This is a genomic window from Dokdonia sp. LLG6352-1 (assembly GCF_045055815.1).
GTDB classification, from domain to species: domain Bacteria; phylum Bacteroidota; class Bacteroidia; order Flavobacteriales; family Flavobacteriaceae; genus Dokdonia; species Dokdonia donghaensis.
Genome location: NZ_CP159329.1, coordinates 3,116,786 through 3,174,456, shown reverse-complemented (window position 1 = coordinate 3,174,456; position 57,671 = coordinate 3,116,786). Strand labels below are relative to the sequence as shown.

Annotated in this window: 56 protein-coding genes and 2 tRNA genes (2 of these 58 running past the window's edge); 29 read left to right on the top strand and 29 right to left on the bottom strand. The window is 38.6% G+C overall.

Annotated features, from left to right (window positions below; genetic code table 11):
• The 7 genes from ABVM49_RS14110 to proS all read right to left on the bottom strand — a co-directional run.
• Positions 1–103, bottom strand: the 5' end (the start) of a protein-coding gene (locus ABVM49_RS14110; RefSeq protein WP_405202472.1) for an NADP-dependent isocitrate dehydrogenase. 2,120 nt of this gene lie to the left of the window's left edge; the window shows 103 of its 2,223 coding nt (coding positions 1–103); it begins with the start codon at positions 101–103; its stop codon lies beyond the left edge, outside the window.
• 210 nt (positions 104–313) lie between these two features.
• Positions 314–1,294, bottom strand: a complete 981-nt coding sequence (locus tag ABVM49_RS14105) for a hypothetical protein (protein ID WP_405202471.1) — start codon at positions 1,292–1,294, stop codon at positions 314–316.
• Positions 1,295–1,875: 581 nt separating this feature from the next.
• Positions 1,876–2,226 carry a 50S ribosomal protein L19 gene (gene rplS / locus ABVM49_RS14100; RefSeq protein ID WP_405202469.1) on the bottom strand — a complete coding sequence of 117 codons (351 nt, stop codon included), beginning with the start codon at positions 2,224–2,226 and terminating at the stop codon, positions 1,876–1,878.
• A 223-nt stretch (positions 2,227–2,449) separates the two neighbouring features.
• A complete protein-coding gene (gene rpsT, locus ABVM49_RS14095) occupies positions 2,450–2,701 on the bottom strand; it encodes a 30S ribosomal protein S20 (RefSeq protein ID WP_035328248.1) in 252 nt (83 codons plus the stop codon).
• A gap of 31 nt (positions 2,702–2,732) precedes the next feature.
• Positions 2,733–2,804, bottom strand: a tRNA-Glu gene (locus ABVM49_RS14090).
• A 57-nt stretch (positions 2,805–2,861) separates the two neighbouring features.
• Positions 2,862–2,933 (bottom strand) — tRNA-Glu (locus ABVM49_RS14085).
• An 85-nt stretch (positions 2,934–3,018) separates the two neighbouring features.
• Positions 3,019–4,497: a proline--tRNA ligase gene (gene proS / locus ABVM49_RS14080; RefSeq protein WP_405202468.1), complete on the bottom strand. Its 1,479-nt coding sequence runs from the start codon at positions 4,495–4,497 to the stop codon at positions 3,019–3,021.
• A gap of 101 nt (positions 4,498–4,598) precedes the next feature.
• On the opposite strand from proS, the gene ABVM49_RS14075 reads away from it, so the two are divergent.
• The 3 genes from ABVM49_RS14075 to ABVM49_RS14065 all read left to right on the top strand — a co-directional run bounded on the left by ABVM49_RS14075 (position 4,599) and on the right by ABVM49_RS14065 (position 7,883).
• Entirely contained in the window at positions 4,599–5,723 is a 1,125-nt protein-coding gene (locus tag ABVM49_RS14075; RefSeq protein WP_405202467.1) for a hypothetical protein, read from the top strand.
• A gap of 34 nt (positions 5,724–5,757) precedes the next feature.
• Positions 5,758–7,281 carry an OmpP1/FadL family transporter gene (locus ABVM49_RS14070; RefSeq protein ID WP_405202466.1) on the top strand — a complete coding sequence of 508 codons (1,524 nt, stop codon included), beginning with the start codon at positions 5,758–5,760 and terminating at the stop codon, positions 7,279–7,281.
• Positions 7,282–7,343: 62 nt separating this feature from the next.
• Positions 7,344–7,883 carry an NADPH-dependent FMN reductase gene (locus tag ABVM49_RS14065; RefSeq protein WP_405202464.1) on the top strand — a complete coding sequence of 180 codons (540 nt, stop codon included), beginning with the start codon at positions 7,344–7,346 and terminating at the stop codon, positions 7,881–7,883.
• Here the strand turns inward: ABVM49_RS14065 and ABVM49_RS14060 are convergent.
• The gene (locus ABVM49_RS14060) at positions 7,880–9,553 is read right to left on the bottom strand and encodes an alpha-amylase family glycosyl hydrolase (protein WP_405202463.1); all 1,674 of its coding nucleotides are present in this window, start codon (positions 9,551–9,553) and stop codon (positions 7,880–7,882) included. The two genes, ABVM49_RS14065 and ABVM49_RS14060, sit on opposite strands and share 4 nt — an antisense overlap.
• A gap of 103 nt (positions 9,554–9,656) precedes the next feature.
• On the opposite strand from ABVM49_RS14060, the gene menA reads away from it, so the two are divergent.
• Positions 9,657–10,559, top strand: coding sequence for a 1,4-dihydroxy-2-naphthoate octaprenyltransferase (gene menA / locus ABVM49_RS14055; RefSeq protein ID WP_375252558.1), 903 nt, complete (start codon positions 9,657–9,659; stop codon positions 10,557–10,559).
• A gap of 121 nt (positions 10,560–10,680) precedes the next feature.
• Here the strand turns inward: menA and ABVM49_RS14050 are convergent, their stop codons facing one another.
• From ABVM49_RS14050 to ABVM49_RS14035, 4 genes are all read right to left on the bottom strand, one after another.
• A complete protein-coding gene (locus ABVM49_RS14050) occupies positions 10,681–10,953 on the bottom strand; it encodes an HU family DNA-binding protein (protein WP_038600373.1) in 273 nt (90 codons plus the stop codon).
• A gap of 186 nt (positions 10,954–11,139) precedes the next feature.
• Positions 11,140–12,090 (bottom strand): methionyl-tRNA formyltransferase, encoded by a 951-nt coding sequence (fmt, locus tag ABVM49_RS14045; protein WP_405202462.1) that lies wholly within the window; start codon positions 12,088–12,090, stop codon positions 11,140–11,142.
• Positions 12,087–13,976 carry an ATP-dependent DNA helicase RecQ gene (locus ABVM49_RS14040; protein WP_405202461.1) on the bottom strand — a complete coding sequence of 630 codons (1,890 nt, stop codon included), beginning with the start codon at positions 13,974–13,976 and terminating at the stop codon, positions 12,087–12,089. Before ABVM49_RS14040 ends, fmt begins: the two co-directional genes overlap by 4 nt.
• Positions 13,973–14,509: an AAA family ATPase gene (locus ABVM49_RS14035; RefSeq protein WP_405202460.1), complete on the bottom strand. Its 537-nt coding sequence runs from the start codon at positions 14,507–14,509 to the stop codon at positions 13,973–13,975. The genes ABVM49_RS14040 and ABVM49_RS14035 overlap by 4 nt, the downstream gene beginning before the upstream one ends.
• 80 nt (positions 14,510–14,589) lie before the next feature.
• On the opposite strand from ABVM49_RS14035, the gene ABVM49_RS14030 reads away from it, so the two are divergent.
• The 4 genes from ABVM49_RS14030 (at position 14,590) to ABVM49_RS14015 (ending at position 18,147) form a co-directional block, all read left to right on the top strand.
• A complete protein-coding gene (locus tag ABVM49_RS14030; RefSeq protein ID WP_038600378.1) occupies positions 14,590–14,880 on the top strand; it encodes a DUF493 family protein in 291 nt (96 codons plus the stop codon).
• 138 nt (positions 14,881–15,018) lie between these two features.
• Positions 15,019–15,669, top strand: a complete 651-nt coding sequence (locus ABVM49_RS14025; protein WP_035328269.1) for a DUF4290 domain-containing protein — start codon at positions 15,019–15,021, stop codon at positions 15,667–15,669.
• Between the two features lie 21 nt (positions 15,670–15,690).
• Positions 15,691–17,004: a UDP-N-acetylglucosamine 1-carboxyvinyltransferase gene (murA, locus tag ABVM49_RS14020; protein WP_405202459.1), complete on the top strand. Its 1,314-nt coding sequence runs from the start codon at positions 15,691–15,693 to the stop codon at positions 17,002–17,004.
• A 105-nt stretch (positions 17,005–17,109) separates the two neighbouring features.
• The gene (locus ABVM49_RS14015) at positions 17,110–18,147 is read left to right on the top strand and encodes a glycerophosphodiester phosphodiesterase (RefSeq protein ID WP_405202458.1); all 1,038 of its coding nucleotides are present in this window, start codon (positions 17,110–17,112) and stop codon (positions 18,145–18,147) included.
• A 1-nt stretch (position 18,148) separates the two neighbouring features.
• Here ABVM49_RS14015 and gndA read toward each other — a convergent pair whose 3' ends face one another.
• Positions 18,149–19,558: an NADP-dependent phosphogluconate dehydrogenase gene (gene gndA, locus ABVM49_RS14010; RefSeq protein ID WP_405202457.1), complete on the bottom strand. Its 1,410-nt coding sequence runs from the start codon at positions 19,556–19,558 to the stop codon at positions 18,149–18,151.
• Between the two features lie 188 nt (positions 19,559–19,746).
• Between gndA and zwf the strand changes: the two genes are divergently transcribed.
• The 3 genes from zwf (at position 19,747) to ABVM49_RS13995 (ending at position 23,751) form a co-directional block, all read left to right on the top strand.
• Positions 19,747–21,261, top strand: coding sequence for a glucose-6-phosphate dehydrogenase (zwf, locus tag ABVM49_RS14005; RefSeq protein ID WP_038600387.1), 1,515 nt, complete (start codon positions 19,747–19,749; stop codon positions 21,259–21,261).
• A gap of 13 nt (positions 21,262–21,274) precedes the next feature.
• On the top strand, positions 21,275–21,982 hold the full coding sequence (gene pgl / locus ABVM49_RS14000; RefSeq protein ID WP_405202456.1) for a 6-phosphogluconolactonase: 708 nt from the start codon (positions 21,275–21,277) through the stop codon (positions 21,980–21,982).
• 128 nt (positions 21,983–22,110) lie between these two features.
• Positions 22,111–23,751 carry an ABC-F family ATP-binding cassette domain-containing protein gene (locus tag ABVM49_RS13995; RefSeq protein ID WP_405202455.1) on the top strand — a complete coding sequence of 547 codons (1,641 nt, stop codon included), beginning with the start codon at positions 22,111–22,113 and terminating at the stop codon, positions 23,749–23,751.
• Here ABVM49_RS13995 and ABVM49_RS13990 read toward each other — a convergent pair.
• From ABVM49_RS13990 to ABVM49_RS13960, 7 genes are all read right to left on the bottom strand, one after another.
• A complete protein-coding gene (locus tag ABVM49_RS13990) occupies positions 23,748–24,128 on the bottom strand; it encodes an ester cyclase (protein WP_405202454.1) in 381 nt (126 codons plus the stop codon). The two genes, ABVM49_RS13995 and ABVM49_RS13990, sit on opposite strands and share 4 nt — an antisense overlap.
• A 14-nt stretch (positions 24,129–24,142) precedes the next feature.
• Positions 24,143–24,637, bottom strand: coding sequence for a VOC family protein (locus tag ABVM49_RS13985; RefSeq protein WP_405202453.1), 495 nt, complete (start codon positions 24,635–24,637; stop codon positions 24,143–24,145).
• Between the two features lies 1 nt (position 24,638).
• The gene (locus ABVM49_RS13980; protein ID WP_038600398.1) at positions 24,639–26,072 is read right to left on the bottom strand and encodes an amidohydrolase; all 1,434 of its coding nucleotides are present in this window, start codon (positions 26,070–26,072) and stop codon (positions 24,639–24,641) included.
• 96 nt (positions 26,073–26,168) lie between these two features.
• The gene (locus tag ABVM49_RS13975; protein ID WP_405202452.1) at positions 26,169–26,525 is read right to left on the bottom strand and encodes a hypothetical protein; all 357 of its coding nucleotides are present in this window, start codon (positions 26,523–26,525) and stop codon (positions 26,169–26,171) included.
• A 60-nt stretch (positions 26,526–26,585) separates the two neighbouring features.
• Positions 26,586–27,896: a cryptochrome/photolyase family protein gene (locus ABVM49_RS13970; RefSeq protein ID WP_405202451.1), complete on the bottom strand. Its 1,311-nt coding sequence runs from the start codon at positions 27,894–27,896 to the stop codon at positions 26,586–26,588.
• A 101-nt stretch (positions 27,897–27,997) separates the two neighbouring features.
• Positions 27,998–28,696 carry an SDR family NAD(P)-dependent oxidoreductase gene (locus ABVM49_RS13965; protein ID WP_035328292.1) on the bottom strand — a complete coding sequence of 233 codons (699 nt, stop codon included), beginning with the start codon at positions 28,694–28,696 and terminating at the stop codon, positions 27,998–28,000.
• 19 nt (positions 28,697–28,715) lie between these two features.
• Entirely contained in the window at positions 28,716–29,225 is a 510-nt protein-coding gene (locus ABVM49_RS13960; RefSeq protein WP_405202450.1) for a cell division inhibitor, read from the bottom strand.
• Positions 29,226–29,398: 173 nt separating this feature from the next.
• On the opposite strand from ABVM49_RS13960, the gene ABVM49_RS13955 reads away from it, so the two are divergent.
• Positions 29,399–29,839 carry a DUF1801 domain-containing protein gene (locus ABVM49_RS13955; protein ID WP_405202449.1) on the top strand — a complete coding sequence of 147 codons (441 nt, stop codon included), beginning with the start codon at positions 29,399–29,401 and terminating at the stop codon, positions 29,837–29,839.
• On the opposite strand, the gene ABVM49_RS13950 is transcribed toward ABVM49_RS13955, so the two are convergent.
• Positions 29,836–30,519 carry an MIP family channel protein gene (locus ABVM49_RS13950; protein WP_366880740.1) on the bottom strand — a complete coding sequence of 228 codons (684 nt, stop codon included), beginning with the start codon at positions 30,517–30,519 and terminating at the stop codon, positions 29,836–29,838. The two genes, ABVM49_RS13955 and ABVM49_RS13950, sit on opposite strands and share 4 nt — an antisense overlap.
• A gap of 111 nt (positions 30,520–30,630) precedes the next feature.
• Here ABVM49_RS13950 and ABVM49_RS13945 point away from each other — a divergent pair, with 111 nt between their 5' ends.
• Together ABVM49_RS13945 and lpdA are read left to right on the top strand one after the other, a co-directional pair.
• The gene (locus ABVM49_RS13945) at positions 30,631–31,476 is read left to right on the top strand and encodes a DUF2911 domain-containing protein (protein ID WP_405202448.1); all 846 of its coding nucleotides are present in this window, start codon (positions 30,631–30,633) and stop codon (positions 31,474–31,476) included.
• Positions 31,477–31,642: 166 nt separating this feature from the next.
• The gene (gene lpdA / locus ABVM49_RS13940; protein WP_380035997.1) at positions 31,643–33,043 is read left to right on the top strand and encodes a dihydrolipoyl dehydrogenase; all 1,401 of its coding nucleotides are present in this window, start codon (positions 31,643–31,645) and stop codon (positions 33,041–33,043) included.
• Positions 33,044–33,144: 101 nt separating this feature from the next.
• On the opposite strand, the gene ABVM49_RS13935 is transcribed toward lpdA, so the two are convergent.
• Complete coding sequence (locus ABVM49_RS13935) at positions 33,145–33,717, bottom strand: hypothetical protein (RefSeq protein WP_035328308.1); 573 nt, start codon at positions 33,715–33,717, stop codon at positions 33,145–33,147.
• Positions 33,718–33,756: 39 nt separating this feature from the next.
• A complete protein-coding gene (locus ABVM49_RS13930; RefSeq protein ID WP_405202447.1) occupies positions 33,757–34,344 on the bottom strand; it encodes a TPM domain-containing protein in 588 nt (195 codons plus the stop codon).
• Between the two features lie 244 nt (positions 34,345–34,588).
• Between ABVM49_RS13930 and ABVM49_RS13925 the strand changes: the two genes are divergently transcribed.
• The 3 genes from ABVM49_RS13925 (at position 34,589) to ABVM49_RS13915 (ending at position 37,318) form a co-directional block, all read left to right on the top strand.
• Positions 34,589–35,641 carry a COX15/CtaA family protein gene (locus tag ABVM49_RS13925; RefSeq protein WP_405202446.1) on the top strand — a complete coding sequence of 351 codons (1,053 nt, stop codon included), beginning with the start codon at positions 34,589–34,591 and terminating at the stop codon, positions 35,639–35,641.
• 39 nt (positions 35,642–35,680) lie between these two features.
• On the top strand, positions 35,681–36,196 hold the full coding sequence (locus ABVM49_RS13920; RefSeq protein WP_405202445.1) for an IS1096 element passenger TnpR family protein: 516 nt from the start codon (positions 35,681–35,683) through the stop codon (positions 36,194–36,196).
• A gap of 66 nt (positions 36,197–36,262) precedes the next feature.
• A complete protein-coding gene (locus ABVM49_RS13915; RefSeq protein ID WP_405202444.1) occupies positions 36,263–37,318 on the top strand; it encodes a nucleoid-associated protein in 1,056 nt (351 codons plus the stop codon).
• Positions 37,319–37,375: 57 nt separating this feature from the next.
• On the opposite strand, the gene ABVM49_RS13910 is transcribed toward ABVM49_RS13915, so the two are convergent.
• Complete coding sequence (locus tag ABVM49_RS13910; RefSeq protein WP_038600429.1) at positions 37,376–38,446, bottom strand: hypothetical protein; 1,071 nt, start codon at positions 38,444–38,446, stop codon at positions 37,376–37,378.
• Positions 38,447–38,541: 95 nt separating this feature from the next.
• Here ABVM49_RS13910 and ABVM49_RS13905 point away from each other — a divergent pair, with 95 nt between their 5' ends.
• The 5 genes from ABVM49_RS13905 to ABVM49_RS13885 all read left to right on the top strand — a co-directional run bounded on the left by ABVM49_RS13905 (position 38,542) and on the right by ABVM49_RS13885 (position 42,942).
• The gene (locus ABVM49_RS13905; RefSeq protein WP_405202443.1) at positions 38,542–39,435 is read left to right on the top strand and encodes an ABC transporter ATP-binding protein; all 894 of its coding nucleotides are present in this window, start codon (positions 38,542–38,544) and stop codon (positions 39,433–39,435) included.
• A gap of 8 nt (positions 39,436–39,443) precedes the next feature.
• On the top strand, positions 39,444–40,286 hold the full coding sequence (locus tag ABVM49_RS13900) for an ABC transporter permease (protein ID WP_380035983.1): 843 nt from the start codon (positions 39,444–39,446) through the stop codon (positions 40,284–40,286).
• 231 nt (positions 40,287–40,517) lie between these two features.
• Entirely contained in the window at positions 40,518–41,876 is a 1,359-nt protein-coding gene (locus tag ABVM49_RS13895; RefSeq protein WP_038601328.1) for a DEAD/DEAH box helicase, read from the top strand.
• A 3-nt stretch (positions 41,877–41,879) separates the two neighbouring features.
• Positions 41,880–42,677 carry a subclass B1 metallo-beta-lactamase gene (gene bla, locus ABVM49_RS13890; protein WP_405202441.1) on the top strand — a complete coding sequence of 266 codons (798 nt, stop codon included), beginning with the start codon at positions 41,880–41,882 and terminating at the stop codon, positions 42,675–42,677.
• A gap of 10 nt (positions 42,678–42,687) precedes the next feature.
• Entirely contained in the window at positions 42,688–42,942 is a 255-nt protein-coding gene (locus ABVM49_RS13885; RefSeq protein ID WP_035328326.1) for a CDGSH iron-sulfur domain-containing protein, read from the top strand.
• A gap of 72 nt (positions 42,943–43,014) precedes the next feature.
• On the opposite strand, the gene ABVM49_RS13880 is transcribed toward ABVM49_RS13885, so the two are convergent.
• The 3 genes from ABVM49_RS13880 to ABVM49_RS13870 form a co-directional block, all read right to left on the bottom strand.
• Positions 43,015–44,427: a CCA tRNA nucleotidyltransferase gene (locus tag ABVM49_RS13880; RefSeq protein WP_375252731.1), complete on the bottom strand. Its 1,413-nt coding sequence runs from the start codon at positions 44,425–44,427 to the stop codon at positions 43,015–43,017.
• Positions 44,428–44,558: 131 nt separating this feature from the next.
• Entirely contained in the window at positions 44,559–45,119 is a 561-nt protein-coding gene (locus tag ABVM49_RS13875; RefSeq protein WP_035328332.1) for an L-threonylcarbamoyladenylate synthase, read from the bottom strand.
• Positions 45,120–45,124: 5 nt separating this feature from the next.
• Entirely contained in the window at positions 45,125–46,243 is a 1,119-nt protein-coding gene (locus tag ABVM49_RS13870; protein WP_405202440.1) for a glycosyltransferase family 4 protein, read from the bottom strand.
• A gap of 26 nt (positions 46,244–46,269) precedes the next feature.
• Here ABVM49_RS13870 and ABVM49_RS13865 point away from each other — a divergent pair, with 26 nt between their 5' ends.
• The 6 genes from ABVM49_RS13865 (at position 46,270) to ABVM49_RS13840 (ending at position 54,901) form a co-directional block, all read left to right on the top strand.
• Complete coding sequence (locus ABVM49_RS13865; protein ID WP_405202439.1) at positions 46,270–47,028, top strand: Kdo domain containing protein; 759 nt, start codon at positions 46,270–46,272, stop codon at positions 47,026–47,028.
• Between the two features lie 124 nt (positions 47,029–47,152).
• Positions 47,153–48,430, top strand: a complete 1,278-nt coding sequence (locus tag ABVM49_RS13860; RefSeq protein WP_405202438.1) for a DEAD/DEAH box helicase — start codon at positions 47,153–47,155, stop codon at positions 48,428–48,430.
• A gap of 259 nt (positions 48,431–48,689) precedes the next feature.
• Positions 48,690–49,904: a DUF4856 domain-containing protein gene (locus tag ABVM49_RS13855; RefSeq protein ID WP_405202437.1), complete on the top strand. Its 1,215-nt coding sequence runs from the start codon at positions 48,690–48,692 to the stop codon at positions 49,902–49,904.
• Between the two features lie 69 nt (positions 49,905–49,973).
• Positions 49,974–51,095: an imelysin family protein gene (locus ABVM49_RS13850; RefSeq protein ID WP_405202435.1), complete on the top strand. Its 1,122-nt coding sequence runs from the start codon at positions 49,974–49,976 to the stop codon at positions 51,093–51,095.
• A gap of 7 nt (positions 51,096–51,102) precedes the next feature.
• Positions 51,103–52,482 carry an HTTM domain-containing protein gene (locus ABVM49_RS13845; RefSeq protein WP_405202433.1) on the top strand — a complete coding sequence of 460 codons (1,380 nt, stop codon included), beginning with the start codon at positions 51,103–51,105 and terminating at the stop codon, positions 52,480–52,482.
• Positions 52,463–54,901: a TonB-dependent receptor domain-containing protein gene (locus tag ABVM49_RS13840; protein WP_405202431.1), complete on the top strand. Its 2,439-nt coding sequence runs from the start codon at positions 52,463–52,465 to the stop codon at positions 54,899–54,901. Before ABVM49_RS13845 ends, ABVM49_RS13840 begins: the two co-directional genes overlap by 20 nt.
• Positions 54,902–54,990: 89 nt before the next feature.
• On the opposite strand, the gene ABVM49_RS13835 is transcribed toward ABVM49_RS13840, so the two are convergent.
• Complete coding sequence (locus tag ABVM49_RS13835; protein WP_038600477.1) at positions 54,991–55,236, bottom strand: hypothetical protein; 246 nt, start codon at positions 55,234–55,236, stop codon at positions 54,991–54,993.
• A gap of 329 nt (positions 55,237–55,565) precedes the next feature.
• On the opposite strand from ABVM49_RS13835, the gene guaB reads away from it, so the two are divergent.
• Positions 55,566–57,038 (top strand): IMP dehydrogenase, encoded by a 1,473-nt coding sequence (gene guaB / locus ABVM49_RS13830; protein WP_038600485.1) that lies wholly within the window; start codon positions 55,566–55,568, stop codon positions 57,036–57,038.
• Positions 57,039–57,145: 107 nt separating this feature from the next.
• On the opposite strand, the gene ABVM49_RS13825 is transcribed toward guaB, so the two are convergent.
• Positions 57,146–57,671: the 3' end of a T9SS type A sorting domain-containing protein gene (locus ABVM49_RS13825; RefSeq protein WP_405202430.1), read on the bottom strand. 530 nt of this gene lie beyond the right edge of the window; 526 of the gene's 1,056 nt are visible here — the last part of the coding sequence; its start codon lies beyond the right edge, outside the window; it ends in the stop codon at positions 57,146–57,148.

Sequence of the window (57,671 nt, the reverse complement as noted above, 5' to 3'; positions counted from 1 at the left end):
AAGATTTTGTAAAGCGCCTTACGATAGGGAGGAATGAATGTGTTGCAAGCATAGGAGCTTCATCCGTAAGTGTATATTTAATGGTGGTTTTATCTGTCGCCATTCAGGAGTTTTTTTATTTAATAAATCAGTTGAAATTTACTTGCTGGGCAAGCCTAGCAAATATAGTAATTTGTAAGGCATTTTTCCACCTAAAATCACGTCTAACTTAAGTCATCTTTTCTGTTAAACTCAACCTAATTATTTATGTTTATCTATCACAAAACTCGCTGTGCTTCTTATTTGATATTTTGACAATATGTCTGTATTACAATTATTGTTTTGTAAGTCTAAAAGTGGAAGGAGTTACAGGCCAACCACAAAATCCGTCATTACCTTCAAATCCTTCAATAAAACGTAAATCAAATACCGTGTCGTCTATTTCGTCTATTGTGCCGTTTAAATCGTTAGATGGACCTAATAGCACTTGATGGTCAGCTTCTACACGTGCAGAACAGACTATAGCTGAGCGTATGTATCGAGTCATTATGGCTTGATCACAGGCTATAGTAAACTCAACTTCAGATAATATAAATGTACCATCAAACATTTGTTGCGTGTCTCTAAATATTTCAAAATAACGAACATTAGGTCGTGATCTTTCAAGTGTAAATTGATTTGGAGTTAGAAAAGTAGGACCATCAAATCCATTTACTACACTGCTGTAGTCATAAACTCCTGTAAACTTATCATTATCGATGCCTTCTACAACATATATATCATAGCTGAATGGAGAGTTTATAGAGCCTGGGTAACTTATAATAGGACCTATGCTGTTGTCGTGATTAAAGGCCAGTCCATTGGTAAGATGCAGTGTTAAGTCTATAACAAATTTATCAGTACAAGATATTTCATCTGTAGTAAGGTTAGTGTTCTCAAGAAGCTCTTGAGTTGTTATTGTTAGTTCTGTGACTGGATAACCCCGCTCACCTTGTGTAAAATCTGATGCGCTAAGTGTTTTAAAGAGCACTGAAGATGTGCTATTGTCTCCATTTTGAGATGTTCGATCTACAAATGATAGAAAGACATCTACACGGTCAAGTAATTCTCCCTCGTTTCCATCTTGCATCTCAAGTACGTAAGAAATAGGTGTAGTAGGTGATTGTATATCATATACTGAGTTATTAATTGCGCGGGTACGCAGCACAGCTCCGTTTCTTACGTTATCTAAGACATAATTAATTGCGTTGTCTGGTTCTTCACAAGATGTAAAAACCAATAGTGATACTATCACTGATAGGTATATTATTTTCATAATTGATTGATGTTTAGTTGGTTTAAATATCGTGGGAAATGTTAAAATAATAGTACTATCCGATAAAAGTTTCCACAGGTTTTGAGAAGTGTAACGTTCATTTATATAAAAACAAAAGCCATATCCCTGTACAAAGTACGTTGATATGGCTTTTTAGAAATTGCTTTACCGGTAAACCCTTGAAGTTTTATAACAGTGTTTTTAATGACTGTAACCGTTCAATTTCTGCTGAAATAGTGTTGTTTGTCAATGTAAAACAAACTATCTCAGCGATGTTGCGTTACTTAAGATTATTCAAATAGTAGACCATTTAAACTATCTACTTATCTAGTTTGTGCAGCGGGTCTTATTAGTAACCACAACTTAACTAAAATAATACGGTGATACTATTATAGTTTTCTGGATGGTTAAAATCGTCTAGTGGATTAGAACACCATAAATATAGTAATTGTTATGACTCGTTAGCTTAAAATGTATTTATTTAATTTTCAACCTGTTATCAACTTCACTTCTTAACTTTTGTTCATAAAAAAAGCTTCACTGTATAAGTGAAGCTTTTAGAATAAAATTGTCCAGTAAGACTATCCGCGTCTCTCTTTGATACGAGCTTTCTTACCTGTAAGACCTCTGAAGTAGAAGATACGTGCACGACGTACAACACCTCTTTTGTTTACTTCAATCTTCTGGATAGCTGGAAGGTTAAGCGGGAATACACGCTCTACACCTACAGTACCAGACATCTTACGAATTGTAAAAGTCTGAGTTCTTCCAGTACCTCTTAATTGTAACACAACTCCTCTAAAGAACTGTGTTCTACTTTTTTCACCTTCCTTAATTTCATAGTACACAGTGATAGTATCACCTGCTGCAAAGGTTGGGAAATCATTTTTTGGGATGAATTCGTCTTGTACGAATTTTACTAAATCTTCCATTTTATGGATATTAAAGTGGTTTTACGTTAGGGCAACATTCACGATCATCGTCAGAGGTTAACCTAAGCGGGTGCAATTTTACTTGCGGTTTTAAATTGTTCAAAGTGCGTCTTAATTTTATTCTTTACGCTTTCGCGAAAGCAATATTAAGCAACATTTTAAATAACAAAAAGAACCTCCATAGCCCTATAGAAGTTCTTAGTATGTCTAAAGCGTAGATCTCTTAAAGAGTTGCTACGTGCTTTGCAAGCTTAGATTTAAGGTTAGCAGCTTTATTATTGTGTATAATATTGCGCTTAGCTAACTTGTCAATCATAGAAGCTACAGCAGGATATAAAGCCTGAGCATCTTTTTGCTCAGTCATATCGCGTAATCTTTTGATCGCGTTACGAGTCGTTCTGTGCTGGTAACGATTTCTAAGACGCTTTGCTTCGTTGCTTCTAATTCTCTTTAAAGCTGACTTGTGATTTGCCATTATTGTTTTTTCTAAATAATTATAAAAATTGTAGCCCGTAGGGGAATCGAACCCCTCTTACATGGATGAAAACCATGCGTCCTAGCCGATAGACGAACGGGCCATTAATTCTAGTTTCATATTTCTTAATATAGCCTCTAGAATTGTAAATCAAAAATTGTAGCCCGTAGGGGAATCGAACCCCTCTTACATGGATGAAAACCATGCGTCCTAGCCGATAGACGAACGGGCCTAGAACAATCGCTTAAATTGCGGATGCAAAAATAAACATATTTCTAGATGATACAAACCAATTTGAAAGTTTTTTTAAAACTTTTTTAGTAGGCCTTGGCAAACAGTACTCTACGCAATGATTTTTTACCAGAATACACGCATATACCTTCTTCATTTTTCGCGTTAAGCGGAATACATCTTATTGTTGCTTTTGTTATTTCTTTAATTTTATCTTCAGTCTCGGTAGTGCCGTCCCAATGAGCACTTATAAAACCACCTTTGGTGTCAAGGGTTTCCTTAAAGTCTTCAAAGTTGTCTACAGTTGTTATATGACTATCTCTGTAATCTCTGGCTTTATTATATAAGTTTTCTTGAATTTCTTTAAGTAGCGTTATTACGGTATCTACAACAGTTTCTTTTGCTACAAATTCTTTTGTTAAGGTATCTCTTCGTGCTAATTCTACTGTGCGCTTTTCTAGATCTTTTGGGCCTATGCCTATTCTTAAAGGAACTCCTTTGAGTTCATACTCATTAAACTTCCATCCTGGTTTGTGGGTGTCTCTATTGTCAAATTTTACCGATACACCGTGTAGCTTTAAATCTTGTACAAGTTCATTTGCTACTTGAGATATAGCATCTAGCTGCTCTTGATTTTTATAAATAGGCACTATTACAACTTGAAAAGGTGCTAGATTAGGAGGTAGTACTAAGCCTTGATCATCACTATGAGTCATAATAAGTGCTCCCATAAGTCGTGTTGACACCCCCCAAGAGGTTGCCCAAACGTGCTCTTGTTTTCCTTGGTTTGAAGTAAATTTTACATCAAATGCTTTTGCAAAATTCTGACCTAAGAAGTGCGATGTTCCTGCTTGTAGTGCTTTACCGTCTTGCATAAGCGCCTCTATACAATAGGTCTCATCTGCACCTGCAAAGCGTTCACTTTCTGTTTTAACTCCTTTTATAACCGGTACAGCAAGGAAGTTTTCTGCAAACTCTGCGTACACATTATTCATAAGCTCAGCCTCTTGTAGTGCTTCTTCTTTTGTTGCGTGTGCAGTATGTCCTTCTTGCCATAAAAACTCTGCTGTTCTTAAGAAAAGGCGTGTACGCATTTCCCATCTTACAACATTTGCCCATTGATTAATAAGTAATGGAAGGTCTCTATATGACTGTATCCAGCCTTTGTAAGTATTCCATATAATGGCTTCACTAGTTGGTCTTACTATAAGTTCTTCTTCTAGCTTTGCGTTTGGGTCGACAATAAGTTTAGAAGAGTCCTCAGGGTCTGTTTTTAACCTATAGTGTGTTACTACGGCACATTCTTTTGCAAAACCTTCTGCATTTTTCTCTTCTGCCTCAAATAAACTTTTTGGTACAAATAATGGGAAGTAAGCATTCTCGTGCCCAGTCTCTTTAAACATACGGTCCAGCTCTGCTTGCATTTTTTCCCAGATTGCGTAACCATATGGTTTTATAACCATACACCCACGTACAGCAGAGTTTTCTGCAAGGTCTGCTTGAACTACTAGTTCATTATACCATTTTGAATAATCTTCACTTCTTTTTGTGAGTTTCTTGCCCATAAAAATCTATTTTGGCACAAATATTGTGACTTCTCTTAACGTAAAATTACCAAGCGAAATTAGGTATTTTTACACCAAGCAACAATTAAAACAGCACCGATATGAATTTTTCTACATCACTCAGAACTTCAATTAAGAGTTTATCTTTATCTGCACTTGCAGCTACATTACTTGTTGCTTGTAGTGCCTCACAGCAAGTTTATGATGACGATGGTATATACAGCAGTAATGAATCTGCTAATGCCACTTCGCAAGAAGCAACTTCTTCTAACGGATCAAATACTCAAGTTTATAAGAACTATTTTGAAAAAGGTGCACAAGAGCTCGGTGAGTTAGAAGGAGAGGGAGCTATATTCACAGATATAGAAGAATATTCTTCTGAAGAAAGCAATGCTATCTACGTAGATGGAACAGATTTTGAATCTGCTACTGGCTATGGTGCTTGGGGTGATGAGGTTCAAGATGTGCAGGTTACAATCTATAACAATAGTCCTATTTGGGGATGGAATCGCTGGGGTGGTTTAGGTTGGAACGGTGGTTTAGGCTGGGGTAGAGGCTTTGGATGGGGAGGAAACTTCTGGTCCCCTTGGTATGGAGGTGCTTATTACAATCCTTTTTGGGGAGGTGGATTTGCTTACTACAGTCCATTCTACTACTATGGTAACTTTAATCGTTTTAATAATTTTAACTACGGGTATGCAAATCATAGGTATAATGGTAATCGAGTGGCTTATAGTGCTGGTAGAAGATCTATAAATAGTTCTGGAAGAAGAATGGGCGCAACAGATGCTATTGCTGCCTCAAGGTCGAGACTAAGAACTTCATCTAGAAGTAGAGCAACTTACAGCCGTAACAAAGGCACAGCAAGACCTACTTCGAGCCGTAATGGTACGTATAGAAATGGAGTGTCTAGAGGCACGCCTAATAGTGCACAAAGACCATCTACAGGTTCTAGACCTAATACGTACTCAAGACCTTCTTCAAGAACAAGACCTACAACAAGGCCTAATAGCCGCCCTACTAGACCTAGTGGAACTCAATCAAGACCTTCTTCAAGACCTAGCGGAAGTAAAGCAAGGCCATCTTCTAGACCATCAAGACCAACGTCTAGACCAAGCTCTTCATCTAGAAGGAATTCTTATAGCAGACCGTCTTCTTCTTCATCTCGAAGTAGCGGATCAAGATCTACTTCAAGTTCAAGCAGAAGCGGAGGTCGTAGAGGATAATCCTACACAGTTCATTTAGCAATAAAAACTACATATGAAAAAATTATTTTTAATACTGGCCATTTCAGCCTCAGGAACAACTTTTGCCCAAAGTATAGCAGAAGCACTTAATTATAGTACTTCAAACACAACAGGTACAGCCAGGTATAGAGCGATGGGTGGTGCCTTTGGAGCACTAGGTGGTGACCTTAGTGCAATAGGTGATAATCCAGCCTCAAGTGCTGTATTTACAAAAGGAACGGTTTCTTTCTCTTTGTCTAATGACAATTTAGATAACACAACCACATTTTTAGGAAATAGTACGAGCTCTTCAGACACAGATCTTTCCCTTAACCAAGCAGGAGGAGTTTTTATCATAGATGGAGCTGGAAACTCGGGATGGAATAAATTTTCTTTAGGATTTAACTATGACCGCATAGGCAACCTTGACAATCAATATAGAGCTATAGGCACTAATACTAACTCGATATCGTCATATTTTTCAGATTTTGCGCAAGGAGTACCTCTTGATTTACTAGAAACTCTTGACGGTGAGTCTGTGACTGATTTATATCAATTTCTAGGAGAGACTGAAGGTTTTGGAGCACAGCAAGCATTATTAGGATATCAATCATTTATTCTTGATCCCTTAACAAATGATCCAGGCAATACAGAGTATTTTGTAAATACGGTAGGCGAAGCCTATGAGCAAGAGTATCTATTTGCTTCAGAAGGGTATAGCGGCAAAGCTTCATTTAACATTGGAGCGCAGTATAATGATAATCTTTACGTAGGCCTCAACTTAAACTCTCATTTTTTAGATTATAATCAATCTACGGTGCTGTTTGAGTCTAACGATGCTGGCCCAGATGAGGGATTTACAAACGTTACCGATATTCGTTTTGAAAATAATTTAAGAACTATAGGAAGCGGCTTCTCTTTTCAACTAGGAGCAATTTCAAAAGTAACTAATAATTTAAGAGTAGGAATTACATATGACTCTCCTACTTGGACAACAATAGATGAAGAAACCACACAAAGAATCACAACCACCGCGGTAGATGATGCAGGTGTATTTACTACTGTAGTTAACCCTAGAGTAACTAATGTATATGAAAGTTATGAAATTAAATCTCCTGGAAAATATACAAGTAGTGTCGCATATCTTTTTGGAAAAAAAGGACTTATAAGTTTAGATTACTCATATAAAGATTACACTGCCTTAAGTTTTAGACCGGAGAGTGATGCCTTCTTTAATGCTCAAAATGCTGCAATAGATAATTTACTCCGGCCAGTAAATGCACTCAAGCTAGGAGGAGAGATAAGGGCACAAGAGTGGAGCTTTAGAGCGGGTTACAGATATGAAGATAGCCCTTTTAAAGATGAAACAACCGTAAGTGAGTTAACAGGTTATTCGGCAGGTGTAGGTTATAATTTTGGAAATGTAAAAGTAGATGTTGCTTATGACAATTTCACACAAGATCGCACTACTTCTTTGTACAGTACGGGCTTGACCAATAGCACGACAGTGGCAAGTGATAATACATCTATTATAGCAACACTTACACTAAGCTTATAAAAGTCATCAATTCATCAATCATAAAAAAGACTATCTTCGGGTAGTCTTTTTTTTATAACTGTATGGGATCAATAATAGCATTATCAGGAAGTAACAGCACAAAATCTATAAATACTAAACTACTAGATTATGTAGTATCTAGTATACACAATCATAAGGCTGCAAGCTTATCACTCTTATCTTACGATATACCTATGTATAATCTTGACCTAGAGCAAGAGCGCGGTATTCCCGTAGATATACAGATTATTAAAAATAAAATTGCCGAAGCAGATGGTGTCATAATTGCCGTAAATGAACACAACGGAATGATATCTGCCTTTTTTAAAAACATATTTGACTGGCTTTCACGTGCAGACCGTAATTTTCTAGCCGGTAAAAAACTTCTTGTGGTAAGTACCTCTCCGGGAGCTCGCGGTGCAGCCTCTGCTTTAAATTATATAAAAGAGACAGCACCACGTTTTGGAGGTGAGGTAGTAGAGAGTTTTAGCTTCCCATCATTTCAAGATAATTTTGATAGTACAGAATCAGGCATAACAAATCCTGATCTTGAGATGGGTATTAGCCAAGTTGTAGCTTCTTTTTTACAAGCACTAGATTAGTAATCTCTAGCAACTTCAAGTAGTACTATACTGTAAGGCGTGTCTAGCGATACCTTTCCATTCATTGCGGTAACCTCTTTTCCTGAGTATGCGTCTCTAAGTTTTTCCGCTTTCGCGAAAGCGTTACCCACCACAATTTCCTTTTTACCCACAGCTAGGTCTAAACCTACGACTACTGTATCTGTAAAGTTGTCTTTTGTAAATGCTCTTTTAAAGACATAAGGAGTCTCGCTAAGCATCTCGTGAGTACCTGCACCCACCGACGGATGATTCTTTCTAAAAACACCTAGTTTTTGCCAGTGAGAGAGTACATCACCTGTAGTCTTTGTATCTATTGAGTCCCAGTTCATAAAACTTCTCAAAGTTGCATCGCCTTGAGTACCTTCTATAGTGAGGTCACGTGCCGTCTCATCACCATAATAAACTTGAGAGATACCTGTCGTTAGGAGGAGTTTTGTGCCAGTTTCTATAGCTTTAGTGCGGTCTTTGTCAAATGGTTGCCCATCATCGTGAGAGGTTGCGTAGTTTACAAAACTCTTGTCTAGAAATAGCGAGTCTTTTATGGAAGCATATTTATTAAATAAGGACTCATAGTTACCCTGCGCATCATACTTAAATTGAAAGTTGATGAGGTTATCAAATCCATTTTCGAAATAGTTTACCTTTTTATCACCAAAATCATAAGCAAGTCCGCCGTCTACAGAGTAGTTATACACTTCGCCAAACATAAAGAAGTCTGTGTCATCTAGTACTAGATCTGGGTTGTTGGTCTTAAAATCTGCAAATGCTTTATCTGCTTGAGTACGCAACACCACCCAAGACTCTTCATCTACGTGTTTTGTTGTGTCTACTCTAAAAGCATCTACACCATACTCTCGTATATAATCTGTAAGCCATTTTATGATATAGTTACGTGGTGTCTTTTTAAGATTATTTGAAACAAAGTAGGCATCTAGCTCTGCAATTTCTTCTTCATAGCGTCCTTCTTTTTTCCACTTTTCTATAAGCGTGGGAGGTAGTGTTACCTCTTCTGAGCTCTCTGTGAGTATGTCTGGTAAATTTTCTACAAGGCTGCAAGCTGTTGTGTTCTCATAAGTGCTAAAAGCGCAGTTAGGATTTTCTCTAGCCCAATCTGTACCCCAGAAAGGATCTTGCTCTGTTACCGGTCCTGTATGATTAAGAACCACATCCATAACGATGCGTATATCATTAGTATGTGCCGTCTCTATAAGCTCTTTGAGGTCCTCTTTTGTCCCAAAGTTGGGGTCGAGAGCCGTCCAGTCTTTTGTCCAGTACCCGTGATAGCCATAAGTAACACCTGTACCTTCATCTACCGGGCCGTGTACCTGCTCAACCACAGGAGTAAACCAGATGGCATTAATTCCTAAATCTGTAAAATAACCCTCTTTAATTTTTTTTGTGATTCCTTTTATGTCTCCTCCTTCAAAACCTCTCAAAGTGGCAGTTTCTTCTAATCTATTAAAATTAACATCATTTGATGTGTCTCCGTTATAGAAACGATCTGTGAGGAGGAAGTACATATTTGAAGCCTCCCAAAAGAAGGGTGCTTTCTCCTTTACTGGGGCTGTAGCAACAGTAGTTTCTTCCTTTTTACAAGCTATAAGTAAAAGAATTACAGAGGCGCTTAGTAGTGCATATTTTAGTTTCATAACGATGGGTGTTTTAATAGTAGCTAATCTAGTAAATCCTTTTGAAAGTTGAGACGAGTAGATGCCTAAAGAAAATAGTACATTTACGCACTTAAAATATTTTATGCCTTCATTTAAAGTCTGGCTTAGTGCTGCTCGCCCTCGTACCTTACCGCTCTCTATAGCTGGTATACTAGTAGGTGGTGGCCTAGCGTTACAAGAAAATGCTTATAATGGTCTCATCTTTGGCCTTGCTATACTAGCTACACTGGGGTTTCAAATCTTATCAAATTATGCAAATGATTATGGAGATGGGGTAAAAGGTACAGATAATGATGAGCGTGTGGGACCTGCAAGAGCAATGCAAAGCGGTTTACTTACTGCGGCACACCTTAAAAAGGCCATTATAATTACTTCTAGTATCACAGTAGTGATTGTACTAAGTTTAATTTACAGCGCCTTTGGTAAAGATCAATTTCTGTTATCATTGTTATTTTTATTGCTGGGTATTGCAGCCATTATTGCAGCCATAAAGTATACCGTAGGTAGAAGTGCTTATGGATATAAAGGATTAGGAGATGTATTTGTCTTTTTATTTTTTGGACTTGTAGGAGTGTTGGGTTCTTTCTTTTTATTTACACAATACATACATTTCATACATATATTGCCCGCTATAACAATAGGTGCACTTTCTGTAATGGTATTACATCTCAATAATATGCGCGATCGTGTGTCTGATACTCGTGTGGGTAAAAACACCCTAGCCGTAATTTTAGGGCAGAAGGGAGCCGTGCGTTACCATAACATCTTGTTTCTAGTAGCGATTTGTTGCTGGGTGAGTTTTATAGCCTTGAGGGCAACAGATCTTTTAGACTATATATCTATCATAGCATTTTTACCGCTGGTTAAGCATATGCTTACGGTAAGAAATACAGAGGAGCACGCCTTGCTTGATCCAGAGTTAAAAAAAGTGGCGTTGTCTACATTTTTACTTGCCGTGCTATTCTTTGTGGGGAGTTACTTTTAAATGTAGTTGTTACGCTTTCGCGAAAGCGTATTAAAAACCATTATAGTTCTAGTACTTACAAATACGACAAAAAAAAAGGAAGCATTACTGCTTCCTTTCTTTATATAACACTTAAAATCGACTAGTTTACAGAAGATGCAAGCTCAGATCCAGCTTTAAATTTTACTACATTTTTTGCAGCGATCTTGATAGTTTTTCCAGTTTGAGGATTTCTTCCTTCACGAGCATTACGCTTAGATACAGACCAAGATCCAAAACCTACTAGAGAAACACGTCCTCCTTTTTTAAGAGTACCTTCAACGTCTCCTAAGAAAGATTCTAATGCTTTTTTTGCTGCAGCTTTAGTGATACCAGCGTGCTCTGCCATTCCGTCGATTAATTCTGATTTGTTCATAATATAATTTGTTAATTAATTAATTGTGGTTAAACTGTATGTTTAATTCCCTAACAAATTTATACGGATTATTCGCCTACGCAAGCAATAGCAAGGGAAATCGGGGTTTTTGTTAATAAGTCAACCCGATTGTTGATAAAGATGGGGCTATTTTTTAATTCTCTTAATGCCTATGGTTACAGGGGTTTAGCGCATTTTGGCATTTTTATCAAACTTATAGCCATTAAGAAGGTCCTTTACGGCCATCTTTTTCTTGCCAGAAAGTTGCATTTCTGTAATACATATGTAACCTTCTGGAGTTGCAATAGCGAGATGGTCATCTACCTGCGTTACGGCTCCTGAGGGAATGAGCATTTCTTTATCCGCTTTCGCGAAAGCGCTATAAATTTTTACGCGTTGCTCCTTACCACCATTTTCTAGTATGGTATAAGCAGCAGGGTAAGGGCTGAGCCCTCTTATATGATTGTAGATTTCTTGGAGTGGAGCGTCCCAGTTTATTCTCGTATTCTCACTATGTAACTTGTAAGCAGTCTTTAATTCTTTTGATGAGTCTTGTATATGAGTTTTTACATCATCTCGCTCAATTGCCTTAACTGTTTTAATCACGAGCTCTTTACCCGCTATCATAAGACGGTCGTGCAGGTGACCGGCATTTTCTTTATCATCTATAGCAACAGGCTCTTGTAATATTATCTCACCTGTGTCTATTTTTTCATCTATAAAAAAGGTAGTTACACCTGTTTCTGTCTCACCGTTTATAATCGCCCAGTTTATAGGCGCTGCACCACGATATTGAGGAAGTAATGATGCGTGTAAGTTAAATGTGCCATAAGCAGGCATTTTCCATACCGCTTCTGGTAACATTCTAAAGGCAACCACAATTTGAAGGTTTGCTTTAAGTGCTTCAAGTTCTTCTAGAAAAGATTCGCTCTTAAGATTAGTAGGTTGTAAGATGTTGAGGTTTCTAGCTTTTGCAAATGCCTTGACATGGCTCTCTCGTATTTTTTGTCCTCTACCTGCTGGTCTATCTGGTGCCGTAATTACACCTACTACGTTATATCCTTCGTCTAGTAAACCGTGTAAGATGGTCACTGCAAACTCTGGCGTGCCCATAAAAACTATGCGTAAATCTCTCATAATAAGGTGTATGTGTTATTAGGTAAAATGGCTATTTTTTTCTGTTCCAAAAGTAGTCGAATAGAATTGATTATTGTCTGTTGTGGGTATGCTAGTTGTGCAATTTCGCGTGAACTTTTCGCACCTCCTTTAAGTAAATCTATAATGGCATTATCTATAGATGTTCTGGTTTTTATAACTGTACGGTTTCTGCATACATCACAATTACCACAAGGCTCATCAAGCACTTCGTCAAAGTAATGCATAAGCTGTATAGCTCTACACGTAGTGTCATTTGCTATATAATCTTTAACGGCTTGTACTTGGTTTTTCTTGTAGTTTTCTTGGGTTTTTATAAAGGGAGCAATCACATTAATAGTACGGTCATCTTCTCTAGGGACTAAAAAGGTGATTGCCGTGTCAAAGTTTTGATGCTCGTAATCTATTATATCATCTTGGTCTAGCGTGAGGAGCACTTGATGTACTTGCTCTAGAGTTTTGCTAGCTTTATTTGCAATGATATTATAGTTGATATTAGTCACCTGTTCAAAGACTGCTCCATACGTACGTAATACAGCCTTTACAACATCGTCTAGTTGATTGTTTCTTAGTAAATAATAGGTGAGTGCAAAGTCATTTACTTTAAAGTTGATAGTTGCTCTCTTTGTAAACTCTTGAGATAAACTTATGACGCTATTGCGATCTAATACCTGTAAGGCATTATAGGTAAGAATGGTGTGTAATTTATAAGCGCCACAAAACTCACTAAAGTTAAAGCGGTGTAAGCTATCTTGTCCTTCTCCGTATGAGATTTGAAAATAGTTTACTAGATGTTTATAGGTTTTTTTTACCGTATGAGTGTCTGGTATTACTTTAAGAAACTGGTTTTCTAGACGTACCTCGTCGTTCTCATTATACAGTAATACGGCTTGAGATTCTTGACCTGCCCTTCCTGCTCTTCCTGCTTCTTGAAAGTAGTTTTCTATACTATCAGGAATTTCTAAGTGCACTACGGTATCTACATCTGCTTTATCTATTCCCATACCAAAGGCACTTGTACCCACCATTACCTGTACTTTATTTGTACGCCAGGCTAAGTATTGTTTATGACGCTCCTCCCGAGACATACCTCCGTGATATGAGGTGGCTGTGATGCCTCGTCCCTTTAAAAAATGAGCTGTATTAAGTGTTGCCTTTCTATTACGTACATATACAATAGCGCTTTGTTGTGTGTTTGCGAGTACGGTTTCTAGCTCATAAAACTTATCTGTAGCAAGTCGTATTTTATATGTGAGGTTCTTTCTGTGATATGAAGTTTTAAATAATCGTGGTTGTTTGAGATCTAGTAAACTAGTGATATCCTTAAGCACCTTAGTTGTAGCAGTGGCGGTGAGAGCAATAATGGGGCAGTTAGGTTTTAAAGCTCTAAGTTTTGAAATATCTCTATATACCGGTCTAAAATCGTGACCCCATTGCGAGATACAGTGAGCCTCATCTACAGCAATAAGGCTTACATTCATAAGCTTTATGCGTTCTTGCACTAGTTCTTGCTGTAAGCGTTCTGGTGATAGGTATAGGAGCTTATAGTTGCCATAAATACAATTATCAAGTAAGGTGTCTAGTTCTCCATAGCTTATACCACTTGTAATAGACAGTGCTTTTATCCCTTTTTCTTGAAGCCCCATCACTTGATCTTTCATCAAGGCTATGAGTGGCGATACTACAATAGTAATTCCATCTAATAGAAGTGAGGGCAGCTGGTAACATAGTGACTTGCCACCGCCAGTGGGTAATAAAGCAATGCTATCCTCACCAGCAAGTACGTTTTTTATAATCTCTGCTTGTTGCGGTCTAAAATTACTATGACCCCAGTATGTGGTGAGTATATCTTTTGCTTTATCTATCAAGAAGTAAGTGTGTTAAGTATAAATTGTGCTCTCTCTTCTACAGGACCAGTAGGTACAGGTATAGGTGAGTAGCCATACTGTTTATATGTCTGTACAAGATGTTCTTCTATTTCTTTTGCTTGGTCAAAGGTTTCATAACGTTCTTGATCAATCACGTGTATTTTTTCCCAAGTAGGTAATATAAAAACAAGATCATAAATATGTGCTTTACAAGCCTCAATAAAATCTTCTGGATATTCTTGATTTACAAAGTCCATATATGCCACCGTGTCAGGTATGCCGCGATCTATAAAAACAAAATCATTTTTAAAATCCTCTACATCCTTAAATTGCTTGATACGAGCATCTCTTAACAGGGTAGAAAAGAGTAATGGCTTCTCTAAAAAAAGCTGGTCAATGCCCTCCTTTTGAGCATTGCTTATCACTTGTCGTGATATTTCTTCTAGGCAGGCATAGCCTAGATTTTCTAAGTGATTAAGTAATGTTGTTTTTCCTGTAGAAGGGCCACCTATGAGGAGTATTCTTTTTGGCATAAAAATGGTAATCTTTAAAGCAAAATTAAGCAAACTACAGAGAATGTGATTTCAGTATCTTTGCAATAGAAAATAAGAAGATGGATTCAGGAAAGAAAACAGAAGAATTTTACACAAAATTAAAAGCACAGCTAGCAGACACTTCAATGTGGCCAGCACCATATTTGTATAAATTTATAGTACCAGCAAGCGCCGAAAAGGAAGCACAAATCGTAAAGATTTTTGATCATCTAGGTGCCGTCATAAAGAAAAATGCATCACGCACAGGTAAGTACACTAGCGTTTCTATAAACGTGCGTATGAAAAACCCAGACGCGGTTATAGCAAAGTATAAAGAAGTGGCAGAGGTAGAGGGTGTTATCTCTTTATAGGGTGTGATTACGCTTTCGCGAAAGCGTACTTATAACAAATAACTGTTATCAATTTATTAAACCTGTAAGCATTTATACAAATTTTAGTATTTTGCAGGTGTCTTTACATAAAAGATAACTTCACTTAATTTTTTACAATTGATAGATCAATTAGAGTACAACACGGAGAGAGTCCATCTCATCATACCCGAGTACGGGCGCCATATTCAAAAAATGGTAAATGATGCGACGGCAATGGAAGACGCCGAAGAGCGTAACAAAACTGCAAAAGCAATTATTGCGGTGATGGGTAATTTACAACCGCACTTGCGTGATGTACCAGATTTTCAGCATAAATTATGGGATCAGTTATTTATAATGTCTGATTTTAAACTAGATGTAGAGTCTCCTTATGGAAAACCATCTAGAGAAGAGCTTGCAGAGCGTCCAGAACCTCTAGAGTACCCACAAAATCATCCCAAATATCGTTTTTATGGTAATAACATAAAGCGTATGATAGATGTAGCGGTCTCTTGGGAAAAAGGAGAGATGCGTGAAGGGCTTGCAATGACTATTGCAAACCATATGAAAAAGTGTTTTTTAAACTGGAACAAAGACACCGTAGAGGATGATGTAATCTTTGATCACCTTTTTGAACTTAGTAACGGTGAGATTAACCTTAAAGAACGTGACGAGCAGTTACGTGATTCTGATAGATTAATACGTGCTAATAAAAAGGCTAAAGCTGCAGACAATCCAGTAAAGAAAAGAAATTATTCAAAAAACAATAACCGTAAGAAGCGTTATTAAAAAATATACCTCAATCTACCTATGGCAACATTTCAGATAGAAGGCGGTCACCAGCTTAAAGGTGATATTCAACCACAAGGAGCAAAAAACGAAGCATTACAAATACTATGTGGCGTACTGCTTACTCCTGAAAAAGTAACCATTAGTAACGTACCAGACATTATAGATGTAAACAAGCTCATTATGATCTTGCAAAATCTAGGTGTAAAGGTTGAGAAAATAGAAAAAGGTGTTTTTACCTTTCAGGCAGATGAGCTAGATCTTGATTATCTAGAAAGCGAGAAATTTAAGAAAGAAGGAAGCGGTCTACGTGGTTCTATAATGATTGTAGGGCCTTTACTAGCACGTTTTGGTAAAGGATATATTCCTCGTCCGGGTGGTGATAAAATAGGTCGCCGTCGTCTAGATACGCACTTTGAAGGGTTTATAAAATTAGGAGCAAAATTTCGCTACAACCGTGAGGAACGTTTTTATGGAGTAGAAGCTCCAGAAGGTCTCACAGGTACCTATATGTTACTAGATGAAGCTTCGGTTACTGGTACTGCAAACATTGTAATGGCAGCTGTACTTGCAAAAGGAACAACTACAATTTATAATGCCGCTTGTGAACCGTATTTACAGCAACTCTGTAAGATGATGGTGCGTATGGGAGCAGATATAAAGGGTATAGGTTCTAATATGTTAATTATAGAAGGAGTAGAAAAACTAGGTGGTTGCGATCACCGCGTTTTACCAGATATGATTGAGATAGGCTCGTGGATAGGTCTTGCTGCGATGACTAAAAGTGAGATAACAATCAAAAACGTGAGCTGGGATGATCTAGGTGTGATTCCTAACACCTTTAGAAAACTAGGTATCACATTAGAGCGTAAAGGAGATGATATTTATATTCCTGCTCATACAGATGGGTATGTGGTTGAGTCATATATAGATGGGTCGTTTATGACCATTGCAGATGCGCCTTGGCCAGGTTTTACACCAGACCTACTAAGTATCATACTCGTTGTGGCTACGCAGGCAAAAGGTGAACTTATGGTGCACCAAAAGATGTTTGAAAGCCGTCTTTTCTTTACAGATAAGCTTATAGATATGGGAGCAAAAGTGATACTTTGTGACCCACACCGTGCAACCGTAATAGGACACAATTTCCAGTCTACACTTAAAGCAACAACAATGACATCGCCAGATATACGCGCTGGTATCTCATTACTTATAGCAGCCTTAAGTGCAAAAGGAACATCTACCATTCATAATATCGAGCAAATAGATCGTGGGTATGAAAATATAGATGAGCGTCTTAGAGCCATAGGAGCCAAGATTACAAGAATAGATTAATCTGATTATTATAGATATAACAAAGGCGCAAATTTAATTTGCGCCTTTTTTTGTTAATGTCATTTCTAAAACGATCTGTATATTACAGTAAAAGTTGAAAATCCCGTGACAAAAAGCAAACCCATAATCATAGCGCATAGAGGTGCACAGTCTATCTATCCAGAGCATACAATGCAAGGATACAAAATGGCAGTACAACTAGGTGCAGATTATATTGAGCCAGACCTTGTGATGACTAAAGATGGTGTGCTCATAGCCCGTCACGAGCCATTTATATCTACTACAACAAATGTCTCAACACTACCACAGTATGCAAATCGTAAGACTACAAAGCTCCTTGATGGCGTTCCTGTTACAGACTGGTTTGTGTCTGATTTTACCCTTGTAGAGTTAAAAACATTACGAGCTAGACAGTCGTGGGCAAACAGAACGCACGAGTACAATGACCTTTTTGAGATACCTACCTTTGAGGAGATTCTCGCTTTCGCGAAAGCGCACAAAACCACAGCAGGAAACCCCGTAGGAGTTTACCCAGAACTGAAACATCCTACCTATCATAAAGCGCTTGGTTTACCTATGGAAGATCATTTTTTAAAAATGATTAATGCGGCAGGTTATAACAGCAAAGAGTCCTCTATCTATGTACAATGTTTTGAGGTTGCAACCTTGCAATACTTGCGTTCAAAAAGTGATGTAAAACTCATACAACTATTAGGCGCAGCTGGTGTTGCAGAAGATGGAAGTCTACTATTTACAAAAGAAGATGGAAGTTATGACCCAGAAGGTCAACCATATGATTTTGTAAAAAATAAAGATAAGCGCTCATACCAGTTTTTTACAACAAAAGAAGGTATGGAGTTTATGGCAACCTATGCAGATGCTGTAGGCCCTTGGAAACCTTTTATTATCTCTGTAAACTCAAATGGTGTATTAACCCCAGTAACAAACTTTGTAGCGCTGGCTCATAGACACAATCTTGAGGTGCATCCTTACACCTTTAGAAATGAAGATACCAAGTGGGTGAGAGATACTAATCATATAGATGAGTATCTACGCTTTTTTGAAGCAGGTGTAGATGGTGTCTTTAGCGACTACACAAATGAGGCAGTCGCTGCTAGAAGTAAATTTTTAAAAAGTCACTAGTTTATTTCTCCCACTCTGTGTGAAAAATACCCTCACGATCTAGTCGCTCATACGTGTGTGATCCAAAATAATCTCGCTGCGCCTGTATCACATTAAGTGGTAGTCGTGTTGAGGTATATGCGTCAAAATACGTGAGTGAGTTAGATAATCCTGGTAGGGGTATCCCATTTACAGCACCAAAGGCTACAAGCTCTCTTGCCGCATCTACCGTATCTTGAATTTTTGGAATAAATGATGGTGACAGTAACAGGTTAGGTAGCTTACTATCTTCTGTAAAGGCATCAGTAATATCTGCCAGTAGCTTTGCTCTTATGATACATCCTGCACGCCATATCTTTGCAATAACCGCGATATCTAGGTCATAACCATACTCCTTAGATGCATCTGCGAGTTGATGTAATCCTTGTGCGTAGGTGATTATGTAAGAGAAGTAAAGTGCTTTTTCTGTAAGGTCAGTAAGTTTTTCTTTTGCCATCGTAGCAACCTCCGGGCGGTCATAAAGCGAGTCTGCAACGGTGCGCTCATCCTTAAGTGCAGAGATCTCACGCATACTTACAGCAATATCTATAGAGGGTACTGGTATACCTAGATCCATTGCGTTTTGCGATGTCCATTTTCCAGTTCCTTTTTGCTTTGCTTTATCTAGTATTTGATCTACTAGGTCACCATCTGTGAGGGTGTCTTTTTCGGCAAAAATTTCTGAGGTTATTTCAACCAGAAAAGATTGTAGTCTTCCCTCATTCCAAGACTTATATGTCTCGTGTAATTCTTGATTACTTAGTTTTCCAGCCTTTTTAAGCACGTCATACATTTCAGACGTGAGTTGCATAAGTCCATACTCAATACCGTTATGTACCATTTTTACATAGTTTCCGGCAGATTTTGGTCCAAGGTATGCTACACAAGGTTCGCCATTATATTTGGCAGATACTGCTTCAAAAATAGGTTGTACGGCTGCATAGCCAGGTTTTGATCCTCCAGGCATTATGCTTGGGCCTTTACGAGCTCCTTTTGCACCACCAGAAACACCAGCGCCAAAAAAGTGTATTCCCTTTTCGGCAAGGTAGGCTTCTCTTCGGTCTGTGTCTGTAAAGAAGGAGTTTCCTCCATCTATAATGATATCACCTTTATCTAAGTGCGGTAAGAGACTTTCTATCACGATGTCTACTACTTTTCCGGCAGGGACGAGTAACATAATTTTACGTGGTGATGAGAGCGCTTTCGCGAAAGCGGAAACCTCTACAGTCGCATTTACTTTATCTACATTGCCGCCTTCATCTATGAGTGCTTGTACCTTTTCTGTATCAAGATCATTACCCATTGCTGTAAAACCATTATCTGCAACGTTAAGTATAAAGTTACGTCCCATAACGCCTAGTCCTACTAAGCCAAAATCATAAGTATTTTCCATAATTGATCTTTCTTTTACTACAAAACAACACCGCCTTGTAGCCGAAATTTTGTCTGTTACAATACACCACGCATCGCACATCAAAAATAGTGGAAAAATATTGGTTTTTTGTGGGTAAGTGGTGTCAAAGTCCGTTGGGAATGGTGTAAAGTTTCAATACTTTTGACCTGAAATAAAACTAGCTCATTATGCGCAAGACAGAGAATCAATTATTAGTCATTTTTGGCGCATCGGGAGACCTCACTGCCCGTAAATTAGTTCCTGCATTATATAAGCTTTATAAAGACAAGCATTTACCAGAGCACTTTGCTGTGCTAGGGGTGGCGCGCAGCTTTATGACAGATGAGGAGTTTAGAAAACGTGTAGCTTTAGAGAGTAAGTATCTTGATGACAGCGAGGAGTTTATAGCTGCATTTTCAGAAAAGCTGTTTTATGAGGATCTTCATAAAAAGTACGATGTAGATTATAGGGAGCTTAACGAGCGTATTCAAGATCTTAATACGACGTATCAATGCGATAATAACATCATATTTTATTTATCTACACCGCCTAGTTTATTTGAAGCCATTGCAAAAAATCTAACAGCAAAGGGACTTAATGATGAGCGCCTAGGGTGGAAACGCCTTATTGTAGAGAAGCCCTTTGGTTACAGTCTTGAGACTGCAAAGTCACTTAACGAGGGATTACACAGATATTTTAAAGAATCACAGATTTATAGAATAGATCATTACCTAGGTAAAGAGACTGTTCAAAATATACTCGTCACACGATTTGCAAACAGTATTTTTGAACCTTTATGGAACCGTGATTACATACACCACGTAGAGATTACAAATGCAGAGAGTGGAGGCGTAGAGTCTAGAGGCGGTTATTATGACAAGTCTGGAGCACTTAGAGATATGTTTCAGAGTCACTTATTGCAGCTTGTGGCCCTTATTGTTATGGAGCCACCGCTCAGTGCAAACCCTGAGGAGATACGTAATGAAAAGATGAAAGCCCTTAAGTCTCTACGATTAATGACTGACCCAAAGGTGCTGGAAGAAAATACCATACGCGGTCAATATCTAGCCTCAGAAATAGAAGGAGAGAAAGTAAAAGGATACAGAGAAGAGGTAGATGTAGATCCAGATAGTACTACAGAGACCTATGCCGCTGTCAAGTTTTATGTAGATAACTGGAGATGGGCAGATGTGCCATTTTATGTGCGTACGGCAAAGCGTATGCCTACTAAGGTTACAGAAGTGGTGATACACTTTAAGTCTCCACACCATCAGATTTTTAAAAATTCTGATATGAATAAGGATAATAAACTCATTATACGCATACAGCCAGATGAGGGAATCTTAGTAAAATTTGGTGTAAAAGTACCAGGTCAAGGATTTGCAGTAGAGCGTGGTAATCTAGATTTTTATTATGAAAGCCTAGGTGACGAGTCACATATTATGGAGGCTTATGAGCGTTTATTACTAGACGCAATGCAAGGTGATGCTACCTTGTATGCCCGTGCAGATGAGGTAGAGGCAGCCTGGAGATTTACAGACCCTATCTTAGATCACTGGAAAAAAGGTGATGCAAAAATTTATGGATACTCTGCTGGTGTGTGGGGACCACAACACGCAGATGAGCTTATAGAAGGAAAGAGTATGTGGCGTAACCCTTGTGAGAACCTCGCAGACGATGCTGGATATTGCGTTATAGAATAACTAAAGAAACAAGATGAAACTACATATATCAAAAACTAAAAGCGACGTTGCTCAAGATTTTGCAAAATTTCTAATGGACCTTGCAAGTGATAAAGAGTCTATTACAGTAGCCCTTTCTGGAGGAAGCACACCAAAAATAGTTTTTGATTATCTCGCGGCTAACTATAAGGAAACAGACTGGTCAAAATTCCACTTTTACTGGGGTGATGAGCGCTGCGTACTTCCTACAGATGAGCAGAGTAATTATAAAATGACGGTAGATCACTTGTTTTCTAAAATTGAACTACCAGAGGCAAACATACACCGCATACTAGGAGAAAATATTCCAGAGGCAGAGGCGGTGCGTTACTCAAAAGAGCTAGAACAAACTCTAGCTTCAGAAAATGAGGTGCCACAATTTGACCTTGTGATTTTAGGAATGGGAGACGATGGGCATACGGCATCTATATTTCCGCACGAGATAGGTCTTTGGGATTCAGAAAACTGGTGTGAGGTAGCCACACACCCAGAATCTGGGCAGCAGCGTGTAAGTATTACAGGCGATGTTATAAACAATGCAAAGACTGTAGCATTTCTTGTCACGGGAGCTTCAAAACAAGAAAAGGTTAAGGTAATTATTAATAAAGAAGATAACTTTCTTGATTACCCTGCAAGCCTAGTCTCACCTCAATCTGGCGAGCTGCACTGGTTTATGGATGAAGAGGCGACCTTGCAGTTATAAATTATCGGTCCTATTTAACTTATTTCTTTTAGAAGTCTTCTTGGGATAATTACGCTTTCGCGAAAGCGTAATAAAAAGCTACATCATACCTCTTGATTTAATTACTTTTGCACACTTAAATTAATACAATGATAGCAGTAGATAATCTTGCAGTAGAGTTTAGCGGAGATACACTTTTTAGTAATGTTTCTTTCACCATAAATGAAAATGACAAAATTGCCCTTATGGGTAAAAATGGTGCGGGTAAGTCTACTATGATGAAGATTATTGCTGGTGTACAGAAAGCCACACGTGGTAACGTGCGTACGCCCAAGGATGCTGTCATTGCATACCTGCCGCAACACCTCCTTACAGATGATGATTGTACGGTTATAGAGGAGGCTTCAAAGGCGTTTTCTACCGTGCTAGATATGAAGGCAGAGATGGATCGTCTCAATAAAGAGCTCGAGACACGCACAGATTATGAGTCTCAAGAGTATATGGATATCATTACTAAGGTGACAGATATCGGTGAGAAATTTTATGCTATTGAGGAGGTAAATATAGAAGAAGAGGTAGAGAAGGCGCTAAGAGGTTTGGGTTTCAAAAGGTCAGACTTTAATAGGCCTACCAGTGAGTTTTCTGGAGGGTGGCGTATGCGTATTGAGCTCGCCAAAATTTTACTTAAAAAGCCTGATCTTATACTACTTGATGAGCCTACTAATCACGTAGATATTGAGTCGGTAATTTGGCTAGAAGATTTCTTACTTAACAAGGCAAAAGCCGTTATTGTGATCTCTCACGATAAGGCGTTTATAGATAATATTACAAACCGTACCATAGAGGTTACGATGGGACGCATTTATGATTATAAAGCAAACTACTCTCACTATCTTGAGTTGCGTGCAGACCGCCGCTCACATCAAATAAAAGCGTACCAAGAGCAGCAAAAATTTATCGCAGATAACCAGGCATTTATAGACAGGTTTAAAGGAACTTACAGTAAGACAAATCAAGTCTCATCTAGAGAACGTATGCTCGAGAAGCTTGAGATCATTGAGATAGATGAGGTAGATAACTCAGCACTTGCACTTAAGTTTCCGCCGGCACCGCGCTCTGGAGATTTCCCTGTAAAGGTAAAAGAGCTCACAAAAAAATATGATGATCATACCGTTTTTAGTAATGCAAGTATGGATATCGCTCGAGGCGAAAAAGTAAGTTTTGTAGGTCGAAACGGCGAGGGAAAATCTACAATGATTAAAGCCATTCTGGGCGAGATAGAAGTAGAAGGAGATTGCGAACTAGGTCATAATGTAAAAGTGGGGTACTTTGCTCAAAATCAAGCAGCGCTACTAGATCCAGAGCTCACTATCTTCCAGACGGTAGATGAGGTTGCAAAAGGAGATATGCGCACACAGATTAAAAATATCCTTGGGCGTTTTATGTTTTCTGGTGATGCGATAGATAAAAAGGTAAGTGTACTCTCAGGAGGAGAAAAGACGCGCCTTGCGATGGTAAAACTATTACTAGAGCCTGTAAATCTCTTAATACTAGATGAGCCTACAAATCACTTAGATATAAAATCAAAAGATGTGCTTAAGGAGGCGTTACAAACTTATGATGGCACCCTCATACTTGTCTCTCACGATAGAGATTTCTTGCAAGGCTTATCAAAAAAAGTATTTGAGTTTAAAGAAAAGCGAGTGATAGAACATTTTGAAACAATAGATGCTTTCTTAAAGCGTAATCGCATAGAAAACCTAAAAGAGATAGATCTTATGAAGTCTTAATACATCGTATTAGGATTTGCACTTTTTTCTGGCACCTGTTGTATAGAGTCCCAGTGTTCTACAATTTTTAGATTGTTATCAAATCTAAAAAAGTCCATCGTGATGTATTGATCATTACCCGGCCATACTTGATGTGTATGTAAGGCAACGAGGTCATCTTCGGCAATGGCGCGTACAAAGTTAATTGACTTTTCGGGATACTCAGCCTGCATTCTTTTAAAGTAATCTATAAACCCTTGTGTGCCATTTGCCACATCTGGGTTGTGCTGTATATACTCATCTCCTACATAGAGCTCAACAGCCTTTTTAGGGTTGCCCTCATAAGCCATTTTGTAAAAGTTAATAGCATTTTCTTTCATCTGTGCGCGTGTGTCCATAGCTTTTGCTTTAGTTAAAATTGGTTACCATCATTTACTTCTACCCAGTAACCGTCTGGGTCTTGTATATATAATTGTCTCACCTTATCCGGGCGTGTTGAGATTGCGTTTTTAGTACCTGGCCAGTCATAATAATCTAGATTGTAGTTTATAATGCTTTCGCGAAAGCGGTCAAAATCCCGCACAGCAAGCGCCAGGTGTACTCCTTTTGGAATACGTTTATCTAGGCTATCTACCTCGATAATGTGTAACTCTTGTGTGCTGCCTAGTCTAAACCAGCGTATGTGGGGTTGCTCTGTGCCATCTTCTATTTCTTGTAAGCCAAATATCTTTTGGTAGAAATCAACACTTCTCTCTAGATCATTTACATTTATTGCATAGTGATCTATAGCCACTTCTATTTGTTGTGTTGTAGCCCCACTTGTGTCTATTGGTGCTTGCTCCTTACAACTCTGGATGAAAAAAGCAGTAGCAACAAGTGCTACTGCTTTGATATGTATATTTTTCATATTATTTACCTTGATCTACTGGTGGTGGTCCTGGAGGAACAATAGCTTCATAAACGGCATCACCTTTACGCTCTTTATACTCTGCTTTTACCTCTTCTACAAGTTTTGGGTTTTCAAAAAGGTCTAGCATTGTCATACCCATTGCCTTGCTGGCATAGGTCATTCCTTTATGTCCTATAGACATACCGCCACAGGCTACAACTGCCCACGAGTGCCACGGTGTATCCTTAGGAGCCGTAGTTACACCTAGATTAATGTTTGCTACATTCCAGCTTACATCTCCTACATCTGTGCTTCCGCCACCTGGGTTTTCTCTAGTTTCTTCAAGGGGCTTGATTGCGCTATCCATACCTACTTGTGGTTTTCCTGTTACTTCTTGTATCTTTTTACCAAAGGCGATTTCTTCTGGAGTGTATGTGATAGGGCCTAGCAGCTCTAAGTTTTTTTGCATTGCTGCTCCACCGGTTCTGTTTACTAGCACTTCATAAATACCAGAAATGAGAGATACTTTATAATCTACATTTGCAAGTATGGCGGCACCTTCTGCCATTTCTTGTACGCGCTTGTATACTGGCATCATTCCTTTGCGTTCTGTGTCACGCACGCGCATCCATAATCTCGAGTAATCTGGTACCACGTTTACTACTTGTCCGCCATCTTGTATGTGATAGTGCATACGTACCGTAGGTTTTACGTGCTCACGGTAGTAGTTTATACCTGTTGTATAAAGTTCTAATGCATCTGAGGCAGAGCGACCATTCCAAGGGTCTGCGCTGGCGTGTGCTGCTTGACCAAAAAATTCTATTTTAAAATCTACAAGGGCAAGTGAGCTTTGTACATCTGCCTTAATTTCGGCAGCTGGGTGCCACGATACATTTACATCTACACCGTCCCAAACGCCGTCACGTACCATCCATATTTTTCCAAAGAATTTTTCTTCAGATGGGGTACCCATAAATTTTACAGTTCCTTTTATTTTTCCTGCTTCTATTTGCTCTTTAATAGCAATTGCTGCCCCTAGACTTGCCGCACCAAACATATTGTGACCACAACCGTGACCAGCCTGCCCCTCGTTAAGCGGATTTTTAGTAGGCTCTGTTTTTTGAGAGAGTCCTGGTAATGCGTCAAACTCGCCTAGTACACTTATCACTGGGCTACCAGATCCATAGGTAGCAACAAAGGCAGTAGGCATACCAGCAACGCCGCGCTCTACGGTAAACCCTTGTTTTTCTGCATAGTCTGCTAGAATTTTAGCCGATTGTGTTTCTTCAAAGGCAGTTTCTGCCAGTGCCCAGATCTCGTCTGAGATGCGTATGAGTTCTTTTTCGTGTTTTTCGACAGAGGCAATTACGGCCTTCTTGTTTACAGACATCTTTTGAGCAGAGAGGCTCAACGTCATAAGTCCTAATGCGTAGAGGAGTACTTTTTTCTTCATAAAATGGTTGATTTATAGTAGCTTCTAAGATAGTAAAAAAGGATAAGACAAATTTCTTACCCATTATAGCTACTATATACATCCAATATACCTTTTCTAAAAATGTACAGCGAGTATAATGTACCAGACCGTCACCGCCCATAACCAGCATATTATGATATATAGAATGGTACGTAATAGGGTAGAAGCGATGATTTTTTTTATAAAGTGAGCTGCCAGTCCTGCCCAGATGAAGCCTAACGACCAGAACATACCAGCACTTATAACCGCTGGCCAGACCCAGTCTCCCGTCCAGCTAGAAAAACTTGGGTACGATGTAAATAGAAAAGATACCGTATAATATAGTGCAGCCCCTAGCGCTCCCATACTTAAGAGTCCCAATGCGCAGGTGACTATTGCGGCAATTATAGAAAAACGCGTGGTAAATGATAAGGACTTCCAGTATTTGAGCACAAGTTGATGTCTATGTGTGAATGCTAAAAGTAAGGTAATATACGCTTTCGCGAAAGCGTTCTAAGCAACCGCCTCTTTATACGTTTTAAGACAGCGCTCTCTAGCCTCTTTGTGGTCTACCATTTTATCTGGGTAAGAAAGCTCTTGTAACTCTGGCACCCATTTATTGATATATTCCTTTTGCTTGTCAAATTTATCAACCTGTGTCATAGGGTTAAAAATTCTAAAGTAAGGTGCAGCATCTACTCCAGAACCTGCTGCCCACTGCCAGTTACCCACGTTTGAACTCATATCATAATCGAGTAGCTTTTCGGCAAAGTAGGTTTCTCCCCAGCGCCAGTCTATAAGTAGGTGTTTGCATAAAAAACTCGCTGTGAGCATACGCACACGGTTGTGCATATAACCTGTTGCATTAAGCTCGCGCATACCAGCATCTACTAGGGCATAGCCCGTCTGGCCGTTTTTCCATTTCTCAAACTCTTCTTCATTATTGCGCCAGTCTATACGGTCATATTTTGATCTAAAAGCTTTGTCTTTAGTATGCGGGAAGTGATATAATATTTGCATAAAAAACTCTCGCCATATGAGTTCGCTCCAGAAAACCTCGTTAGTCTGAGCGATTGCTTTTTTTACCATTTTACGTACGGAAACTGTACCAAAACGTAAGTGCGGCCCCAATCGTGATGTCCCATCTTGTGCGGGAAAATTGCGGGTGTCCTCATAGTTTTCTATGAGGGTAGGGGTCACGTCATAATCTGGCACCTCAATACTAGATTTTTTAAAACCCATATCTGCCAGTGTGACATTAGGCAGTCTACTATGGTCTATAAGATTGTCAAGATACTGCGAGGTGTAATGTATGATGAGGTCTTTATCTTCATCAAAAGTCGCTTTCCACTTATTTTTAAAAGGTGTGTAGACCACATAAGGATCGCCATCTCCTTTTACAATCTCATCTTTTTCAAAAATCACTTGATCTTTAAAGGTGGTAAATGAGATATCATTTTCTTCTAGTAGTGATGCAATCTTTTTATCACGCTCTAGTGCATACGGCTCATAATCTCTATTTGTGATCACTGCCTGCACATCATAATCTGCTATGAGCTCTTTAAAAACTTGCTCTGGAGTGCTGTAAAACATTGCCAGCGAGCTGTCGTGCTCTGCTTGCAGGGTGTCACGCATTTTTTGTAATTCATTATAAATAAAAGTAACGCGGGCGTCGTCTTCTGGGAGTTTATCAAGAATTTCTTTATCAAAGATAAAAATAGGTAAGACCGGGTAGTCTCCCTTTAGTGCTTCTAGAAAACCTACATTATCATCCAATCGTAAATCACGACGAAACCAAAATATTGTTACTTTTTTTGTGCTCATAGATTACAAATTTAAGGCTTTAAGAAATGGGGGTTTCTTAAAGCCTTGATTGGGTTTTTGTACGCTTTCGCGAAAGCGTTCTAAACCTTTTTATTAAATACTTAGTTTACATTAAGTGTACTCATACCACCATCTACACCTATCACTTGACCAGTGATCCAAGTGCTGTCATCACCAAGTAAGAAGGCTGCTGCATTTGCAATATCTTCTGAGGTACCTACACGTTTAAGCGGGTGGCGCTCGTTCATCATTTCTTTTTTCTTGTCGTTACTTAAGAGACGCTTTGCAAGTGGTGTGTCTGTAAGTGACGGTGCTATTACATTTACACGTAGCTTAGGTGCATACTCTGCTGCGAGTGCTTTGGCAAATCCTTCTATAGCTCCCTTTGCAGCGGCAACACTTGTGTGAAAAGGCATTCCCACCTTTACAGCAACCGTACTAAAGAAAACGAGACTTGCTTGTTCAGATTTCTTAAGGTGCTCCATCACCTGGTGTACCACATTTACCATACTCAAAAAGTTAAGCTCCATATCCTTACGGAATGTGTCTACTGTGAGCATTTTAAAAGGCTTTAAGTTTATAGTACCTGGGCAAAATACAAAACCATCTAGGTGGTCTGGTAACTGGCTTAAGTCTAGCTCATCCTTTTCTGTGTCATACTCGATGTAGTTTACATCTAGATTCCCTAGATTCTCATTAGTACGAGAAGCCACATAAACCGTGTGGTCTTGGTATAGCTTGCTTGCGATTTCAAAACCTATTCCGTGGCTTCCTCCTATTAATAGTATGTTTTTGCTCATAGTGTTATTTTTATGCGTGTTAGGCTAGTATATCTTGTTTAAGTGTAGTTGCTGTTTGTTCTGGGTTTTTATAAATACCAAATTTCTCTTCGAGGGCTTTCTTTCTGTATTCAAAAATCTCTTCTAGTTTTGGTTTTACCAGATAAGGGTGTGCAAGTCTTCCTAAAAAGCCTGCAGGTACTTTATAGTCTACAATATCTTCCATCTCCACGCCACCTGGTATCTCTTTTATAAAGTGCTTGTGATGCCATAGGGCATAAGGACCGTACTTTTGCTCATCTACAAAATAGGCACCTTCCTTTACACTTATGATTTCTGTAACCCACTGCATCTTGATATTTGCAATAGGGGTGACGGTATATTGTATAAGTTGGCCAGCATACACGGGTCTATCTGCACCAGAGATGATATTAAAATTCATATAATTTGGAGTGATGGTACCTAGGTTACGTGCGTTTGATAAAAACTGCCAAGCCTCATCTACACTTATAGGTAGATTTTGCTTAGAATGTATTTGGTAGATTTTCATAGTTTCTTTTCTGATTATAAAAATACAATCAAAATGTTTATCAATACAAGCTATTTAGTTAAACAAAAATTAAATCTATTAGAAATAGCCTTTCACCTCGGTAAGAAGTCGCGCTAGTTTCCTGTTTATGGCAGAGAGGTAATATAAAATTAAGAATGATTATCTTTTAAGTTATGAAATCAGAACGTCCACTTCCAGAGATATTTACTCGTGTCCTATGGCAAAGGGAGGAAGCACTTATCGCACGCTATCATACCATACGCGAGTATATCCTTAAAACTTATCCGGGTGTAAATGAGCTATTGTATCATACACACGCGTTAACGAGTGTATTTACAGTGTCAGAAAAGATGAGTGATGGTTTCTGTCTTATCCCTATATATACTGCACATCTCAACTTGGGTTTTCAGCGCGGAGTACTATTAAACGATAGTTTACAGCTACTAGAAGGTACTGGCAAGCTTATGCGCCATATACCTATAAAGAACCTGGATGATTTCCATAAAGAAGGGGTTTATCATCTCATAGACGAGGCTTATCAACTCGCTATAGAAGATGCGGGTGCTAGCAGCGCATTAAATGGTAAAACTATTTCAAAAATAAAGAGTATTTAAGCATCACAACACTGCTCGTCTTTTACAAGCTTGCAACTTGCTACGGCTAGTATTGCACCTATAAATGGAGCGGTAACATAGAGCCACATAGGTTCCCATTGTCCAGAAAATATTGCAGGACCTATAGATCGCGCAGGATTCATAGACGCATTAGTCATAGGTCCCGCAAACATTGCTTCTAGCAATACGACACCACCTATGGCTATACCCGCGATGATACCTATTTCTTTTGCACCTGTAGATACGTTTATGATGACCAGCATTAAGAAAAAGGTGAGGAGTATCTCTAGTACAAAAGCCTTGTAATGCTCAAAGGAGGGAACGGTGCTTCCTAAAAATTCACTCTCAGGAAACAAGAACCACAACATCGCACCGGCAAGTGTAGCTCCTAGTACTTGTGCAATGATATACTTAGGTACCTCTCTCCACGCAAATTTCTTTGCATAAGCAAAAGCTACTGTCACCGCAGGGTTAAAGTGCGCACCAGATATATCGCCAAAGGCATAGATCATAGCCATCACAATAAGACCCCAAGTAATTGCAACACCGGGGTGGGTAACGGCGCCGCCTGTAATCTCGTTTACTGTCATAGCGCCACAACCACAAAAAACCATTGTAAATGTTCCTATTATTTCGGCTATGTAGCGTTTCATATGTGCTGTTTTGCGGTAAAGATACACAGCGTTATATTAAGGTTTTGTTAACATATGACGCATTTTAACATCTTATTTTTGTGTGAGGAGATTTTCGCGAAAGCGTAAAAAAATCCATAACCAATAAAATCAAGCATTATGAAAAAATTACTTTTTGTAGCCTTCTTGGGTCTTATGACGGCAGGAGCTACAGCACAAATTGAAACACCAGCACCTAGCCCAGCAGCAAAGGTGATGCAAACGGTAGGTCTTACAGATGTTACTCTTGAGTACTCTAGACCTGCAATGAGAGGACGTACTATTATGGGTGACCTTGTACCTTACGGTGCAATGTGGCGCACAGGAGCAAATGCAAATACAACCGTTGAGTTTTCTACACCAGTAATAGTTGCAGGTACAGAGCTTAAGGCAGGAAAATATGCAGTATACACAAAGCCTACAGCATCTACTTGGGAAGTATACTTCTACACAGATACAAATAACTGGGGTACACCTCAAAAGTGGGACGATAGCAAGGTTGCTGCAAAGGCAACGGCAAAGGCACAAATGAGCAATATGCCAGCAGAGTCTTTTACTATGGGAATCAACCACCTGTCTAACGATGGTGCACACCTTACAATGCAATGGGATAAAACGTATGTAGCTGTACCATTTACAGTACCGGCAAATGAGACAGTACTTGCGAGTATAGATAAGATGATGGCAGGACCAGGTATGGGTGATTACTATGCTGCAGCAGTATATCTCTCTAGCACTGGACAGTCACTAGATAAAGCAAAGACGTATATGGACAAAGCGATGTCTATGAACAAAGATCCTAAGTTCTGGCAACTACGCCAGCAGTCATTATTACTTGCAAAGGTAGGAGACAAAAAAGGAGCTATAAAAGCAGCACAAGCGTCACTTAAAGGAGCAAAAGAAGCAAAAAATCAAGACTACGTAAAGATGAACACAGATTCACTAAAAGAGTGGGGAGCGATGTAATCATTGTTTAGTTCGCTTTCGCGAAAAAGTAAGAGCCCTCACACGAGGGCTTTTTTTATGTCTAGTAGTCACAAACTCCCTAGCAGATGCGTGTAAAAAAGAGCCATTCATTGCGCTTTTAACTTCGCAGCTCTTTGTATCTTTGTGTAACTTTTAAAAACAAATTATGAGTTCATACGATGTAGCCGTTATAGGCTCTGGTCCTGGTGGATATGTTGCAGCAATACGTTGTGCACAACTAGGAATGAAAACAGCATTAATAGAAAAATATAGTACACTAGGAGGAACTTGTCTTAACGTAGGGTGTATCCCGTCTAAGGCGCTTCTAGACTCATCACACCACTATGAAGATGCCATCAAGCATTTTGAAGAGCACGGTATCGAGGTAGGTGATGTAAAATTTAACCTAGAGAAAATGATTGCCCGCAAGCAAAGCGTAGTAGACGTTACTACAAAGGGTATTGAGTTCTTAATGGGTAAAAATGAGATAGACGTTTACCAGGGTGTGGGATCTTTTAAAGATGCTACACATATAGATATCGCAGGAGAAAAGAACCTAACTATAGAGGCAAAAAATACCATTATAGCAACAGGATCTAAGCCTAGCACATTACCTTTTATAAACATAGATAAAGAACGTATCATCACTTCTACAGAAGCATTAAAACTTCCAGAAGTACCTAAGCACCTTGTTGTGATAGGTGGTGGTGTGATAGGTCTTGAGCTTGGTCAAGTTTACAAGCGTCTAGGTGCAGAGGTAACTGTAGTAGAGTATATGGATCGCATTATCCCAACGATGGATGGCGCTCAGAGTAAAGAATTACTTAAAGTATTCAAAAAGCAAAAAGTAAAATTTGCCCTATCTCACGGAGTTACTGCTGTAGAGCGTGACGGAGATGAGATTACCATAAAAGCGACAAATAATAAAAAAGGTGTAGATGTAGAGTTTAAGGCAGACTACGTACTTGTAGCTGTGGGACGTCGTGCTTATACAGACGGTCTTAACCTTGATGCCGTAGGTATCAAGACAGACGAGCGTGGTAAAGTAGAAGTAAACGAGCACCTGCAGACTAATGTGTCAAACATTTATGCCATAGGTGACGTGATAAAAGGAGCAATGCTCGCTCATAAAGCCGAAGAAGAAGGAACACTCGTTGCCGAAATTCTTGCAGGTCAAAAACCACATATAGATTACAACCTTATACCAGGTGTAGTATACACTTGGCCAGAAGTTGCCTCTGTAGGTAAAACCGAGGAGCAACTTAAAGAAGCTGGAGTAGCCTACAAGTCTGGACAGTTCCCTATGCGTGCATTAGGACGTAGCCGCGCGAGTGGTGATACAGACGGATTTGTAAAAATACTTGCAGATAAGGAAACAGATGAGGTACTAGGCGTACATATGGTAGGAGCTCGTGTAGCAGACCTTATAGCCGAAGGAGTAACCGCAATGGAGTTTAGAGCAAGTGCAGAAGATATTGCACGTATGAGCCACGCACACCCTACGTATGCAGAGGCTGTAAAAGAAGCTGCCCTCGCTGCAACCGAAGATAGACCTATACACATCTAGTCACCACTAGAATGTTATACTATAAAAAAACCTGCTAGTGATAGCAGGTTTTTTTGGTTTATGGGTTATCACGCTTTCGCGAAAATTATTAGTGGCTTATATTACTTCTCTTTTTTAGCGATATAATCTCTAACAAGGTCGTTGTAGCACCTCATAGAAGTAAATTGTGTGCAGCTTTCTCCTATTAGTTCTATGCCATATTGATCTCTGATTCTTTCTTCAAACTTCTTATCTGGGTTGTATTCTTCTTGAAAATACTTTATCTGTTTGTTTATTACATCTTGCTTAAATTTCTTTGTGATTTTCACACACGAATCAAACCCAAGAAATTCATAGTACTCAATTATACTTTTATTGCATTGTACTCGATCAAAATTGGTCTTTGCAAGTCGAATATTACAAAATAATGACAATACAAGAAAAGCTGCTGCTGGAAACAATAGGAAAGTTTTGAAGCTTTTCTTTAGTAAGAAAATTAAGGCGTAAACAAAGAGAATTAGTGTTGCGATAAATAACAAGGATCTCGCATAAATAAGGTCATATATTATGCTTAAAACAGGATCTCGATAATAGAAATTAATATTTAATAAAATAATATCAACTAATAAGGTAATAATAATTAGTGATAAAAGCTTTGTCTCTTTTTCTTGATTAAGAAAACTATTTCTGTTCATATTAAGATATAATAAGCTTATTATTTATTTTCTGATAATTCATAACCACTTACTTTTTAAGGCTTGTACTCCCTTTTCTACTCCGACGTAATAGTCACCTCGTCTAAATTCTGGAATGATTGTGGAGTCAATAATTTTTTTACAGATTTTATCTGTTAGAACTTTTTCAGTTCCATATCCTGTTGCAATCCTTATTTTTTTTAAGTTTTTACTCATCACTATGAGTAATCCATTGTTAGATTTTACTTTTCCGATTCGCCATTCATTTCCTAGATCTGTCGAATAATCTTTTAGGTTATGATAAGGTGTAATTGAATCAATAGTAACAATCACAATTTCTCTTGAAGTAGCTTCTTCGTAATCATTTAAAATCTTAGTTAAACTTGAGCTTTGCTCTTCACTGAAGATACCTTCATAGTCTGATACCACACCTAAAGGTGCCGGAAAACGAAGTAAGTTTTCTTTGCTAGGTTTACCTACTTTCTTGCTTGAACTCTCATTGCTATCATTCCATACTCGATATGAATTATAGGCTGCTAGTGGTACGCCTATAAGATTAGGAAGAATGTACGATGCAAAGAAAAATAGGAAACTAATGATTCCAATTACAGTTACGACCTTTCTCATTTTTGATTTTATAATGATTTAAACTAAAAGAGACATTAAGTTTTATTATGCTCAATTTTAAGTGATTGTCTAAATATACAAGCTATAAAAGTCTGAAGTCACTATGTTTTTACTTTAGTTTTTATGGGTTATCAACATTATAGTTTCTCTTACTATATCCTCCCAATTTTCAACTATTTTGAACACCAAAGGAGAAATAAAATAAGGTCGTTTTGTATTTTTGCAGCTCTCAAAAAGAGTACATATGTGGTACAGACGCGCGCTTAAAATATCAATCATTTTCTTATACCTCATTATCATCGCAGGGGCGGTGGTACGTATGACGGGAAGCGGTATGGGTTGCCCAGACTGGCCGCAGTGTTTTGGGTACTTAGTACCTCCTACAGAAGAGAGCGAGCTGCAATGGGAGCCTAACCATAATTATGAAGATGGACAGGTCATTATACGCAATGAGTCTCTGCGCGTTGCCCCAGAAGATTTTACTTCTGGAGCCACCTATAATGAGCAAAACTGGGACACCTATGACACACACGACTATGCCAGCTTTAACGTATGGCACACCTGGATAGAGTATATAAACAGGCTTGTAACAGCACTAGCCGGTATCCCTATGTTACTTATGGTGATACTCGCTTTCTGGTACTGGAAAGGTCGTAAGGGGCTTATTTTTACTACCTTTATGGTGTTGCCTTTAATGCTTTTTCAGGCGTGGCTGGGTAAGCAAGTAGTAGACTCAAACTTACTACCGGTAAAAATCACCATCCATATGATTGCTGCACTCTTTATCGTAGCGCTACTCTTGTTCTTGTGGTATAAATCGCAGCATAAAGAGATGGGGATTACGCTTTCGCGAAAGCGTACTTATGACCCTGTTTTTAAAAACCTCATTGTGGTCGCTAGTATACTCACGCTTGTGCAAATTGCACTAGGCACACAAGTACGACAGTATGTAGATGAGCGCGTGTCAGATGTAGGTTATGAGGCAAAGGAGTTATGGCTTAACCCGGCTACGGTATGGTTTTATGTACATAGATCGTTTTCTATACTCGTGACATTATTAAACCTATATATATTCTGGCGTAATAAAAACTTATTGCTAGGGCATACCAAATTACTTAACTGGACGCTCATACTCATAGCCTTAGAGGTGGTGACGGGTATCGCGATGTATTATATAGATTTCCCGTTTGGGAGTCAGCCATTACATTTAGTCTTAGCGTCATTACTTTTTGGGGTTCAGTTTTATATTTTGTTAGAAAGTTTCCCAAAAAGGGAGGCTATCACACCTACGATATAGGGATAAACCAAGTATCTTTACCATCTTAAAATTTGTACAATGATTTACCGTTTTAGAGCAATTCTAGACACAGAAGAAGATGTTTTTCGCGATCTTGAGATCGAAGCTGCGGCTACGCTTGAAGACTTGCATAATGCTATAAACCAGTCTTTTGGGTTTGATGGGGCAGAGGTTGCTGCTTTTTACCTAAGTGATGATACCTGGATGCAGGGCGAAGAGTTTGCCCAGTTTGAAATGGGTGAGGGTGAGAGCCAGTTGCGCCTTATGAATGAGACGTCACTAGACGGGCTTCTGGGAGAACACCAGACGCGTCTTATATATGTATATGACTTCTTAAATATGTGGCGTTTTCTTGTAGAGCTTGCAGAGATTACAGAGCCAGAAGATGGCGTGACGTATCCTAACCTTATGTTTGTACAAGGGCAAGTGCCAGACCAAGCGCCAGAGTTTGAGATGGAGCCACAAGACGAGGAAGATGAGGATGATGATGAGTTTAAAGATGATTACAACATCGACGATTTTGACGATTTAAGTTTTGATGAGAACTGGAATTAGTATTCTTGTATCTCTTTATAACCTAACCTGTGTGCATCGCATACATCACAACACATACATACGACTATGATAAATTTATATAGCGCTCAGATAGAGTCACTATCTATACACCGTATAGGTAATAAAGGAAAGGCAGAAGGACTTTTTGTATCTCAAGACCCGTATCTTTTAAGTGATGAGCTTACTCCGCTTATTAAGGAGTTTTTCTTTAAGCCTTTTAGAGAAAAGGAGGAGAACTACTATAAGTTTTTTCACGATCAAGATTTAGAGTTCAACACGCTTTTTACGTTAGCAAAGAAGATTTTTGATAATCCGCACGGGACGCATTTACTCTCTGAGGATATTGCAAAACACTTATATGCACAAAGTGATCACCCGCACATTAAGGCTGGTGAGTTGTATATCGCACACCTAGAAGGTGTACAAATAGATAATATCAAGACAGATGCCCTAGGGATCTTTAAGAGTGAGTTAAAGCAGGATTTCTTGCAGTTTAAAGAAAATGGTACAAACCTAGAGATGATACTAGAGCAAGGTATTAATCTTAATAAACTAGATAAAGGCTGTCTTATCTTTAACCATAAGGAAGAAGAAGGGTATAAGGTACTCTCTGTAGACTCTAACCGTTATGATACAAAGTACTGGCTAGAGAATTTTATGGGTGTAGAAACCTTTGAAGATGATAACTTCTACACAAAGAAGTATCTTAAGTTTTGTCAAGACTTTGCAAAAGACGTTGTACTCCCTGCCGAAGATAAAAAGGAAGAAGTGCTCTTTATGAACCGCGCGGTAAATCACTTTGCAAAAAATGACACCTTTGAGGAAACGGCTTTTATGAATGATGTGATAGATAATCCTGATCTTATACCAGAGTTTCGCCATTATAAAACAGAGCAGTCGCCTAAGTATAAAATTGAAGACCTTACAGACTTCTCGATAAGCAATAAAGCGGTTACAGCACAGCGTAAGAAAATAAAAAGTGTGATTAATCTTGATACCAATATCCAGATTAAAATGGACTTTATTAATCCAGAAAGCGCAGAAAAATTTGTAGAAAAAGGATGGGATGAAGAAAAGCAGATGTACTACTACCTTGTGTACTTTAACAAGGAGCAGAACTAAGCCTTTCCATATTATATAAAAAAAAGCGTAGCTAGATAGCTACGCTTTTTTTATGCTTTAAATCTCCTTTATGAGACGTTTAAGACTGATGTCTTCATAATTACGTTTTACAAACTCTAGCGCTGCACGTAGTACGGCTCCCATATTTGCAGCACGTTTAAATTTGAGATCACTTGTAAAGTCAAAAATATCTGCTCGTAGCTGGCGCACATTCTCACGAGGAGAGATATTATCTGTAGCCATCACACGTAGTAATCTCGTGAGTCTCTTTTTACCATTGAGAATTCTCCTTGCAAGGAGTGCTCTCTCTTCATTACGGTACTGCTCGATAGAGCGGTTATCTAGTCGTTTTGCCACGAGCTGTACCAGTCTAATATTCTCCTTAAAAATAGCAGGTTGATATACTTTAAAATTACCTTCAAAACACTGCTGGTCAAAATCTATGGCGCGTATTTTATAACGTACCGTGTCAAAATCGTGGGTAGGGATGATAACGTAGTTATAAGCTCTCATATCACCCAGTAGGGTAATCATACAGCGCTCGTTAAACTTTACAAACTCCTTTGCGATTTGTGTAAGACCTAGGTCATCACACTCGCTTAGGTGATTTTTTATAAACTCGTCACCAGGTATACCAGAGATGTGCTCTTCTATAAGCGTGTCTTCATATACCAGAAAGTTAATACGGTTAGGCGATAAGATGTGCTCAAGCTCAAGTCCATAAACTCTACTAGCATCTGCCTGCTTTACATAAAAGTATACGTAGTTATTATTATAAATATTAAGCACCTTAATACGAAAGGGCTTAGAGTTACCAAAAGTGCAAAAGTCTATACCCGCAATGCGTAGGTAATCAAAGATATTCTCATTACCATCTGAGTGCAGCTGGGTATAAATACGTTTGAGATTATACTCTATCTCATCTTGTTCAAACTCGGGATAGTAAACACGTATCCACAGCGTGTCATTATCTTCTTTATCAAAAACACTCACACCACCAGAAAACCTTAGCAAATCTTCATAAGAGATCGTAACCTCAGATGTCCTTGCGTAGGTGTCTAGATAGGAAAGAAGCTTCTCATTTACGGGAAATGAGGGTTTCTTTTTAGACATCAGTTTGTTTTCCATTGCGGGGTGTTTTTATGTAAAGATACTAAAGGCGTGTAACAAAAGGTCTACATAGCCGTCTTGTAAACACTAGCAATCAAAAAACATACTTCATATTGGAAACAATCCTAACGATTAATAATCTAACGAAACATTACGGCCTTGTAAAGGCTGTAAATGACCTCTCGTTTACGATAGAAAAAGGAAACGTATATGGCATACTAGGCCCTAACGGTAGTGGTAAATCTACCACCCTAGGTATGGTGCTTAATGTGGTAAACCCTACTTCTGGAAACTTTCACTGGTTTGATGGGGCAGACACTACACATAATGCTTTAAAAAAGGTGGGAGCTATTATAGAGCGACCTAACTTTTACCCATATATGACTGCGGCACAAAACTTACAGTTAGTCTGCAAGATAAAAGATGTCCCGTCAGATAAGATTCAAGAAAAACTTGAGATTGTAGGACTTCTAGATCGTATGCATAGCAAGTTTAGTACCTACTCACTAGGTATGAAACAACGTCTAGCCATTGCCTCTGCACTTCTTAACGATCCAGAGATACTTATACTAGATGAGCCTACAAATGGTCTTGACCCACAAGGTATACACCAAATACGTGAGATTATAAAGAAAATTGCCGCAGGAGGTACTACCATACTACTTGCCTCTCACTTACTAGATGAGGTAGAAAAAGTATGTACACACGTAGTTATCTTACGTAAAGGCGTAAAGTTATATTCAGGACGAGTAGATGCGATGAATGCCAGTCACGGCTTTTTTGAGTTGCGCACAGATAACTTATCTATGCTCGAGACCTATCTCAATGCCCACACAGATTTTGGCGAGGTAAAGATAGAAGGCGACTTGCTCACTGGGTTTTTATTAAATCCGCTAGAAGCCAAAGAGCTCAACACGCAACTACACCAGCAAGGTATCGTGCTCACGCACCTTGTAAAGCGCAAAGAGAGCTTAGAAGAGCAATTCCTTGAATTAACCAAAAACTAAACAACCCAATGTTACGACTACTCACCATAGAATATCATAAACTCAGACATAGTAAGACATCACGTGTCCTTATCATAGGGTACTTTGTGTTACTATCTGCTATAGCACTGCTTGCCTCAATTAAGTTTAACCTTTTTGGAGCCGAATTTAGACTGGCAGACCAAGGTATTTTTAACTTTCCATACATTTGGCACTTTAATACGTATGTAGCGGCAATACTCAAATTTTTCTTAGCCGTTGTAATAGTATCAATGACCGCAAACGAGTACAGCAATAGAACGCTTAAACAAAACCTCATAGACGGTTTGAGTAAGAAGGAATTTATACTCTCTAAGTTCTTAACCGTTGTTGTCTTCTCAGCTATCTCTACTTTATTTGTGGCGGTACTCAGTCTTATCTTAGGCTTCTCATTTTCAGACTTTACAGAGATGTCTATCATATTTTCTGACCTAGAGTTCTTATTTGCCTTTTTCCTTAAACTAGTTGCCTTTTTCTCATTCTGTTTATTTTTAGGGATACTTATAAAACGCTCTGCATTTGCACTTGGCTTTTTATTAATGTGGTATTTCTTTGAAGGGGTCGTACAGCTCATCTGTTTGTTCTTTCAAGAGAAGTATGATATGGAAGGACTGCGCAGCAACGTCTCACAATTTTTACCACTTGAGAGTATGAGCAACCTTATAGAGCAACCACTCACAAGGCTCAATGTTGTACAGTCTGCAGCAAATCAAATTCAGGCAGATGTCCTTTCAGATTACACGGTATACTTTCACGAGATAGCTATCGTATCGGTATGGACGTTCTTATTTATATATGCAAGTTTACTATTGTTAAAGAAAAGAGACTTGTAGTATCACGCTTTCGCGAAAGCGTAATCAATCACAATGCAACCTCAAAAGGGTTGCATTTTTTGTATATTCATATCAGAAAACAGCCCTAGCGGTGACTTAAAAACCTAACGCTTTAATAATCTTGAGAAAGTGATGGTAGTTGAAACCCCGTTTATAGCTGAAAATTAAAAGGATAATACCCTGTAAAGTACTGTGAATCTTAAAAAATAACCTATTTTCGCGAGAATGTCTATGACCTTTAAAGATCTCAATCTCGATAAATTTTTGTGGAATGCCCTAGATGATATGGGGTACACACAACCTACTCCTATACAGGTAGATGCACTCGCGCCTGTAATGTCTGGAAGTGATGTAGTAGGAATTGCTCAAACCGGTACAGGTAAAACATTTGCATACCTCTTACCTATACTAAGAACATTACCATACTCAAGACAAGAAAACCCTCGTGTACTTATTCTAGTCCCTACTAGAGAGCTTGTACTACAAGTGGTAAACGAACTTGAAAAGCTCACAAAATACATAGATGTGCGTATTGCGGGTGTTTATGGTGGTTCTAATATCAATACCCAAAAGGCACTCATTGCCCAAGGGCAAGATATTGTAGTAGCAACACCTGGTAGACTGTATGATCTTGCCGTGAGTAGAGTATTGCAACTCAAATCTATCCAAAAGGTAGTGATAGATGAAGTAGATGTGATGCTGGATCTAGGTTTTAGACCACAGCTTATGAACATTTTTGACATTCTCCCAAAAAGGAGACAGCACATTATGTTTAGCGCCACTATGACAGAGGATGTAGATGCGCTTATTAAAGATTATTTTAACAAGCCTAAGTTTATAAAAGTTGCTCGTAGTGGGACACCACTAGAAAATATAAAGCAAGTAGGCTATAAGATACCTAACTTCTATACCAAGGTTAACTTTATACTGGAGGAGCTCGCTTCCGCGAAAGCGTACCCAAAAACGTTGTTATTTGTAAGAGACAAGCGTATGGCAGACAGGCTATACCTCAAGCTTGAAGAAGCGTTTCCGGGGCAAGTAGATCTCATACACTCTAACAAGACACAAAACTACCGTATAAACAGTATCAATGCCTTTTCTGAAGGTAAAGTACGTATGATGGTAGCTACAGATGTAATGGCGCGTGGTCTTGATATAGACGATATAACACACGTTATAAATGTAAACACACCTCGTTTTCCTGAAAACTATTTACATAGAATAGGGCGTACGGGTAGAGCACAAAAAGAAGGTACTTCAATAGTATTAAGCACTCCAGCCGAAGATGCTTTTCTAGAAGAGATAGAAGCACTTATGGGTGTAAAAGTACCTATAGAGACGCTGCCAGAAGATGTTCAAATCTCTAAAGAACTCACACCAGAAGAGCGACCAGAAGCCAAAGAAATTTTTAATCCTCATAAATGGAATAAAAATGATGAGGATGCTCCGGGACCAGCTTTTCACGAGAAGAGTGAGAAAAACTCTAAGGTAAATCTAGGAGGTTCTTACAGAAGAGAAATTGCAAAAAAATACAAGAAGCCTAAGACTAGAGGCGATAAAAACTATAACAAAAGAAATAAACGCAAGTAAACAATGAAGCGACTACTGCAGATGTTAGGGATCTGTCTAGCCGTACTACTATTACATTCTTGTTTTGACAAGAGTAAGTATGCCCCCGAGCCTTACCTAAGGCCGCTAGAGATAATAAAACTATCTGATCAAGACTATATGCACGTCTCATATCTTAAGGACGGTAAAGGTGGTTACATACCTTGCAATGGTTATATACGTAAGGAGGGTGATGAGGTTTTTATATTTGACACACCCATAGATGAATCAACATCTGTACAACTTATTGACTTTATAAAAAATGATCTTAACGCGACCATAAAGGCCGTTATGGTGAGTCACGCTCATATTGATGCCGCAGGAGGTGTAAAAGCATTTAATGAAGCAGGCATACCTACATACGGCTCGTCAAAAACGGCAGCATTACTTGCTAGAGATACAATCACCTTAAGTAATACTTTTCAGCTTAAAGACAGCTTGATGCTAGGGAAGACCCTCATCAAGATGGATTACTTAGGTCCTGCACATACAGATGATAATGCGATAGCCTATCTAGAAGGCCCAGAGATATTACTAGGCGGGTGTATGATAAAATCATTAGAAGCAGGAAAAGGCAATCTAGCAGATGCAAACCTAAAGGAATGGGCAAAGACCGTAACCACAGCAAAGTATCTGTATCCAGATGTAAAACAAGTAATACCAGGTCACGGGATGCGTGGAGACAGCGCACTGCTTACCTATACCATAAAAATGTTTCAGGTAGAAAAGCCCATAATTAAAGAATTAACAAACACCAATGATCAGGAAACTGTTCAATTATAACTAATATATAATGGAGAATAATAAAAAAGTAGCAGGTCTAGCACCTATAGCCGTAGAGCTTGAAGAAGGAAAAAAATACTCTTGGTGCACTTGTGGACACTCTGCAAAACAGCCATTTTGTGATGGCGGACATAAAGCGGCAGAGAGTACCCCTAGTTTACGTTTTGAGGCAGTAAAAACAGGCACTGCCTATTTATGTAATTGTAAGATGACTAAAAATCCTCCTTATTGTGACGGGAGTCACAAAACCTGCGAGATAGGTTAAAACAGTCATTTATAGATATAAAAAATCCCCTTGAAATACTTCAAGGGGATTTTTGTTTTATAAGCTATAATCTTATGCAGTAAGCCCCATAGTCTTTGCTTTATCCATCATAAAGGCAATTGCAGCTTCTTTTTCGTTAGGGATCTCTCCTTCTAGTATAGCTTCCTTTATGGCTTCTTTGAGCGTTCCTATCTCACGACAAGGTTTTAGATTAAAGGTTTCCATAATCTCTTCGCCAGATACTGGTGGCTGGAAGTTACGTATGTGATCGCGCTCCTCAACCTCTTTCATCTTCTCACGCACAACCTTAAAGTTGTTATGGTAGCGTCTAAAGCGTTTTGGGTTTTTTGTTGTAATATCTGCTTCGCAAAGCGTCATAAGATCTTCTATATAATCTCCTGCGTCAAAAATGAGTCTGCGCACAGCACTATCTGTCACGTGATCTTCAGAGATAACAATAGGGCGTGAGCTCATCAATACCATCTTTTGAACAAACTTCATCTTGTCATTAAGAGGCATTTTAAGGCGCTTAAATAGTTTGTAAACCATCTTTGACCCTACAAACTCGTGCCCGTGAAAGGTCCACCCCACTTTTTTTGAAAACTTCTTAGTAGGTGCTTTGCCTATATCGTGTAAAAGCGCTGCCCATCTCAACCATAGATTATCTGTATGGCGAGAGATATTGTCTACCACCTCAAGGGTGTGGTAAAAGTTGTCTTTATGTTTTTGACCCTCTATCTCGTCTATACCCTTAAGAGCAACAAGCTCTGGTAAGATATAAGGAAGTAAGCCTGTTTTTTCTAATAATAGGAATCCTTTAGAAGGCACTGGGCTCAACATTATCTTGTTAAGCTCGTCTACAATGCGTTCATTAGTAATAATCTTAATACGCGCTGCATTACGTGTGATAGACTCCATAGACTTGCGTTCTATCATAAAATCAAGCTGTGTGGCAAATCTTATGGCACGCATCATACGCAACGGGTCATCACTATAGGTAATATCTGGATCAAGTGGAGTGCGTATTATTTTACGATCCAAATCACTTATCCCTCCAAAGGGGTCAATTAAATCTCCATAGCCCTCGTCATTAAGACGTATGGCTAGGGCATTTATGGTAAAGTCTCTCCGGTTTTGATCATCTGCTAGCGTGCCGTCTTCTACTACTGGGTTGCGGCTATCTTTTGAGTATGACTCCTTGCGAGCTCCTACAAACTCTACATCTATCTGGTTAGAGCGTAACATTGCGGTCCCGTAGGTTTTAAAAACTTGAACTTTCGGTTTGTTAGGTAACAGTTCAGAGACTTTGCGAGCTAACTTTATACCGCTCCCTACGGCTACAACGTCTATATCTTTTACCTCACCACGTTTAAGGATGTAGTCACGCACAAACCCTCCTATGACGTATGTCTCGAGTTGTAAATCATCTGCAGCGCGTGAGATGGTATTAAAGATAGGATTGTTTAAAGCGTTTTTAAGATTCATTAGGTATGTAAAATATAAGGCAAAGGTACGGCTTCATTCCCTCTTTGTAAAAGTAGAATGAGCTGTAAAAAGGGTTGCCTATGTAGAATGTTTATGTGGGGGTAATTACGCTTTCGCGAAAGCGTAAAAAACTACTTTCTAATAATAGTTACTTTACCGTCTTCTGTAAGTTTTATAATAGCACTTGGTTTGCTAGATTTACGACTGCGATCTATGTTTACTACATAATCTACACCATCTATAATCTCTTGTGAGATCTCGCTAAAGCTTTGTGGTGTAGGTTGTCCAGTAATATTTGCACTGGTTGAAACGATAGGTTTTTTAAACTTTTTAAGAAGAAAATTACAAAACTGATTGCGACATACTCTAAAGGCTGTACTGTTGTCTGGTGCAATAACATTAGTCGCTACACGTATAGGATCGTCGTAGATAATGGTAGTAGGCTTTGCAGCATATTTAAGAATATCATAAGCTACCTCAGGTATATTTTCTACATACTGGTTGAGCATTTTGAAGTCACTTACTAAGCAAATTAAAGATTTACTTTCTGCTCGTTTTTTTAGTGCATATACTTTATCTACGGCGTCTGGATTAGTCGCATCACAACCTATACCCCATACGGTATCTGTAGGGTAGAGGATGAGACCCCCGCGTTTAAGTACTGCTAGTGCTGCGTCGTGTTCTTCTTTCATTTAGTTTATTTATTGAGTACCTCTCGGTATACGTTTATATATTGTCTCGCCGCCTCATCCCAGCAAAACTTTTTTGAGTGTGTTATACTTTTCTCTTGAAAAGCGCTTTTGTTGTGAGCTACCTCTGTAAGACCTGATGTTACTATTTCTGCCATATATTTGGCATCATAGTGATCCCAGTAAAAAGCGACATCACCGCCTACCTCTGGTAAGGAAGTGTTGTTAGATATAAAAGCAGGTTTGCCAAAACGCATAGCTTCGATTGCTGGTATACCAAAACCTTCTCTCAACGTAGGAAACATAAAAGCTTCACAATTTTTATAGTAATAAAATTTATCTAAGTCAGAGATACGTCCAGTGAGGTGTACACGATTTTCTAAGCCCAAATCTTTTATTGTTGCTTTTAGTTTTCCTTGTGCATATTCTGATGCCATTTTACCCGAAATCACCAGGTCAAATCCATTTAAATACTTGAGCATCTTAACCAGTGCGTGTTGATTTTTGCGTTCACATACGTCTCCTATAGTAAATAGGAATGGTCTGGAAGGTGATACCTTTGGAGTGTATGTGTCTGAAATTTCGACCTCTTTTATAGTATTTCCATTATAAATAATATACTCTGGAACCTCTGGTACTTTGAAATATTGGTGTGTAGATTGTTTTGCAAAAGTAGATATGTAAGTAATAGCTGTTGCTCTGTCTAGTTTTTCTTGAAAACGTTTGTTTCTTTTATGATTAAGATCAGATGAAATTTCATCTATGAAGTTTACATCGTGTACTGTGAGTACATAAGGTAAATCGCGTAGAGGTTCAATTTTAGTATTTTGATTGAGTGAGTGCCATACATCAAAACGTTTCCGTATACCAATACTTTTATTTCTTGTAAAGTTGTAATACTTTTTTATTGATACATTTTTACCAAAATATTCACTCCATTTATTCTTATCCCTTGCGTGTATTACAAATTGAAAATCATTTGAATTTTGACGTATGAGCGCGTCTATAAGGTGCTTGTTAAATTGCCCGAACCCAGAAAATTCATTTTTGAGGTTATGGCTTTCTAAAAAGATAGAGGACTGATTTGACATAGCCGCAAAGATAGCAATACTAATGCTAGGTTTCATAGTTCACAAATCTGTACTTTTACCTCGTGAAACACACTTTTTCTGATACATATACAGGCGAGCAAGAGGAGATTTGCGCAATGATTGCAAATTTTGATACACAAGGAAAACTCTTTGATGAGCGTGATCGCAACTCACTTAAACTATTTAATATAGGTAATGAGACGATTAATGTAAAGTCATTTAAAGTTCCTCACCTTGTAAATAAAATTGCTTATAAATTTTTTAGAAGCTCAAAGGCCGAACGCTCATTTACTTACGCACATAAGTTGCTGGATAATGGTATTTTAACTCCTGCGCCTATTGCATATTTTGAAGAAGAAACTATACTCTTTGGCCATAGTTATTATGTAAGTAAGCATCTTAAGTACGACCTTACATATAGAGAGCTCACAACCGAGGGTATTTACAAGGGTAATAAAGAGATACTGGCGGCCTTCGCAAAGTTCACGTATACACTTCATAATAAAGGCATACATTTTCTAGATCATTCTCCTGGTAATACGCTTATTGTAATCAAGGATGATGGCTATGATTTTTACCTCGTAGATCTCAATCGTATGAATTTTGGGCCTATGGATTTTGAAACTCGTATGGCAAATTTTGAACGCCTTTCATATATTGAGAGTGATATTGCTATTATGGCAAAAGCTTACGCGAAAGAGAGTGGAGAAGATCAAGAAAAAGTTTACAAAGCTATATGCAATGCAACTCAGTCTTTTCAAGAAAAATTTCACAAAAAGCAACGGCTCAAAAAGAAGCTAAAATTCTGGAAGAAAGCATAAAGTTGCGTCAATTGTGTGTGGATTAGTTCTTACTAGAGATATTAAGACAGCAAGTCGTTATTTAGTTCTACCTTCGCGATTATATAGAAGTGGCTGCATATAGGTCATTTCAGAAAACCTATTTATGTCATTTAAATCTTTGGGGCTATCTGACGCCCTGCTCAAAGCTGTGAGCGAGAAAGGCTATACAACGCCATCACCTATTCAACAAAAAGCAATTCCAAAAGTACTAGAAGGTAAAGATGTTCTTGCCAGTGCTCAAACAGGTACCGGTAAAACCGCAGGCTTTACACTACCTATGTTACACAACCTTATCGCAAACCCGCGACAAGGTAGGCGCAAAGTAAGAGCGCTTGTACTTACACCAACTAGAGAGCTAGCTGCTCAGATCTATGATAATGTGCGCGAGTATAGTAAGTTCGTAGATATTAAATCTACAGTAATTTTTGGCGGAGTAAACCAAAATCCTCAAGTACGTACCATACGTCAAGGAGTAGATATCCTTGTGGCAACACCTGGGAGACTACTTGATCTTGAGAATCAAGGCCTACTTAGTCTTTCTGATATTGAGTTTTTAGTACTTGATGAAGCAGACCGTATGCTTGATATGGGTTTCATACACGATATTAAAAAAGTATTAAGACTAGTACCTGCAAATAGACAGAACCTGCTTTTTAGCGCTACTTTTAATAAAGATATTAAGAAACTTGCAAGTAGTATACTTACAAATCCGGTGCTAGTAGAAGCAACACCAGAAAACACAACCGCCGAAAAAGTAGACCAGAAAACCTACAGAGTAGATAAGTCTCGTAAGACCGAAATGCTTATAAAGTTTATTAATGAAGGTAACTGGGATCAGGTACTGGTATTTACAAGAACAAAGCACGGTGCAAACCGTCTTAGTCAAAAACTAGATAAAGCAGGAATAACGTCTGCAGCTATACACGGTAATAAAACACAAAATGCGAGAGTAAAAGCACTTGCAGGGTTTAAAAGTGGTAAAATAAGAGTGCTTGTAGCAACAGATATTGCTGCACGTGGTCTTGATATTCCATTACTACCTTATGTTATAAACTACGAGCTTCCTAATGTGCCAGAAGATTATGTACATAGAATAGGTCGCACAGGTAGAGCAGGAGCTAGCGGTCAGGCTATATCTTTAGTAGGGGTAGATGAGGTTGCTTATGTACGTGGTATTGAAAAACTATTAGGAGAAAAACTTCATAGCGAGGTGTTAGAAGGTTTTCAACCTACAGATACATTAGAGCAACTTAAAAAGGAGGCAGCAGAAAATAAAGCGCGTCACCAGCAAGGACGCCGTAATAGTCGTAATAGTAAACCATCTGGTGAGAAAAGGAATGATAAATCTAACAGTCGTTCTGGTAGATCTAGAAGAAGATAATTAAGTTTAAAACTTAGATTTTATAGTCCCCTTAGTTTTCTAAGGGGATTTTTTTTTAGTATTTCATAAAATTTGAAAATAAGAGAAACCGTACTCAAGTGTTTGAAAATAAATGCTTTGAGTGTTATTTGCGTAGAAAAAACAAATACTTAACAATTTCTTATTCTTATTTATTCTAAATAAAGTTGTGTAGACCATTACTCTCTCTTATTTTTGCCGTCGTAAACAAATTTACTATTTATAATAAGTCTAAATAAAAATGAAGAACTACTTACCAATAGCCCTAGCACTTACGACAATTGCATTTACATCTTGTGAAGATGATGATCCAGTAATAACTGATGGAGGTACAGATATAGAAGTAACCGCACCGGCTACATACTCTTTTGAGAGAGATGGAGAAAGTACTGTAAGCTTTTCTGGTCAAACTACTAGAATACAAATGGCTCAAGAGCTTGTAAGCGAGATGAGCGATTTTGACAATGCGACTGTAGCGTCACTATCTAATATGTTTTCAAATGAAGAAAACCCTTTTGAAAATGAAGATTTAAATGCTTCAGATAAAAGTATAAAGAGTAAGGTTGCTGCCTCAGCAGATTATTATGCTGGTAATACTGCAGCATCTGCAACAGTAAAGGCATTTTTTGAAGCACGTCTTGCAGATCAAGTAAACGAAGTTTTTCCAGCTCAAAATACAGTAGCAGAAGCTGGTGTAGCTGGTCAGATTGCAGATGGAGAGAGTACAAGATATGTAAACGCTCAAGGTTTTGAGTACAACCAGATAGTTGCAAAGGGACTTATAGGAGCTCTTATGATAGATCAAGCGCTTAATAATTATTTAGGCACGGCTGTTCTTGACGAAGCTACTAATGTAGAAGATAATGATAACGGTGTTGTAGTAGAAGGGAAGTCTTATACTAATATGGAACACAAATGGGATGAAGCATTTGGTTACCTATACGGTAATGCTGCAGATGCGGCAAATGCAAATGCTACAGCAGGAACAGATGATAACTTTCTTAATAAGTACTTAGGTAGAGTAGAAGGAGATGAAGATTTTGCAGGAATTGCTCAAGAAGTATTTGATGCTTTTAAACTAGGTCGTGCTGCAATTGTAGCAGGAGATTATGAGCTTAGAGATGAGCAAGCAGAAATATTAAGAGCTAGATTATCTGAAGTAGTAGGTATACGTGCTGTATACTACTTACAGCAAGGTAAAAATGCTATAGAAGCAGGAGACTACGGTGCTGCTTTTCACGATCTATCAGAAGGTTTTGGGTTTGTGTACAGTTTACAGTTTACACGTAACCCTAATACAGATGCACCTTACCTGTCTACAGAAGAGGTAAATGCATTTATTAGTCAGCTTACGGCAGATAATGGTTTATGGGATGTAACTCCAGAAACCCTTGATGCTATATCTACTGCTATTGCGGAACAATTTGATTTTACAGTGACGCAGGCAGGAAGTTAATTTGAGTTTGTATGTAACTACAAAGGGAGCCCATTGGCTCCCTTTTGGTGGTAAAAAAAAGAATTACTTATGAAAAGAATTTTTGGAATATTAGCAATTTCGCTATTCATTTATGCCTGTGGAGGAGATGACACCACAGTAAGTACAGATGATACAGATACTGTAACTCCAGTAACTTTTGATCGTAGTGCAATGCTCACAAACTGGGCAGATAATATTATAATACCAGGTTATCAAGACTTTGTCGCAAAAGTTAACACGCTAGAAGCGCAAGTAGCCTCATTTACAGATACGCCTAATGACCTTACCGCGGTAAGAGCAGCTTGGCTAGATGCATATACCATTTGGCAACGTGTATCTATGTTTGAAGTAGGACCTGCAGAGACGGTTAACTTACGTCTTAATGTAAATATCTACCCGGCAAATGTTGCTACTATAGAAGATAACATCACAGCAGGATCTTATAACTTAGATCTTTCTTCTAACAGAGCAGCCAAAGGCTTTCCAGCAATAGACTACTTACTATATGGTATAGGTGAAGACGACGCAGCTATACTTGCAATTTATAACGGTACAGATGGCGATGCTTACAAGCAATACCTTGTAGATATAACGGCAGATATGAAAACTCTTGCGACCACAGTACTTAATGAGTGGGAAGGAGATTACAGAGATACCTTTGTTGCAAATGACGGTGCATCTGCAACGGCATCTACAGATCGTTTTGTAAATGATTATATCTTTTATTTTGAGAAGCACTTAAGAGCAGGAAAAATGGGCATCCCCGGAGGCGTTTTTTCAGGAAGTGTTGAGCCTAATAATATAGAAGCACTTTATGCTGGAGGTATCTCAAAAGATCTTTTTATAGTAGGACTTAACGCTACACAAGATTTCTTTAATGGTAAAGCATATAACAGCAGTGCACAAGGCGAGAGCCTTGCGAGTTACTTAGATGAACTTAATGCAATAAAAGATGGGGCAGATTTGAGCGAGATAATCAACTCTCAATTTGACGTTTCAAGAACCGTAGTTTCGGCTTTAGGTAACTTTGAGCAGGAGCTGGCCATAAACCCTCCTACAAATTTCTTAAACGCTTATGATGAGGTACAACGCCTTGTGCCATTACTCAAAGTAGATATGGTAAGCGCTATGAGTATAAGTATAGACTTTGCAGATGCAGACGGAGATTAGATACTAGATGAGTTCACGCATAACAACATATTTAAATACACAAAGAGAGGCCGCACCACTAGCGGTCTTTCGTGTGTTTTTTGGTGTGTTAATGTTTGCGAGTATTGCGCGCTTTTGGAGTTATGGATGGATAGAAAAATTTTACATCACTCCTAGTTTTCACTTTACTTTCTACGGGTTTGAGTGGGTGAGACCCTTAGGTGATTATACCTACTTACTTTTTGCCATTTGTGCATTAAGTAGCCTCTTTGTAATGGTAGGTTATAAGTACCGCTGGGCAATTATAGTTTTCTTTTTAAGCTTTACTTACATAGAGCTTATGGATAAGACAATGTATCTTAACCATTACTACTTCATCAGTATGTTAAGCTTCTTGATGATATTTCTTCCAGCTGGAGCTTACTTTTCTGTAGATGCGATTACGCTTTCGCGAAAGCGTAACACAACCCCACCACAATTCATCCCAGCGTGGACTATTGATAGTATAAAACTGCTTTTGGGTATTGTTTATGTGTATGCCGGTCTGGCAAAACTTAATAGTGACTGGCTCTTTAAAGCGATGCCGCTTAAAATATGGTTACCGTCTAAATTTGATATACCCCTCATAGGCAATCTTATGGGTGAGGAGTGGGTGCAGTATGCCTTTAGCTGGTTTGGTGCGGGTTATGACTTGTTTATTCCCTTCTTTTTGCTGTATAAAAAGACGCGTCCTTATGCCTTTGTAATGGTAATAATATTTCACGTGCTTACACGCGTGTTGTTTCCTATCGGGATGTTTCCTTATGTGATGATTGTGAGCGCACTCATCTTTTTTGACGCAGCGTTTCATAAAAAGATTATTTACGCTTTCGCGAAAGCGTTAAAATACCCCACAGCACTTCTTAAAACGAGTAAGAAATACGTTGCTAGTTCTGCTATTTCAAAAAATTATGCGGTTGCTGTTGTTGTCATATTCTTTGTGATACAGATTTTATTACCGTGGCGATATCTAGCTTATCCTGGTGAGTTATTCTGGACCGAAGAAGGCTATCGTTTCTCCTGGCGCGTGATGCTTATGGAAAAATCTGGGTATGCTCAGTTTAAAATAGTAGACGGTGTGACGGGCAGACGATTTTATGTAGATAACACAGATTTTTTGACTCCGTTGCAAGAAAAGCAAATGAGTTTCCAGCCAGACTTTATTCTCGAGTATGCTCACTATCTTCGCGACCATTTTGAGAGTCAAGGCCATCAAGAGGTGCAAGTATATGTTGAGTCATATGTTGCTCTTAATGGGAGATTGAGTACAACATATATAGATCCAGAGGTAAATCTGGCAGAAATAGAAGATTCTTTTAAACACAAAACGTGGGTTATCCCATTTACAGATGAGATTAAAGGTTTATAATACACTTATTTTTATACTTATAGCAACTACTGTCATTGCTCAGAGCAGCCTGAGCGGTACGATCTCTTCTCAAGATGGGAAGGCGCTAGAAGATGTTGAGATTTACTTAAGAGAAGCAAATCAAGTAGCTAGTACAGATGCGTCTGGAAAATACCGTTTTGAAAATATAGAAAACGGCACGTATAACCTCATCGTTTTTGGACTAGCCTATGAACTTGTAGAGCAACAAATACGTATAGAAGGAGAAACTGTAAAAGACTATACACTTACACCACTAGGTGAATCCCTAAGCGAGGTAGTACTCACAAGCCGAAGAGAAAAGATTTTTGCCTTACGATCACTTAAAAAAGTAGAAGGAACTGCAATTTATGCGGGTAAAAAAAGTGAAGTAGTGCTGGTAGATCAACTTACGGCAAACCTTGCTGCAAATGCCCCGAGACAAATATATAGCCAGGTAGTAGGCCTTAATATCTACGAGAACGGCGATGCAGGGTTGCAGCTTAATATAGGTGGCCGCGGTCTAGACCCTAATCGCTCTGCAAACTTTAATATACGACAGAATAATTATGATATAAGCGCAGATGTGCTGGGGTATCCAGAGAGTTACTATACACCACCAGCAGAGGCGCTAAAAGAAATTCAAGTAGTGCGTGGTGCTGCATCTCTACAGTACGGAACACAGTTTGGCGGATTGATAAATTTTAAATTCAGAGAACCCGTAAAAGACAAGAAGATTGAATTAATATCAAGGCAAACCGCAGGCTCGTATGGATTGCTTACGTCTTTTAATAGCCTAAGTGGTACGGTAGGTAAATTGAACTACTACACATATTTTAACTACAAAGAAGGTGACGGCTGGAGACCTAACTCTCAGTTTAATAGTCGTAATTATTTTGCACACGTGGCATATGATTTAAGCGAGCGCACTACACTTACGGGAGAACTTACCCTTTTTAATTATTTAGCAAAACAGGCTGGAGGTCTTACAGATGCTCAATTTATAGAAGACCCTAACTTTAGTAACCGTGATCGTAACTGGTTTGATGTAGACTGGAAGGTGTACTCATTGCGTCTTGATCACGCTTTTAGTGATAAAACAGATTTTAGTTTAAATGTATTTGGACTTGATGCACAACGTAGCGCTGTAGGTTTTAGAACTAATAGAGTATCACAGCCAGATGATGTAGAAGAGCCTAGAGAACTTCTTGTAGATAATTTTACAAACTGGGGAGCAGAGGCAAGATTACTTAGTAGGTATCGTATAGGTGATAAGGATGCGGTCTTCTTGATAGGAAGTAAGTACTATGATGCTAGTAATAGCCAGCAGCAAGGACCTGGAACTACAGCTGCCGATGCAGATTTTAGTTTTGCAACAGAGCAGTTTCCTAATTATGAACGACAGGCGCAGTTTGATTTTCCAAATAAGAACCTAGCGGTTTTTGGAGAAAATATTTTTAATCTTACAGATAGATTTACGGTTACACCAGGCTTTAGATTTGAGTATATAAAAACAGCAAGTGCTGGTTCTTATAAAGACATCGTGTTAGATCTAGCAGGTAATGTGCTTGTAAATCAAGACGTGGCAGATAATCGTGATTTTGAACGTGACTTTTTATTATTGGGACTTGGTACCACATACCAGCTATCTCCTGCTGTTGAGTTGTATGGTAACTTTAGTCAAAACTATCGTTCTGTCACTTTTAATGATATACGAGTGGTAAACCCATCTTTTGTGGTAGATGAAGATATTAAAGATGAAGAAGGCTTTACGGTAGATATAGGGGCAAGAGGTCGTATAGATAATAAGTTTGCTTATGATGTAAGTGCCTTTGGGGTGCGCTATGATGACCGTCTGGGAGAAGTGCTTTTTGAAGATACAGATGGTAGTATAAAAAGGCGTCGAGGTAATATAGGAGATGCTTTTATTTATGGTCTTGAGGTTTTTACAGACTGGAACCTACGCAATACTTTTTTTGAAAGTCATAAAGAGTTTAAACTTAATTTATTTACAAACCTCGCGCTTACTAGTTCAGAGTATCTTAGTTCTGAGGAGATAGGGGTAGAGGGTAATGAGGTAGAGTTTATACCAGATGTAAATTTAAAAACAGGATTAAATTTTGGTTATAAGAATCTTACAGCAAGTGTTCAATATACATACCTCACAGAGCAATTTACAGATGCTACAAATGCGCCACAAGATGTAAATGATAATCAGCGTGGTATAGAGGGGAGTATTCCCTCATATGGAGTGCTAGATGTTTCGGCAGCTTACTCTTGGAAGCAGTTTAAGCTAGAGGCTGGACTTAATAATGCACTTGATGAGTCATATTTTACAAGAAGAGCAACCGGGTATCCCGGCCCTGGTATTATACCTGCAGAGCCTCTCACATTTTATACTACACTACAGATTAAATTATAAGCCTGTCTTTTACGAGATATGCTACATACTACAAAAGCCCTCTCATAAAGTTATGAGAGGGCTTTTGTTATTTATTAATAAGTAAATTACTAAGCTTGTGCTTGTGGTGCCCACGATGCACAGAGCATACCTGGTGCAGCAGTTTTTGGGTTTGCACAATCGCTTTCTTCATAACGCTTGCAAGTAACACAGTTACGGTCATCCTTAAGAGCAGCCTTCATTTCAAAGCTGTCACAGGTATATGCTGAGTTTACGTGTACTTGGTGTTTGTTACAATAATTATCATCTTTAAGTTGATCACAGTTTATACAGTTATGTGCGAGTTTAATAGCCATTTTTTCTTTTTTTAAGTTCGTATTCTTTCCTAAAGTTATGAATAAAGAATGTTTGAAAATTATAAATAACTGTTAATCAGTTTGTTTGTATTTAGATTGAGTAAGAATAAAGAGATAGTTGCGGTAAAATTGATTCAAAATTTCTTAGCGGCATTATGTTTAAATCACTCATTTTAAGTGTCTTAAATGTAGGTTTGGTAGATGGGCGAGTTATATTGATTAATTAAGCGTATCTTTGCACGCAATTAATTGTTAGCGTGGATTTATAGTAGTACGCTTTCGCGAAAGCGTAAAAATCTCCACTCTCACCTCTTAAAACAATAATTGCTATGACTGCACACGAAAATAAAATTCTAGGAGAAGGGCTCACCTATGACGACGTACTTCTAGTTCCTGCTTTTTCTGAAGTATTACCTAGAGAAGTAAGCATACAATCAAAATTTACTCGCAACATCACGCTTAATGTACCTATTGTCTCTGCGGCGATGGATACGGTTACAGAGAGTCGTATGGCAATTGCTATTGCTCAAGAAGGCGGTATAGGAGTATTGCACAAAAATATGACTATAGATGAGCAGGCTATCAAGGTGCGTAAAGTAAAGCGTGCAGAGAGCGGGATGATTATAGACCCTGTGACATTACCTCTTAAATCTTTAGTAAGTGATGCAAAAGCTGCAATGCGCGAGCATAGTATAGGAGGAATTCCTATTGTAGATGATAATGGAAAATTGATAGGTATTGTTACAAATCGTGACTTACGTTTTGAAAAAGACAATGACCGTCCGGTAAGTGAGGTGATGACATCAGAAAATCTTGTTACTGCAGCAGAGGGAACCTCTCTACAACAAGCAGAAGAGATACTCCAAAATCATAAAATAGAAAAACTACCTGTCGTAACAGGAGATAATACACTTGTGGGGCTCATCACTTTTAGAGATATCACAAAACTTACTTTAAAGCCTAACGCAAATAAAGATAAATTTGGGCGCCTACGTGTAGCTGCTGCTATAGGTGTTACTGGTGATGCTGTAGAGCGTGCTGGAGCACTTGTAAAAGCTGGAGTAGATGCTATTGTTATAGATACAGCTCACGGTCATACTAAAGGTGTGGTAGAGGTCTTAAAATCTGTAAAAGCATCTTACCCAGAATTAGATTGTGTGGTAGGTAATATAGCTACTGGAGCAGCAGCAAAATACCTTGTAGAAGCGGGTGCAGATGCTGTTAAAGTAGGTATAGGCCCAGGATCAATCTGTACAACACGTGTTGTTGCGGGAGTTGGTTTTCCTCAGTTTAGCGCCGTGCTAGAGTGTGCAGCGGCTATAAAAGGTACAGGAGTACCAGTAATTGCAGATGGAGGTATACGTTATACAGGTGATATTCCTAAGGCAGTTGCCGCAGGAGCAGACTGTGTGATGCTAGGTTCTTTACTTGCAGGTACAAAAGAGTCACCAGGAGAGACTATTATTTATGAAGGACGTAAGTTCAAATCATATAGGGGTATGGGATCTGTAGAGGCTATGAAGCAAGGCTCAAAAGATCGTTACTTTCAAGATGTAGAAGATGACATTAAGAAACTAGTACCAGAGGGTATTGTAGGTCGTGTACCTTACAAAGGTGAGCTTAACGAGAGTATCCACCAGTTTGTAGGAGGTCTTAGAGCTGGTATGGGTTACTGTGGTGCTGGTAGTATCGAGGCTCTTAAAGAGAACGGACAATTTGTAAAAATCACTGCTAGTGGTATAAATGAGAGTCACCCACACGATGTGACTATCACAAAGGAAGCTCCTAACTATAGTAGATAGAAATTTTAGGATTACGCTTTCGCGAAAGCGTAATTACATATAGTGAAATAAAAAAAGAGCCGCCTCAATTTGAGGCGGCTCTTGGCATTAAATAATTGGGGGACTTATTAATTTTTAATGAATCGTAGTGACTGGCTTGCTCTATCTCCAGTAAGTTTAAGGAAATATACGCCTGTCTGTAAATCTGAAATATTAAGACTAGTAATTGCATTAGTAAAATCAAAGGATTTTACCACACTACCCACTATATTAATAATTTCAACATTGAGGATAGTTGTATCCGTAGGGTTTGATACGGTTATTGAGCTCTGAGCTGGATTCGGGTAAATACTGATACTGGTATCTAGTACTGCAGTGCTAGTAGAAAGCGCCTCGGCATTTATTGCCCACTCTAAAGTGTTAGACATAAGTTGTCCCACATCTGAGCTGCTTTCCCAAAAATCCGTTCTAGAGTCTGAAGATGGAGGAAAGAGATTTATGTAAGCACGTCTTGTGTTCATTTGTCCTACATTGTCTTTTGTGATAATGAGTGGTGATCCATCTGTCCACTCCGCAATTACTGTAGCACCGTTTGCTATATATCCTTCCGCATTATGAAAAGATGCCATACCACCGTCTATAAAACTTACATCT

Coding starts and splice junctions, on each gene's coding strand:
- ABVM49_RS14105 (WP_405202471.1), bottom strand. CDS start 1,294: ATGAAAATAATATACCTATCAGTGATAGTATCACTATTGGTTTTTACA.
- rplS (WP_405202469.1), bottom strand. CDS start 2,226: ATGGAAGATTTAGTAAAATTCGTACAAGACGAATTCATCCCAAAAAAT.
- rpsT (WP_035328248.1), bottom strand. CDS start 2,701: ATGGCAAATCACAAGTCAGCTTTAAAGAGAATTAGAAGCAACGAAGCA.
- proS (WP_405202468.1), bottom strand. CDS start 4,497: ATGGGCAAGAAACTCACAAAAAGAAGTGAAGATTATTCAAAATGGTAT.
- ABVM49_RS14075 (WP_405202467.1), top strand. CDS start 4,599: ATGAATTTTTCTACATCACTCAGAACTTCAATTAAGAGTTTATCTTTA.
- ABVM49_RS14070 (WP_405202466.1), top strand. CDS start 5,758: ATGAAAAAATTATTTTTAATACTGGCCATTTCAGCCTCAGGAACAACT.
- ABVM49_RS14065 (WP_405202464.1), top strand. CDS start 7,344: ATGGGATCAATAATAGCATTATCAGGAAGTAACAGCACAAAATCTATA.
- ABVM49_RS14060 (WP_405202463.1), bottom strand. CDS start 9,553: ATGAAACTAAAATATGCACTACTAAGCGCCTCTGTAATTCTTTTACTT.
- menA (WP_375252558.1), top strand. CDS start 9,657: ATGCCTTCATTTAAAGTCTGGCTTAGTGCTGCTCGCCCTCGTACCTTA.
- ABVM49_RS14050 (WP_038600373.1), bottom strand. CDS start 10,953: ATGAACAAATCAGAATTAATCGACGGAATGGCAGAGCACGCTGGTATC.
- fmt (WP_405202462.1), bottom strand. CDS start 12,090: ATGAGAGATTTACGCATAGTTTTTATGGGCACGCCAGAGTTTGCAGTG.
- ABVM49_RS14035 (WP_405202460.1), bottom strand. CDS start 14,509: ATGCCAAAAAGAATACTCCTCATAGGTGGCCCTTCTACAGGAAAAACA.
- ABVM49_RS14030 (WP_038600378.1), top strand. CDS start 14,590: ATGGATTCAGGAAAGAAAACAGAAGAATTTTACACAAAATTAAAAGCA.
- murA (WP_405202459.1), top strand. CDS start 15,691: ATGGCAACATTTCAGATAGAAGGCGGTCACCAGCTTAAAGGTGATATT.
- gndA (WP_405202457.1), bottom strand. CDS start 19,558: ATGGAAAATACTTATGATTTTGGCTTAGTAGGACTAGGCGTTATGGGA.
- zwf (WP_038600387.1), top strand. CDS start 19,747: ATGCGCAAGACAGAGAATCAATTATTAGTCATTTTTGGCGCATCGGGA.
- pgl (WP_405202456.1), top strand. CDS start 21,275: ATGAAACTACATATATCAAAAACTAAAAGCGACGTTGCTCAAGATTTT.
- ABVM49_RS13995 (WP_405202455.1), top strand. CDS start 22,111: ATGATAGCAGTAGATAATCTTGCAGTAGAGTTTAGCGGAGATACACTT.
- ABVM49_RS13990 (WP_405202454.1), bottom strand. CDS start 24,128: ATGGACACACGCGCACAGATGAAAGAAAATGCTATTAACTTTTACAAA.
- ABVM49_RS13985 (WP_405202453.1), bottom strand. CDS start 24,637: ATGAAAAATATACATATCAAAGCAGTAGCACTTGTTGCTACTGCTTTT.
- ABVM49_RS13980 (WP_038600398.1), bottom strand. CDS start 26,072: ATGAAGAAAAAAGTACTCCTCTACGCATTAGGACTTATGACGTTGAGC.
- ABVM49_RS13970 (WP_405202451.1), bottom strand. CDS start 27,896: ATGAGCACAAAAAAAGTAACAATATTTTGGTTTCGTCGTGATTTACGA.
- ABVM49_RS13965 (WP_035328292.1), bottom strand. CDS start 28,696: ATGAGCAAAAACATACTATTAATAGGAGGAAGCCACGGAATAGGTTTT.
- ABVM49_RS13960 (WP_405202450.1), bottom strand. CDS start 29,225: ATGAAAATCTACCAAATACATTCTAAGCAAAATCTACCTATAAGTGTA.
- ABVM49_RS13955 (WP_405202449.1), top strand. CDS start 29,399: ATGAAATCAGAACGTCCACTTCCAGAGATATTTACTCGTGTCCTATGG.
- ABVM49_RS13945 (WP_405202448.1), top strand. CDS start 30,631: ATGAAAAAATTACTTTTTGTAGCCTTCTTGGGTCTTATGACGGCAGGA.
- lpdA (WP_380035997.1), top strand. CDS start 31,643: ATGAGTTCATACGATGTAGCCGTTATAGGCTCTGGTCCTGGTGGATAT.
- ABVM49_RS13935 (WP_035328308.1), bottom strand. CDS start 33,717: ATGAACAGAAATAGTTTTCTTAATCAAGAAAAAGAGACAAAGCTTTTA.
- ABVM49_RS13930 (WP_405202447.1), bottom strand. CDS start 34,344: ATGAGAAAGGTCGTAACTGTAATTGGAATCATTAGTTTCCTATTTTTC.
- ABVM49_RS13925 (WP_405202446.1), top strand. CDS start 34,589: ATGTGGTACAGACGCGCGCTTAAAATATCAATCATTTTCTTATACCTC.
- ABVM49_RS13920 (WP_405202445.1), top strand. CDS start 35,681: ATGATTTACCGTTTTAGAGCAATTCTAGACACAGAAGAAGATGTTTTT.
- ABVM49_RS13915 (WP_405202444.1), top strand. CDS start 36,263: ATGATAAATTTATATAGCGCTCAGATAGAGTCACTATCTATACACCGT.
- ABVM49_RS13910 (WP_038600429.1), bottom strand. CDS start 38,446: ATGGAAAACAAACTGATGTCTAAAAAGAAACCCTCATTTCCCGTAAAT.
- ABVM49_RS13900 (WP_380035983.1), top strand. CDS start 39,444: ATGTTACGACTACTCACCATAGAATATCATAAACTCAGACATAGTAAG.
- ABVM49_RS13895 (WP_038601328.1), top strand. CDS start 40,518: ATGACCTTTAAAGATCTCAATCTCGATAAATTTTTGTGGAATGCCCTA.
- bla (WP_405202441.1), top strand. CDS start 41,880: ATGAAGCGACTACTGCAGATGTTAGGGATCTGTCTAGCCGTACTACTA.
- ABVM49_RS13885 (WP_035328326.1), top strand. CDS start 42,688: ATGGAGAATAATAAAAAAGTAGCAGGTCTAGCACCTATAGCCGTAGAG.
- ABVM49_RS13880 (WP_375252731.1), bottom strand. CDS start 44,427: ATGAATCTTAAAAACGCTTTAAACAATCCTATCTTTAATACCATCTCA.
- ABVM49_RS13875 (WP_035328332.1), bottom strand. CDS start 45,119: ATGAAAGAAGAACACGACGCAGCACTAGCAGTACTTAAACGCGGGGGT.
- ABVM49_RS13870 (WP_405202440.1), bottom strand. CDS start 46,243: ATGAAACCTAGCATTAGTATTGCTATCTTTGCGGCTATGTCAAATCAG.
- ABVM49_RS13860 (WP_405202438.1), top strand. CDS start 47,153: ATGTCATTTAAATCTTTGGGGCTATCTGACGCCCTGCTCAAAGCTGTG.
- ABVM49_RS13855 (WP_405202437.1), top strand. CDS start 48,690: ATGAAGAACTACTTACCAATAGCCCTAGCACTTACGACAATTGCATTT.
- ABVM49_RS13850 (WP_405202435.1), top strand. CDS start 49,974: ATGAAAAGAATTTTTGGAATATTAGCAATTTCGCTATTCATTTATGCC.
- ABVM49_RS13845 (WP_405202433.1), top strand. CDS start 51,103: ATGAGTTCACGCATAACAACATATTTAAATACACAAAGAGAGGCCGCA.
- ABVM49_RS13840 (WP_405202431.1), top strand. CDS start 52,463: ATGAGATTAAAGGTTTATAATACACTTATTTTTATACTTATAGCAACT.
- ABVM49_RS13835 (WP_038600477.1), bottom strand. CDS start 55,236: ATGGCTATTAAACTCGCACATAACTGTATAAACTGTGATCAACTTAAA.
- guaB (WP_038600485.1), top strand. CDS start 55,566: ATGACTGCACACGAAAATAAAATTCTAGGAGAAGGGCTCACCTATGAC.